The sequence below is a fragment of the Gilliamella sp. BG2 genome, from assembly GCF_046635645.1.
Classification (GTDB): Bacteria; Pseudomonadota; Gammaproteobacteria; order Enterobacterales; family Orbaceae; genus Gilliamella; species Gilliamella bombi.
In genome coordinates this window covers 57672-115342 of record NZ_JBIDFF010000001.1, presented here as the reverse complement: position 1 = coordinate 115342, position 57671 = coordinate 57672, and the positions used below count along the sequence as shown (strand labels likewise).

General features: G+C 35.8%; 51 protein-coding genes and 1 riboswitch (2 of these 52 cut by a window edge). Of the genes, 34 read left to right on the top strand and 17 right to left on the bottom strand.

From position 1 onward, the window contains the following. The 10 genes in view from ACGH6Q_RS00495 to ACGH6Q_RS00450 are tightly spaced (at most 32 nt apart) and all read left to right on the top strand, a layout consistent with a single transcriptional unit that may run on beyond the window. Nucleotides 1–2294, top strand: the 3' portion of a protein-coding gene (locus tag ACGH6Q_RS00495) for a type VI secretion system Vgr family protein (RefSeq protein ID WP_411591420.1). It extends 229 nt beyond the left edge of the window; the window shows 2294 of its 2523 coding nt (coding positions 230–2523); its start codon lies beyond the left edge, outside the window; it ends in the stop codon at nt 2292–2294. A 3-nt stretch (nt 2295–2297) separates the two neighbouring features. After that, on the top strand, nt 2298–4925 hold the full coding sequence (locus ACGH6Q_RS00490; RefSeq protein ID WP_411591418.1) for a DUF3274 domain-containing protein: 2628 nt from the start codon (nt 2298–2300) through the stop codon (nt 4923–4925). Further along, entirely contained in the window at nt 4926–5729 is an 804-nt protein-coding gene (locus ACGH6Q_RS00485) for a hypothetical protein (RefSeq protein ID WP_411591417.1), read from the top strand. After that, nucleotides 5719–6648: a hypothetical protein gene (locus ACGH6Q_RS00480; protein WP_411591415.1), complete on the top strand. Its 930-nt coding sequence runs from the start codon at nt 5719–5721 to the stop codon at nt 6646–6648. Before ACGH6Q_RS00485 ends, ACGH6Q_RS00480 begins: the two co-directional genes overlap by 11 nt. Beyond that, a complete protein-coding gene (locus tag ACGH6Q_RS00475; RefSeq protein WP_411591413.1) occupies nt 6648–7394 on the top strand; it encodes a hypothetical protein in 747 nt (248 codons plus the stop codon). The genes ACGH6Q_RS00480 and ACGH6Q_RS00475 overlap by 1 nt, the downstream gene beginning before the upstream one ends. Before the next feature lie 11 nt (nt 7395–7405). Continuing rightward, nucleotides 7406–8275, top strand: a complete 870-nt coding sequence (locus ACGH6Q_RS00470) for a hypothetical protein (protein WP_411591412.1) — start codon at nt 7406–7408, stop codon at nt 8273–8275. After that, nucleotides 8275–9021 carry a hypothetical protein gene (locus ACGH6Q_RS00465; RefSeq protein WP_411591410.1) on the top strand — a complete coding sequence of 249 codons (747 nt, stop codon included), beginning with the start codon at nt 8275–8277 and terminating at the stop codon, nt 9019–9021. Before ACGH6Q_RS00470 ends, ACGH6Q_RS00465 begins: the two co-directional genes overlap by 1 nt. 11 nt (nt 9022–9032) lie before the next feature. Continuing rightward, nucleotides 9033–9902: a hypothetical protein gene (locus tag ACGH6Q_RS00460; protein WP_065640652.1), complete on the top strand. Its 870-nt coding sequence runs from the start codon at nt 9033–9035 to the stop codon at nt 9900–9902. Between the two features lie 32 nt (nt 9903–9934). Next, entirely contained in the window at nt 9935–10198 is a 264-nt protein-coding gene (locus tag ACGH6Q_RS00455) for a PAAR domain-containing protein (RefSeq protein ID WP_065589662.1), read from the top strand. Continuing rightward, nucleotides 10195–11583, top strand: coding sequence for a hypothetical protein (locus ACGH6Q_RS00450; RefSeq protein WP_065589661.1), 1389 nt, complete (start codon nt 10195–10197; stop codon nt 11581–11583). The genes ACGH6Q_RS00455 and ACGH6Q_RS00450 overlap by 4 nt, the downstream gene beginning before the upstream one ends. 272 nt (nt 11584–11855) lie before the next feature. Here the strand turns inward: ACGH6Q_RS00450 and ACGH6Q_RS00445 are convergent, their stop codons facing one another. The 3 genes from ACGH6Q_RS00445 to ACGH6Q_RS00435 all read right to left on the bottom strand — a co-directional run bounded on the left by ACGH6Q_RS00445 (nt 11856) and on the right by ACGH6Q_RS00435 (nt 14694). Then, entirely contained in the window at nt 11856–13013 is a 1158-nt protein-coding gene (locus tag ACGH6Q_RS00445; RefSeq protein ID WP_218055832.1) for an ABC transporter permease, read from the bottom strand. Further along, nucleotides 13010–14122: an HlyD family secretion protein gene (locus tag ACGH6Q_RS00440; RefSeq protein ID WP_081296749.1), complete on the bottom strand. Its 1113-nt coding sequence runs from the start codon at nt 14120–14122 to the stop codon at nt 13010–13012. Before ACGH6Q_RS00440 ends, ACGH6Q_RS00445 begins: the two co-directional genes overlap by 4 nt. A gap of 74 nt (nt 14123–14196) precedes the next feature. Continuing rightward, entirely contained in the window at nt 14197–14694 is a 498-nt protein-coding gene (locus ACGH6Q_RS00435; protein WP_085164529.1) for a MarR family winged helix-turn-helix transcriptional regulator, read from the bottom strand. Between the two features lie 206 nt (nt 14695–14900). On the opposite strand from ACGH6Q_RS00435, the gene nirB reads away from it, so the two are divergent. From nirB to moaA, 5 genes are all read left to right on the top strand, one after another. After that, nucleotides 14901–17423: a nitrite reductase large subunit NirB gene (gene nirB, locus ACGH6Q_RS00430; RefSeq protein ID WP_085164528.1), complete on the top strand. Its 2523-nt coding sequence runs from the start codon at nt 14901–14903 to the stop codon at nt 17421–17423. A gap of 1 nt (nt 17424) precedes the next feature. After that, nucleotides 17425–17757: a nitrite reductase small subunit NirD gene (gene nirD / locus ACGH6Q_RS00425; protein WP_085164526.1), complete on the top strand. Its 333-nt coding sequence runs from the start codon at nt 17425–17427 to the stop codon at nt 17755–17757. A 27-nt stretch (nt 17758–17784) separates the two neighbouring features. After that, nucleotides 17785–18552: a nitrite transporter NirC gene (gene nirC / locus ACGH6Q_RS00420; protein WP_085164524.1), complete on the top strand. Its 768-nt coding sequence runs from the start codon at nt 17785–17787 to the stop codon at nt 18550–18552. A 228-nt stretch (nt 18553–18780) separates the two neighbouring features. Then, entirely contained in the window at nt 18781–20154 is a 1374-nt protein-coding gene (gene cysG, locus ACGH6Q_RS00415) for a siroheme synthase CysG (RefSeq protein WP_411591405.1), read from the top strand. Between the two features lie 400 nt (nt 20155–20554). Continuing rightward, nucleotides 20555–20676, top strand: a riboswitch (molybdenum cofactor riboswitch). Further along, nucleotides 20673–21647, top strand: coding sequence for a GTP 3',8-cyclase MoaA (moaA, locus tag ACGH6Q_RS00410; RefSeq protein WP_411591404.1), 975 nt, complete (start codon nt 20673–20675; stop codon nt 21645–21647). It overlaps the preceding riboswitch by 4 nt. Here moaA and gluQRS read toward each other — a convergent pair. From gluQRS to folK, 3 genes are all read right to left on the bottom strand, one after another. Beyond that, nucleotides 21627–22517: a tRNA glutamyl-Q(34) synthetase GluQRS gene (gluQRS, locus tag ACGH6Q_RS00405; protein ID WP_411591401.1), complete on the bottom strand. Its 891-nt coding sequence runs from the start codon at nt 22515–22517 to the stop codon at nt 21627–21629. The two genes, moaA and gluQRS, sit on opposite strands and share 21 nt — an antisense overlap. Before the next feature lie 33 nt (nt 22518–22550). After that, nucleotides 22551–23006 (bottom strand): RNA polymerase-binding protein DksA, encoded by a 456-nt coding sequence (gene dksA / locus ACGH6Q_RS00400; RefSeq protein ID WP_065606514.1) that lies wholly within the window; start codon nt 23004–23006, stop codon nt 22551–22553. A 136-nt stretch (nt 23007–23142) separates the two neighbouring features. Then, the gene (gene folK / locus ACGH6Q_RS00395) at nt 23143–23628 is read right to left on the bottom strand and encodes a 2-amino-4-hydroxy-6-hydroxymethyldihydropteridine diphosphokinase (protein ID WP_411591398.1); all 486 of its coding nucleotides are present in this window, start codon (nt 23626–23628) and stop codon (nt 23143–23145) included. A gap of 234 nt (nt 23629–23862) precedes the next feature. Here folK and ACGH6Q_RS00390 point away from each other — a divergent pair, with 234 nt between their 5' ends. Next, nucleotides 23863–25221 (top strand): MmgE/PrpD family protein, encoded by a 1359-nt coding sequence (locus tag ACGH6Q_RS00390; protein WP_411591396.1) that lies wholly within the window; start codon nt 23863–23865, stop codon nt 25219–25221. A 37-nt stretch (nt 25222–25258) separates the two neighbouring features. Here ACGH6Q_RS00390 and ACGH6Q_RS00385 read toward each other — a convergent pair whose 3' ends face one another. The 7 genes from ACGH6Q_RS00385 to syd form a co-directional block, all read right to left on the bottom strand. Next, nucleotides 25259–26011, bottom strand: coding sequence for an amino acid ABC transporter ATP-binding protein (locus ACGH6Q_RS00385; RefSeq protein WP_085163860.1), 753 nt, complete (start codon nt 26009–26011; stop codon nt 25259–25261). A gap of 11 nt (nt 26012–26022) precedes the next feature. Beyond that, nucleotides 26023–26694 carry an amino acid ABC transporter permease gene (locus ACGH6Q_RS00380; RefSeq protein WP_034910372.1) on the bottom strand — a complete coding sequence of 224 codons (672 nt, stop codon included), beginning with the start codon at nt 26692–26694 and terminating at the stop codon, nt 26023–26025. Then, the gene (locus ACGH6Q_RS00375; RefSeq protein WP_411591394.1) at nt 26691–27473 is read right to left on the bottom strand and encodes an amino acid ABC transporter substrate-binding protein; all 783 of its coding nucleotides are present in this window, start codon (nt 27471–27473) and stop codon (nt 26691–26693) included. Before ACGH6Q_RS00375 ends, ACGH6Q_RS00380 begins: the two co-directional genes overlap by 4 nt. Next, a complete protein-coding gene (locus ACGH6Q_RS00370) occupies nt 27470–27994 on the bottom strand; it encodes a GNAT family N-acetyltransferase (RefSeq protein WP_296301390.1) in 525 nt (174 codons plus the stop codon). Before ACGH6Q_RS00370 ends, ACGH6Q_RS00375 begins: the two co-directional genes overlap by 4 nt. Then, a complete protein-coding gene (gene purB / locus ACGH6Q_RS00365) occupies nt 27991–29352 on the bottom strand; it encodes an adenylosuccinate lyase (protein WP_174798856.1) in 1362 nt (453 codons plus the stop codon). The genes ACGH6Q_RS00370 and purB overlap by 4 nt, the downstream gene beginning before the upstream one ends. A gap of 289 nt (nt 29353–29641) precedes the next feature. Further along, a complete protein-coding gene (locus tag ACGH6Q_RS00360; protein ID WP_411591390.1) occupies nt 29642–30817 on the bottom strand; it encodes an aromatic amino acid transaminase in 1176 nt (391 codons plus the stop codon). A gap of 118 nt (nt 30818–30935) precedes the next feature. Beyond that, nucleotides 30936–31469 carry a SecY-interacting protein gene (syd, locus tag ACGH6Q_RS00355; RefSeq protein ID WP_085163865.1) on the bottom strand — a complete coding sequence of 178 codons (534 nt, stop codon included), beginning with the start codon at nt 31467–31469 and terminating at the stop codon, nt 30936–30938. 742 nt (nt 31470–32211) lie between these two features. On the opposite strand from syd, the gene rne reads away from it, so the two are divergent. The 6 genes from rne to metA all read left to right on the top strand — a co-directional run bounded on the left by rne (nt 32212) and on the right by metA (nt 39733). Next, nucleotides 32212–34902, top strand: coding sequence for a ribonuclease E (gene rne, locus ACGH6Q_RS00350; protein WP_411591388.1), 2691 nt, complete (start codon nt 32212–32214; stop codon nt 34900–34902). Nucleotides 34903–34973: 71 nt separating this feature from the next. After that, complete coding sequence (locus ACGH6Q_RS00345) at nt 34974–35909, top strand: ABC transporter permease subunit (RefSeq protein WP_411591385.1); 936 nt, start codon at nt 34974–34976, stop codon at nt 35907–35909. After that, the gene (locus tag ACGH6Q_RS00340; RefSeq protein ID WP_411591384.1) at nt 35902–36762 is read left to right on the top strand and encodes an ABC transporter permease subunit; all 861 of its coding nucleotides are present in this window, start codon (nt 35902–35904) and stop codon (nt 36760–36762) included. Before ACGH6Q_RS00345 ends, ACGH6Q_RS00340 begins: the two co-directional genes overlap by 8 nt. Before the next feature lie 2 nt (nt 36763–36764). Continuing rightward, nucleotides 36765–37754 (top strand): oligopeptide/dipeptide ABC transporter ATP-binding protein, encoded by a 990-nt coding sequence (locus ACGH6Q_RS00335; RefSeq protein ID WP_065589644.1) that lies wholly within the window; start codon nt 36765–36767, stop codon nt 37752–37754. Between the two features lie 22 nt (nt 37755–37776). Beyond that, nucleotides 37777–38589, top strand: a complete 813-nt coding sequence (locus tag ACGH6Q_RS00330; protein ID WP_065589643.1) for an ATP-binding cassette domain-containing protein — start codon at nt 37777–37779, stop codon at nt 38587–38589. A gap of 211 nt (nt 38590–38800) precedes the next feature. Continuing rightward, nucleotides 38801–39733, top strand: a complete 933-nt coding sequence (gene metA, locus ACGH6Q_RS00325; protein WP_065589642.1) for a homoserine O-acetyltransferase MetA — start codon at nt 38801–38803, stop codon at nt 39731–39733. A gap of 155 nt (nt 39734–39888) precedes the next feature. Here metA and dtd read toward each other — a convergent pair whose 3' ends face one another. The 4 genes from dtd to rpsT all read right to left on the bottom strand — a co-directional run bounded on the left by dtd (nt 39889) and on the right by rpsT (nt 42192). After that, entirely contained in the window at nt 39889–40323 is a 435-nt protein-coding gene (gene dtd, locus ACGH6Q_RS00320; protein WP_065589641.1) for a D-aminoacyl-tRNA deacylase, read from the bottom strand. Between the two features lie 7 nt (nt 40324–40330). Continuing rightward, nucleotides 40331–41164, bottom strand: a complete 834-nt coding sequence (locus tag ACGH6Q_RS00315) for a virulence factor BrkB family protein (RefSeq protein ID WP_255456979.1) — start codon at nt 41162–41164, stop codon at nt 40331–40333. A 23-nt stretch (nt 41165–41187) separates the two neighbouring features. Continuing rightward, nucleotides 41188–41730 carry an SPOR domain-containing protein gene (locus tag ACGH6Q_RS00310; protein WP_167370035.1) on the bottom strand — a complete coding sequence of 181 codons (543 nt, stop codon included), beginning with the start codon at nt 41728–41730 and terminating at the stop codon, nt 41188–41190. Between the two features lie 198 nt (nt 41731–41928). Next, nucleotides 41929–42192 carry a 30S ribosomal protein S20 gene (gene rpsT / locus ACGH6Q_RS00305; protein ID WP_025316521.1) on the bottom strand — a complete coding sequence of 88 codons (264 nt, stop codon included), beginning with the start codon at nt 42190–42192 and terminating at the stop codon, nt 41929–41931. Nucleotides 42193–42416: 224 nt separating this feature from the next. Here rpsT and pgk point away from each other — a divergent pair, with 224 nt between their 5' ends. From pgk to ACGH6Q_RS00245, 12 genes are all read left to right on the top strand, one after another. Continuing rightward, nucleotides 42417–43580, top strand: coding sequence for a phosphoglycerate kinase (pgk, locus tag ACGH6Q_RS00300; RefSeq protein ID WP_065589638.1), 1164 nt, complete (start codon nt 42417–42419; stop codon nt 43578–43580). Nucleotides 43581–43653: 73 nt separating this feature from the next. Next, entirely contained in the window at nt 43654–44733 is a 1080-nt protein-coding gene (gene fbaA, locus ACGH6Q_RS00295; protein WP_065589637.1) for a class II fructose-bisphosphate aldolase, read from the top strand. Nucleotides 44734–44920: 187 nt separating this feature from the next. Further along, entirely contained in the window at nt 44921–45349 is a 429-nt protein-coding gene (rplK, locus tag ACGH6Q_RS00290; protein WP_034884321.1) for a 50S ribosomal protein L11, read from the top strand. Nucleotides 45350–45352: 3 nt separating this feature from the next. Then, nucleotides 45353–46054 carry a 50S ribosomal protein L1 gene (rplA, locus tag ACGH6Q_RS00285; RefSeq protein ID WP_065589636.1) on the top strand — a complete coding sequence of 234 codons (702 nt, stop codon included), beginning with the start codon at nt 45353–45355 and terminating at the stop codon, nt 46052–46054. 231 nt (nt 46055–46285) lie between these two features. Continuing rightward, a complete protein-coding gene (gene rplJ / locus ACGH6Q_RS00280; protein WP_065589635.1) occupies nt 46286–46783 on the top strand; it encodes a 50S ribosomal protein L10 in 498 nt (165 codons plus the stop codon). Between the two features lie 58 nt (nt 46784–46841). Beyond that, nucleotides 46842–47210 (top strand): 50S ribosomal protein L7/L12, encoded by a 369-nt coding sequence (rplL, locus tag ACGH6Q_RS00275; RefSeq protein WP_034884317.1) that lies wholly within the window; start codon nt 46842–46844, stop codon nt 47208–47210. Nucleotides 47211–47455: 245 nt separating this feature from the next. After that, complete coding sequence (gene rpoB, locus ACGH6Q_RS00270; protein ID WP_085163873.1) at nt 47456–51484, top strand: DNA-directed RNA polymerase subunit beta; 4029 nt, start codon at nt 47456–47458, stop codon at nt 51482–51484. Between the two features lie 90 nt (nt 51485–51574). Continuing rightward, complete coding sequence (gene rpoC / locus ACGH6Q_RS00265) at nt 51575–55792, top strand: DNA-directed RNA polymerase subunit beta' (protein WP_085163874.1); 4218 nt, start codon at nt 51575–51577, stop codon at nt 55790–55792. 654 nt (nt 55793–56446) lie between these two features. Next, nucleotides 56447–56776, top strand: a complete 330-nt coding sequence (locus tag ACGH6Q_RS00260) for a hypothetical protein (protein ID WP_174798862.1) — start codon at nt 56447–56449, stop codon at nt 56774–56776. A gap of 46 nt (nt 56777–56822) precedes the next feature. Next, nucleotides 56823–57191: an SFCGS family glycine-rich protein gene (locus ACGH6Q_RS00255; protein ID WP_085163875.1), complete on the top strand. Its 369-nt coding sequence runs from the start codon at nt 56823–56825 to the stop codon at nt 57189–57191. Between the two features lie 13 nt (nt 57192–57204). After that, entirely contained in the window at nt 57205–57501 is a 297-nt protein-coding gene (locus ACGH6Q_RS00250; protein WP_085163876.1) for a DUF4312 family protein, read from the top strand. Between the two features lie 20 nt (nt 57502–57521). Next, nucleotides 57522–57671, top strand: the start of a protein-coding gene (locus tag ACGH6Q_RS00245; protein ID WP_034910435.1) for a DUF4311 domain-containing protein. The gene runs 603 nt beyond the window's last position; 150 of the gene's 753 nt are visible here — the first part of the coding sequence; it begins with the start codon at nt 57522–57524; its stop codon lies off the right edge, out of view.

Sequence of the window (57671 nt, the reverse complement as noted above, 5' to 3'; positions counted from 1 at the left end):
CTTTTCATCCCAACCCCTTACCACTTACACTCACCCAAATAAGCTCACTGGATATTGAAGATAAACCCCGCACACTCTATGGGGTGATTACTGAATTTAGTTTTGTCTCAATGAGTGAAGACCAAGCTCACTATCGGGTGGTGTTTGAATCTAAAGTGGCATTGCTAGCTAACCATCATCAAAGTGCTATTTTTCAAAATAGAAGCGTCGTTGAGGTCGTTGAAGAGGTGTTGCGTAATCACGGTTTTATCGGGATTGATTTTCGAATGGAGTTAAATGAAACTTACCCTGCTCGTGAGTTTATTACCCAGTGGCAAGAAAGTGATTTAAGCTTTATTCAGCGTTTATTAGCTGATGTTGGTATCTGGTTTTATTTTGAAACGCATCCAAAACATCGCTGTGATGTCATGGTCATGAGTGATTATGAACAAGGATTAAAAAAGGCGGATAATATTGCAATTAAGCAGCCCAGTGGTTTAAATGATAGTCGCCGTCATAGCGTATGGGATTTGCAGTTTAGCAGTAAAACCAAACCCAATCAGGTACGTATTAATGATTACAACTACCGCACGGCAAATAACAACCTTCACATCACCGACAATAGTCAACAAAAAGATATCACAACCCGAGGCGATGACTATCGTTATGAAGAGCATCATAAAACAGAGGGAGATATTCAAACTGTTGAAAGTGGCAAATGGTATGCCCACATCCGCCATCAACAACATATTACCGAACAATTAACCATTTATGGAAAATGTAATGATTATCAGTTAGTGCCGGGGCAACTTCTTATTATTGATAGCTGCCCAATTAACGATATCAAAGACGGCATTATCATTGTTGCAACCCATAGTCATGGCGACCGAACCGAATCATACCAAACCCACTTTACCGCCATACCGTTTAATGTACTTAAACCTTATCGTCCTGCGCCATTACCGTGGCCACAAGTAAGCGGTACATTACCGGCAAGAGTGACCAGTCCTAATCACGATACCTATGGCTATATTGACCCTCAAGGGCGCTATCGTATTAAGTTTAACTTTGATTTAAAAAACTGGAAAAAAGGCGAAGAAAGTTTATGGGTTAGGCTTGCTAAGCCTTATTCAGGGAATACTTATGGTTTTCATTTTCCCCTTATTGAGGGTACCGAAGTTGCCGTTGCTTTTACGAATGGCAATCCTGATCGTCCCTATATTGCCCATGCAATGCATGACAGTGCCCACCCAGACCATGTTTCGCTCATCAACAAACACCGTAATGTAATTCGAACACCCGCTAATAACAAATTGCGAATGGATGATAAGCGCGGGCAAGAGCATATCAAACTTGCCACCGAATACGGTAAAACACAACTCAATCTAGGGCATTTAGTTGATAATAAAAAAATTAAGCGGGGTGAAGGCTTTGAACTGCGCACCGATGAGTGGGGTGCAATACGAGCGGGTAAAGGAGTTTATGTTACCACCACAGAGCAAGAAAAAGCCGCTGGCCAACAGCTTGAAATGCAAGATTCAATAAAACAAATCGAAAAATCTTTAAATATTTCTTATGCGCTAATTGAGTGTGGAAAATCAAGCGGTGCCGAACCTGCCGAAATCAGCCAACAACAAGCATTGCAATCAGCAACCAATCAATTACAGCAACCAACGGTTGTTATTCATGGTGATCAAGGCATAGCGCAAACTTCATCAAAAAGCATCCAAAGTGCAGCCAGTGAAAATATTATTGTTACTGCTGGTAAAAACGCTAGCGTGAATATTTTCAAAAAGCTATCAATGGCAGCTGGTGAAATGGTCTCTATTTTTGCGCACAAATTGGGGATTAAGCTGATTGCCGCATCGGGCAGGGTTGAAATTCAAGCGCAGTCAGATGAATTAGAACTCACTGCACAAAAAAATATGTTTATAACCAGTAGTGGCGGTAAAGTAACAATCAATGCTCAACAAGAGTTATTACTACTTAGTGGTGGCGCTGGCATTCGTATTAAAAATGGCACGATAGAGTTAATTGCACCAACTAGCATCTTACAAAAAACAGCTTTACTCTCTTATTCTGGTGCCGAAAGTATTAAAGAAGTGACCCCTTCATTTAATAAAGGCGACTTTTCACGTAAGTTTAAATTACATTTCAATGGTTCATCATCGCAAGTATTAAAAAACCATCCTTATCGAATTCATTTTAGCGATGGCAGCACACAAGATGGGATGACTGATGAAAATGGTGAAACACAAATGTTACCAATGACAGAATTAGAACAACTGAAAATAGAAATATTAACCAAGGATTAACCGATGTCTAATACACATACTTCAGATGATAGTATCACCGAGGTTGACGGTGTGATTGGTTTACCCTCAAACTCTACTGATGCCATGCTAACCCAAAATGTTTGCGTGCCTGCGCCATTGCCATGTATTGTGATTTTGATTCATGGCGTGAATGATATTGGCGAAGCGTTTGAAAATCAGGATCAAGCAATTTGTAATGGATTGAATAAACGATTGGGTCGAACGGATTTAACCCCTAATGAATGGCATACCATTCAAACGGATGCTGATAATTTTGCACCAAGAATAGCGATAAAAAAAAGCAACTATTCGCCAATAGTCCCTTTCTTTTGGGGGTATCGACCCGTTGATAAAGAAAAATATCATGAAGAGCAACTTGCTTATGAAAAACGGCTTAAAGATGCCTCGATCACCGATCCTGAATTACCGTATGATAGTTATTGGATAGACAAGGATTTTCAGCTTGATGCTGGCACAGTTGCATTTAATAAACTCAATTGTGATAAGTTTAATAACTGGATTGATTATGGTTATCATCGTAATGGGGGGCCGTTTGCCAATGCAACAACTTGCATACCTGATATGTATGGTCCTGGAATGGCAGGTATACTTGCCGAAGGCGGAAAAATAGCTACCCCACCTGGCTCTAAAAGCTACAATAACCCTCACCGCATCTATTTTGCTTTTGCGGCACACCGCTTAGCCAATTTAATTAAACAAATTAGAAAAGATACTAAAGATCAAGACATTCCCATTAATATTGTGGCACATAGCCAAGGCACAATTATTACCATGTTAGCTACCTTTCTATTAGCGAAAGAAAACGTATTGCCGGCCGATTGTGTCATATTAGCCCACTCACCCTATGCCTTTGAACCAGCAATAGCTGAAGTCTTATCCAAAGATCTACTAATGGGAGTACAAAGTAAAGAGGGGCGTGAAGAAACTTTTATTAATTTTGTTAATGTTATAAAAGAATCGCAAGGATTAAGAAATAAAGAATTTAATCCAGAAATATTAAAGCAAAACGGGGTAATTAGTACCGCGGTAAACCCTGACGAAAAGTATGTGCAAGCAGATGATACCGTAAAACAGTATGATCGCCTTGGGAAAGATGAACAACTGTTTTATCGAAATAACTTTGGCAAGGTATATAACTATTTTAGTCCTAATGATCGCGTTGTTTCATTGTGGAATGTGCAAGGTATGGGCTGGCAAGGCATTCCTGACCATATTATCCATGCATGCCAAGACAATTTAAAACAGCGTATTTTTGCTCAGCATGTGATTGTGGGGAATGACACGCAAAATAAAAAATTTAATATTCCATTGATTAAATTCGAATTAACACAACAACAGTACCCCGATTATATTAGTATGGAGGATTATAATCAGCGTGTAACCTTTATTAATTTTCGAGGTAAAAAAGTGCCTAGCTCGGTAGTATTACTGCCCGAGCAGCTTGAAAAATTAAAACAAGAGCCTTTATTTAAAGAAGTAAAAGGCACATTAGAGCATGGTAATTACTATGATTCGGGTCGAAAAGTTGCCATTTTTTATAAACCGTCGTTGGCAGAAACACAAAAAGATCACCCAGAATGGATTTATAAAAAAACAACATCCAAACAAGTAGAATCAATTTGTCTTGATAAAGAGAAAAAATCATCAAATGGAAAAAGTTCAGGAATAATATTAAGAAAAAACGTACCCGACTCACTTTTGGTGGCAATTAAACAATGTAAACAGTATCAGACAGGTGATGTACAGACCGCGCCTTTTTGGTCGACAGAACGGATCATTAATGGTGAAGAAGTCCCCGAAACCATGATCTATACAGTTGATGACCCAACAGGTAAAACTAAACTGAGTCGAACAGTACATTATAATGATATTTACCATGTTAAGCCTGAACAGTTGGAGGAACTAAAACAACGTACTTATGAAACAAAAATACAGCGACCAAATTATATTCCGCCAATAACAAATCCTTATGACATTATTGGGCAACCATTAATCACAGATGAAATTTTATTACAAAAACTCAATGATGATTTACAACTATCCGATAGGGGTATCAAAGGCTTTCGATATATAGGTAACAGCGATATGGGGAAAGATAAAGATGAAATCAAAGTCTATTATTATTTATCCCAACAACAGTTCCAAGAGGCTATCGGTGATCTTGTTGATAGTGAAGCCGATGTCAGTTCCCATCACTCAGGTATTACTAATAGTAAAGAGGCACCGGCTAAAATTATGGCTTATGATTTAGCCATTGGTATAGTCAAAGATATTACCCCAAAAAAACAGCAAAAACTTTATGAATGGCGAGCATTAGCCGATTGGCGTCATCCCGAAAATACAGATAAAGAAACGACACAATATGTTCGTTATGGTCTGTTGCCGCCAGACTTAAAAAAAGCGATGCATTATCCAGATAAGCATATGCCCATAGGTGATAATTTTGTTGAAAATAGTTTTTATCATGGCAGTATTCGACCTAATCATTCTGCGGTAGTTAGTATTTCTATTGAGGTAAATCGTGGTATAGAACTGTCTAAAGAAAAATATAAAAAATTAAGCAAAGCCGCACAATGGTTAATGCCCGAACCTGATTTAAAGGAGTCCTAAATGCTGGCAATATTCTATTTATTGGTGACGATTAGCCTATTTATATACAGTTTTAACAACCAAAATCGGTTATTACAGAGACTGAGCTACAGTGCCTTTTTAATCTGCTTTTTGGCAATAGTGCCTTTGCCAGGTAAAGATAGAACGGTTTTCGGGTCGCCAACACAAGTGGTCTTTCGCTTTGATAAATACCGCACACTTCAGCTTACAGGTTCAAGGTGTCAGGGGCGGTTATATTATATTGATGAGCAAAAGCAAATCTATTCAGAATTAGCACTCCATTCTGCACGGGTAATCACTGAGCCCTTTTCCCATATGGCTGAAGATTATATTTTTATTCCCGATGAACAATATTCTTCAATAGATTATTCCCGTGATGGTGGACGAACATTTACAACGACGCATATCGAAATTGAATATAATGCAAACTATTATCGTCCTGAACCGGAAACAATTGAAAAAATAATGGTAGTGAATAATCAAATGTTTTTACTAGATAAAAATAAAGGGATCTATCACTCGCCTAAACCATTTGGTACCAGTATTGGTTATGATTTATTAGCAAAATATAATTTAGCTTTATTTGAGGGATATGCGCGTTATATGGGCGCACGTTGGGATAATCCACCACAAGCTATGCCAAGTATGCCAGCTAGCTATCAAGGTTGGGACAGTTGGCAATGCGATCTCAATTTAAAACAAGAGATGATTATCCATAATCGCTACACACCTTTTCATCATTTACAAAAAAGGTTACGCAGTTTAATGGGATTAAATTTTAATGAGGCAGAGCATGACGTATAAATTGAAGGCTTATTTTATTTATTTGGTTTTAATACCCGTACTGATTTGGATTGGTATTTATCTTATTGGTTTTGCTTTACCAGAAGATATTGAAAAAAAGGGGTTAGATATACCTATGCCAGAGCCAAGGGCAGGTTATGAAATTATCTTTCCTTATACCTTTAATACCCATAGCACAATTAGTCATTACCATGTGGCAACCTTTTATTATTTAAGTGAAAAACGGCAAGTGATATACCGTTATGATGAAAATCGCTATTTAGAGCTGCAAGGCGAAAATTGCGAAGGGTTGATTTGGTATCATGATAAGGTAAATAATATCCATACCCGAATCAATACGCCATTTTTTACCTACGATAAACTTCCCAAATTTAACTATTATAATCCCGGTAAAGACTATATTGCCATCCCCGCGAATGATATGTCGTTTGTGATGTTTTCGTTAGATAAAGGTAAAACATTTATTCAAGCTGAAGTGACCAGTTATGCTGCCGTGGCACCAGAGCTAGTGGAACGTTTTATTGGAGTGGATGATAAACCATTAACTTCCACATTTACCGATTTTTCGCGTTCAAACACCTTTACTAATTCAATTACTGTTTCAGGTAATACCGGTTACTTTATTTTAAATAATGGCAATGTGCTCTTTGGTGAAACGGTTTTTTATGATAATGGAATATCGTTGATTGATAAAAAACCTCGCAATCATCATAAGCAAAAATTTCATTCATTGTTTGGCATAGATCCTAGTTTTTTGCTTAAAAAAGATCCGGATATGAGTGGAGTACAATTCGGTAAGTATTGGGAAATTTATTATCAACCCGTTTATTTGGAACGTATTAAATCCGCTAGAAATATCAAGCCCGAACCTTATCAAGGTTGGGACAAAATACGTTGTGAGGTTGGGGCGGAAAGGTAATGATGATGTTAGCAATACTATCGACCCTTATAGGGGGAGCATTATTTATTATTATGCTAATTAAGCAATATCGTGAGCGATGGCAAATGGTGAGTTATCTGTTCTTTATCTTGGGGATATTGGCACTTTCGCCAGTTAATAATATACGAAAGCCTACCATTGTTCCTCCTTCGCAAATTGTGTACCGTTTTGATGAAAACCGTTATATTTTATTGACAGGCTATCGATGTGAAGGGCAAGCTTATTTTATTGATGATAAAGAACAAGTTTATTACCTTTTAGACGCTCATTCTTGGGATCTATATACAGAGCCTTATCGGCATCCAGCAAAAAACTATCTTTCAATCCCATTGTCGGATGTGTCGGCAATATATACTTCCATTGATGGAGGGCGTTCATTTAGAAGTATCCGTTTAGGGGTTGGGCATTATTTAGGTAATCATGATTCACCGCAATACGATGTGGTGAATGATCAGGCTTTTATTTTAGGCAAAGATGGTCAGCTTTATGCATCAGAAGCGCCATTTGGCACCAAAGGTTGGTATATGTTATCGAAAAAAGAACAGCTTGAACAAGAAGCTATTTTAGGCAGAAGCCAAATTATCCCTGAAAGTATTCCCCCAATTCCAAGTGACTATACTGGTTGGGATAAAATGCGCTGCGATTATAATGCCAAAGGAACTCAATTGCCCGATAACCATACCGTGTTAGAGGTCTATCAACACTTGTTAGGCACAGCTAAATAAGGAATTAAGGCATGAAACAGAAAATAACTAAATTGTTGATAATGTTATTTGTTGTACCCGTGTTTTTGGTCGTGATTTTATCGACTTTTGCGCCATTCCCCTCCACCGAGCCAATGCCACTTACGTGGCCTAAACCATTACCCAAAGAAGGTTATCAATTATTCCATAGTATTGCCAGAAATGGTGATTTGCTAGATTATTCCTTTTATTATGTCAGTAAAAAGCGGCAGGTGATTTATCGTTATGACGCTGATCGTTATTTAGAGTTACAAGGCGAAAATTGCAGTGGATTGATTTGGTATCATGATGATAAAAATAATATTCATACCTTAATTACCAAACGATTTTATACAGCTTATCATTTACCGAAATTTAACTACTATAACCCTGGCAAACAGTATATTGCTATTCCCACCAATGATCTGTCCGATTTTGTTTTTTCAGTCGATGGTGGCAGACATTTTATAAAAGCGATGGTTTCCCCAATGGCAGCTGTACCAGGAGAAGAAGTTGATTATTTTATTGGGGTGGATGATTCGCCAATTGAGGATACTTATTATGAACCGGGAAAACCAAATACACCGATTACTATTTCGGGTAATACCGGCTATTTTGTCTTAAAAAATCATGAGGTGATATTTGGGGCTTCTTATAGATATAATCGAATTGATTATGAACATGGATTAAGCAACTATCAAATTTTTTACCCATCAGCGGCATTTTTTGATGAAAGGGTTAGGGATAGCTCTAGATTTGGTGCCTATGATAGCCTTATTGATAATAAAGAATATCAATTACGGGTAAATTCAATAAAAAATCTAAAACCTGAACCTTATCAAGGTTGGGACAAAATACGTTGTGAGGTTGGGGCGGAAAGGTAATGATGATGTTAGCAGTACTATCGACCCTTATAGGGGGAGCATTATTTATTATTATGCTAATTAAGCAATATCGTGAGCGATGGCAAATGGTGAGTTATCTGTTCTTTATCTTGGGAATATTGGCACTTTCGCCAGTTAATAATATACGAAAGCCCACCATTGTTCCTCCCTCGCAAATTGTGTACCGTTTTGATGAAAACCGTTATATTTTATTAACAGGCTATCGATGTGAAGGGCAAGCTTATTTTATTGACGATAAAGAACAAGTTTATTTCAGTATAGCACCTCATTCTTGGCGTATTTACACTGAACCCTATCGGCATCCAGCTAAAAATTATATTTCTATTCCTTATTCTGATCTTGCAGGCTTTGAAACCTCAATTGATGGGGGGCGTTCATTTAGAAGTACCCATTTAGGGGTTGGGCATTATTTAGGTAATCATGATTCACCGCAATACGATGTGGTGAATGATCAGGCTTTTATTTTAGGCAAAGATGGTCAGCTTTATGCATCAGAAGCGCCATTTGGCACCAAAGGTTGGAGTATGTTATCGAAAAAAAAACAGCTTGAACAAAAAGCAATTTTAGGCAGAAGCCAAATTATCCCTGAAAGTATTCCCCCAATTCCAAGTGACTATACTGGTTGGGATAAAATGCGCTGTGATTATAATGCCAAAGGAACTAAATTGCCCGATAACCATACCGTGTTAGAGGTCTATCAACACTTGTTAGGCACAGCTAAATAAGGAATTAAGGCATGAAACAGAAAATAACTAAATTGTTGATAATGTTATTTGTTGTACCCGTGTTTTTGGTCGTGATTTTATCGACTTTTGCGCCATTCCCCTCCACCGAGCCAATGCCACTTATGCGGCCTAAACCCTTACCTAAAGAAGGCTATCAACTCTTTTATTATGTAACCAATAATGGATTTGTTGTTAAAAATTCCTTTTATTATGTCAGTAAAAAGCGGCAGGTGATTTATCGTTATGACGCTGATCGTTATTTAGAGTTACAAGGCGAAAATTGCAGTGGATTGATTTGGTATCATGATGATAAAAATAATATTCATACCTTAATTACCAAACGATTTTATACAGCTTATCATTTACCGAAATTTAACTACTATAACCCTGGCAAACAGTATATTGCTATTCCCACCAATGATCTGTCCGATTTTGTTTTTTCAGTCGATGGTGGCAGACATTTTATAAAAGCGATGGTTTCCCCAATGGCAGCTGTACCAGGAGAAGAAGTTGATTATTTTATTGGGGTGGATGATTCGCCTATTCAGGAATTTTATACTTGGCTTGGGAAAAAAAATACGCCGATTACTATTTCGGGTAATACCGGCTATTTTGTTTTAAAAAATCATGAGGTGATATTTGGCGCATCTTATGAATATGATGATTTTGATTATGAACATGGGTTAAGAAATTTTCAGATTTTTTACCCATCATCGGCGTTTTCTGATAAAAGAGTTAGAGATGGCTCTAGATTTGGAGCCTATGATAGCCTTATTGATAATAAAGAATATCAATTACGGGTAAATTCAATAAAAAATCTAAAACCTGAACCTTATCAAGGTTGGGACAAAATACGTTGTGAGGTTGGGGCGGAAAGGTAAAAATATTTTAGGCTAATTTTAGGAATGACTTTATGAAAGGTGTAATTCGATTAGGCGATCCGCATACCCATGGAGGATGTGTGATAAGTGCATCTGGTGCTATTTTTGACGGTAAGCCAGTTGCATTAGTTGGCGATCAGGTATCGTGTCCGATAAAGGGGCATGGTGTAAATAATATTGTTGACGGGCATCCGACTTGGAAAATGTATAATCGATCTGTTGCCATTAATGGTTGTAAAGCCGCTTGCGGCTGTGAGCTTATTTCAACATTATCTGTTGTAGGGAGTGAAGCATGAAATGGAGAGTACCTAACATACCAGAAAAAGCACTACCTAAGAATTTTTCTATCTGGGTTTATTTATTGGTTTTTGTGTTGAGCGCCATTTTTTTTGAATTTATAGTGTTACTCATTAATGAAAATAGTGTGCTATCTAATTTATTATTAGGGGGCTTTTATCTTGTTATCGTACCGCTATTTTTTAGTTTATCTATAACGGGGTTTATTTATAGTTATTACCATTCACAATTAATTGAAGCTCTATTTTTTAATCTAAATATTAAAAATAAACTAGCAAGATGGCAGATATGGGCAAGAAAATCAATTGGGTTAGTTGATTATTGTTATTTAACAGAAATCGATAATCTTGCTTTAAAAGTTATGGGGCTAGAAGGCAGTCAACCAATGAATCCCGATAAAGTAATGCCGATTTCAGTTATACATGAAATGAGCAGCTCACCACTATTTTATGTGTTTGAAAAAATTATTATGCCAATGAAAGCTAAAATTAATAGCTTGTCAAAAATCAAAGTGCTATTAAATATGACTCAAAGTTCAGAGGCTGCGGTTATGATTTTAGCTAATTATTGTCGTTCAAATCATATTAATATTAACGAGTCTGATATTGTGTTATCCGATTGCATACCTTCGCCTGAAATCATCCATGAATGGATAGATACAAAATATGATGAATCTATTTTAATGATTAATTTGGTATACGATGTTAAGAACCAATTATCTTTTAGTGAATATTGCTGTGCATTATTATTTTCTAATGTTAAAAAAGCATTAAATCTATCCAAATTAAGAGTGTTTCGACCTCTTAAAACTGAACTTACTGATTTAAGTGATGATATTGGTTATTTAATTAAAGCCGAGCAGGTTGAAAAGAAACGAGTTAATCAATTATGGACGACATCTTTATCTTCTTCTGCATTAAATATTTTAAAGGAGACATTTTTTGATATTAATGGCGAAATTATAATTGCGCCAAATAAAGTTTATCCATTAGATCTTAATTTAGGTAAATTAAGCGAAAGCCATGCATGGCTAGCATTAGCACTGGCTGCTGATGGGGTAAATCAGGGACAAAAGGGGCAAATGATTGCTGCGCAAGGAAGTAATGAAATTTATATTATGCAATTATCGGATAGAACCATCCAACGTATCGAAGAAAATGATGAATTATTGATTTTCCCAACGGTTTATTTTTTTAGTCTTGTTTTTTGCCTGTATTCTATTGTTGCTTTATTGGCTGTTAATTATATTGAATTAAAGGAAATATTATCAATAATTGTTTTGAGTACTTTTTTATCGGTGATTGCAGTTTGTATTCCGCTTTATTTTAAACTACAGCGTTATCAAGAAGAGTTTGATGAAATTTGGTTTGAATCGTTTAGATGATAACTTAAAGGTAGTTTTTATAGGGGAAGTGATTTGAGTTATTGTGTGAATAGTATTTTATTGTGCACGGTTATCTAAATTTTGTGATTGGAAAAGTTGCTTTAGTGAGCATCAGCTTTATAAAGTTATTGTTGTGATACTCCAAAACAAAAGGAGGTATCAATAATAAATTTCACCCTAGGTGAAAATTCACCTAGGGGGGTAAAAAAGATGTGATGTTGTATCAAATTTTTACTTAAACGTAGGTGTTACCTGAAAGTTTTTGACAAAAATTAGTTCTTTTCTGTCTTTTTTGCTCGCTCAACAAATATCATCACGACAAAAGCAATAATCGTTAAATAGATGATGAAAGCCCCATAAGTTGCTAACATATCAATCAGTGAACGCCCTCGCATGGCAAAATCGCGGAAAAATTTAAATAACCAAACTAATGGGAAAGCATGGCTGACATAGTAAGTCCAAATTGGCATTATTCCCACAGCCATTGTTGAACCGCCCATGATAAACCCGGGTGGTACTAAGAAAATCATTCGACCAGCGCCTTCTCCTGGGTTGTTAGTTTTCCAAGACAGTAACAATCCTAGCCAACCAAATGCTAATCCTGTCATAAATATGCTCGGTACAAAAGCAAAATAGTTACCGTCAAAACGCAGTTGTCCAAATATAACAAGTATGGCTGTGATAAGCGTTAATGCTGTTGTAAAAAATAGTGCATAAGGGATTGTTTTTGCTAATAAAGGTAAGAGTCCTCTTTCTATTGTTTGTTCCCACATGCCAGTTACTTTCAAGCGGCCAATAATCATTAATGAGGTTAGGCCGTAAGTCAGTGACGAGAAAAAGTAGACAAAATATATAATCGTCGATATGGTGGACGAGCTTGCTGGATTAAACATATATCGTGTTTTAAGTTGCATTGGTGATAAAGTTGCTTCAATGCCTTCTTTACCAAGTCCTAATGCTGCAACTTTACCAACACTAAGTTCAGCCCCCAATTCTGGAATATATTCATTAAGGCTTTGTAGTACTTTGGCATTTTGTGCATCGTTTGTATCATCAGCAAAATAGCCTAGGCGTACGGTTTGATCGCCTTTTTTTAAGCTTTTTTCTAGACCTTTAGGAATATATAAAACACCTAAATTACGGTCGTGTGAAACCAATGTTATTGGATTTACTGGCGATCTTATTACTTCTGTCACTTCAATATAAGGCGATGTATTGACTTTGCTAATTAATTCAGTCGAATAATGAGAACCATCAAGATCAATAACCGCAATTTTTCCTTCAAACACAGCTCCATGACTTAATACAATTGAAAAAACAAGCGAAACAATAGCAGCTAAGCCAAGCGAAACTTTATAATAAGGTATAAAATGGCCAGACAACATGGCGTCAAGCTCTTCAAGCATGGATTTAATGATGTTTTGCATCATTTTTCAACCTCAAGTGTCATTCCAGTTAATAGTTTAGGAATTGATTCTATGTAAATTCTAACTTGATAAGAGGTTAAATCAGCTTGACCTCGTTCTCGTGTCATGCGTAAATCAGCAAATGATGGCGCAGCGGTGGCAAAGCGAACTTTTCCTTTTACTTCTTTGTTAAGTGCAATTACATTTGCTGTAACCGTTGTGCCTGGTTGATAATCATTAACCATTTTTTCATTCACATAAATGTCGATATATTTACGATCGGTTTCTAATAAGACTGCTGGCGCACCGTTTGGTACCATTTCACCATCTTCAAACATAAGTTTTAATACTTTTCCATCTTCGGGTGCTCTTAATGTTAGTCGATCATAATTAAGCTGTAGTTGTTTTAATTCAGCTTCGCCTTGCGCGAGTTGTGATTGAAGCTGTGTTAATTGATTTTGGCGGTTTTGCAGTTTTTGTCGTGCAATTAAGATTGATTGTATTGTCATTCCTGTTGCATTTTTTGTTTGTTCAAATTGGCTAATTTGTTCAGGCGTCGCACCAATCATTAAGGTAGAAAGTTGGCTTTCAATTTGAATAACTTGCATTTTTGCATTAATAAAAACATTACGAGCATTATCAAGTTGTGACTGCGAGTTTCCCCCCGATTTACGTAATTGGGTTTGGCGATCAAATTCAGTATTAGCTAGGTATCGAGCCGATTTCGCTGCTTCTAAATTGGCTTGCACTTCTTCTATTTTTCGCCAAGTTGATAATTCTGAAAGGTTGGTTTCACTTTCAGTGATTTCAATATTTTTTTGTTCTTGGTTTACTGCCGCCTTTTGGCTATCAACTAAAGCTTGTAGTCGATCGATAGCTAGTTTGGTATCGATATCTTCTAATTGCATTAAAGGATCACCTTTTTTTACTATTTGTGATTCTTCTACAAATCGCTTGGTGACTTTTCCGCCGACATTTTGAAAGGCAATATTAATCTCATCGGCAGTTAATACACCAGATTTGATGCTTTTGGCAACCGAGACCGCATCATTTCTTGAACCTAAAAAGATTAAAAATGAGCCAAAGATTAGCAGGAGTAAAAAGATAACAGGAATTTTGACATTTTTTTTCATATATAGCTTATTTTCCATTTATTTAGTCAGCTAACTATTTAAGTGAAATGAAGAACTTTAATGATTAAAGTCCGTTATTTTCGTAATAATTTACGTAACATCAATATTAAAGACTCTTGTTCTTGCGAATTGAGTACTTGTGCAAAAGCGCGAATTGATTTTAGGTGATTGGGTAATGCATTTTGAATCAGCTTTTCGCCTGTATGTGTTAAAGTGATTAATCGAGAACGACCATCATCACCACTTTTTGACATCGAGATTAAAGGCTCTGGCGCTGCCAGCATTCGTTTAACCATTACTGATACTGTCGCAGGTGTGACACCAATGCGCAAAGCAAGATCACTGGCACAGGTTTCACCTTCTGAAAACAATGACATCAATAAGGCAAACTTACCTTCAGAAACGCCGTAATCTTTATCTAATTGCGCATAGATATTAGCACGAATTAGATCGGCCGTTGTTATTAAGCTCAAAACCAGATCAACACCAGAAACATCAACGATGTCATCGTTAAATCTTTGCGCTCGAGCTAAGGTTTCACGTGAAGGCAGCTTTCTTGAATTGTAATTCAATTTTTATTACTCAATTTATTTAGTCGGCTAATTATACTGGTTTAGTTAAAATTGGCAATTATTTTAAGTGCGTTTTAGCAAGTTGATATTTAAATACTACTAAAGTAGTAATTCTTGAGGGTAATTATATTCTATGTACAGTTTCATACAATGTTATTAAATTAAAATTTTTTAGCAATTTAATTAAATTAAAATTGGAGTTATGTATGAGTAAAACCAACCTCGTTATTATTGGTAATGGGATGGTTGGGCATCGTTTTATTGAAGAGTTAATTGATAAAATGCAGCCCAATCAATTCAATATTACTATTTTTTGTGAAGAACCTCGTCTTGCCTATGATCGGGTACATCTTTCTTCTTATTTTTCTGGTCACACAGCAGAAGCGCTTTCTCTAGTTCGCGAAGGTTTATACGAAGAGAATAATATTAAAGTCTTACTTAATGAACGGGCTATTTTAATTAATCGTCAGCGTAAGGAGATTCATTCTCAACAAGGGCGAATTGTTGCTTATGATAAATTGATTATTGCGACAGGATCTTATCCTTGGGTACCACCGATTAAAGGTGCTAATGGTTCGGATTGTTTTGTTTATCGTACGATTGAAGATCTTGATGCTATTCAGGAATGTGCAAAGCGTTGTCAAAAAGGCGCTGTTGTAGGTGGTGGATTGCTTGGACTTGAGGCAGCTGGAGCTTTAAAAAACTTAGGTATGGAAACGCATGTGGTTGAGTTTGCTCCAGTGCTTATGGCCGAACAGTTGGATGTTCAGGGTGGAGAACAACTGCGTCGTAAAATTGAGGAGATGGGGGTAGGTGTTCACACCAGTAAAAATACTCAAGAAATTATTCATACACCTGCTGGGAAAATCATGCAATTTGCGGATGGCTCTGCACTTGAAGTCGATTTTATTGTTTTTTCAACTGGCATTAGAGCAAATGATAAATTAGCTCAAGAATGTGAGTTAGAAATCGGTCCTCGCGGGGGCATTGTTATTAATGATTATTGCCAAACTTCGGATCCTGATATTTATGCTATTGGTGAATGTGCTTGTTGGCAAAACAAGGTTTTTGGTTTAGTTGCACCGGGCTACAAAATGGCTCAGATAGCCTTAGCGCATTTAATGGGACAAACAGATAAATTTGAAGGCGCCGATATGAGCGCTAAGCTAAAGCTGATGGGAGTCGATGTCGGTAGCATTGGCGATGCTAAAGCAAAAACAATAGGGTGTCATAGTTATGTTTATTTAGATGAAACAACGCCAGTTTATAAAAAATTGGTTGTTTCGAATGATAATAAAAAACTCTTGGGTGCGGTATTGGTTGGCGATACGTCAGATTATAGTAATTTATTGCAATTAATGCTTAATGATATGGATCTACCTGAACATCCAGATACGTTGATACTGCCTGCACATGCAGGAGCAAAACCAGCTATGGGTGTTGATGCGCTTCCCGATTCAGCACAGATTTGCTCTTGTTTTGATGTGACTAAAGAAAAAATTGTTAATGCCATTAATGCTGGTTGTCATACGGTTGCAGCAATAAAAGCTGAAACTAAAGCTGGGACTGGGTGTGGAGGCTGCATTCCACTTGTTACACAAATTCTTAATTTAGAGTTAGCTAAACAAGGCATTGAGGTCAGCCATGCATTATGCGGACATTTTAAATACTCTCGTCAGGAGTTATATCATCTTATCCGTGTTGAGGGCCTAACGTCTTTTGAGCAAGTGATTAAAAAACATGGTAAAGGTTATGGCTGTGAAATTTGTAAACCTACCGTCGGATCTTTATTAGCTTCATGTTGGAATGATTATATTCTTAAAGATAATTTGATTCCTCTACAAGATAGTAATGATATTTTCTTAGGTAATATTCAAAAAAATGGTACTTATTCAATAATTCCGCGTAGTGCTGGTGGTGAAATTACTCCAGAAGGATTAATTGCTGTTGGTCAAATAGCTAAAAAATATCAGCTCTATTCTAAAATTACTGGTTCACAGCGCATTGGCTTATTTGGAGCACAAAAAGACGATCTTCCAGCTATTTGGAAGGAGCTTATTGAGGCTGGTTTTGAGAGTGGTCATGCTTATGCCAAAGCATTAAGAATGGCAAAAACCTGTGTAGGTAGTACTTGGTGTCGATTCGGTGTCGGAGATAGTGTTGGTTTGGGCGTTGAGCTAGAAAACCGTTATAAAGGCATTCGTGCACCACATAAATTTAAACTAGGCGTATCAGGTTGTACGCGTGAATGTGCCGAAGCTCAAGGTAAAGATATTGGTGTTATTGCTACTGAAAAGGGATGGAATCTTTATGTGTGTGGTAATGGTGGTATGAAGCCTCGTCATGCTGATTTACTTGCTGCTGATCTCGATAAAAATACACTAATTCGATATATTGATCGTTTCCTTATGTTTTATATTCGTACCGCAGATAAATTACAACGGACGTCAGTCTGGCTTGAAAATTTAGATGGCGGTATTGATTATTTACGTAGTGTTATTATTGACGATAAATTAGGCATAAATGCTGAGTTAGAAAGTGAAATGACACGCTTACGTAAATTAATGGTATGTGAATGGAAGGAAGCTGTTGAAAATACAGAAGGTCAAATTCGATTTTCTCATTTTATTAATAGTAACAAACGTGATGAGAATGTCCAAATCGTACCTGAGCGTGCTCAGCATCGCCCAGCAACAGCAGAAGAACGTAAAGTAATGTTAGGGGAATAATATGAGTCAATGGATAACTATTTGTAAACTTGATGAGATTTTACCTGGCACAGGAGTTTGTGCACTTGTTGGTAATGATCATGTGGCTATTTTTCGCCCTTATAATAATGCTGAGCTTTATGCGATTAGTAATATTGATCCATTTGCTAAGGCAAGTGTTTTATCCCGAGGCATTATAGCAGAACATGAAAATGAGTTATGGGTGGCAAGTCCGCTTAAAAAGCAACGCTTTCGTTTAAAAGATGGTTATTGTTTGGAAGATGAGCAATATTCAATCCCTCATTATGAAGTAGATGTTAATGACGATGGGATCGTACAAGTAAAGTCGCGCTAAATGTATTTTTAAAAGGATAAATTAATTATGTATACAGAGACAATTAATAAATGTGCAGCAAATGCTGCGCGTATTGTTCGTTTGGCAAAAACGAACCCATTTGGTTTTTGGCTAAGTTCTGCTATGGCTGGGGCTTATGTAGGAATAGGTATTATTTTGATTTTTACTTTAGGAAACCTTGTTGAACCATCAATAAGACCTTTACTTATGGGAGCAACGTTTGGTATTGCTTTAACATTGGTTGTAATTGCTGGCTCTGAATTATTTACAGGGCATACCATGTTTTTAACCCTAGGAGTAAAATGCAAAAAAATTACTCATACCCAAATGTGGACAGTATTGCCACAAACATGGTTAGGAAATTTATTAGGTTCAATTTTTGTTGCTGCATTGTATTTTTATGCTTCAACACCTCTATTATCAACGGATACTAGTTTGGTTCATGCAGCGGCTTTAGCAAAAACATCTGCTTCAGCTTCGGCATTATTTTTTAGAGGTATTTTATGTAACTGGTTAGTTTGTTTAGCGATTTGGATGGCTAATCGAGTTGAAGGTTCGGCAAAGTTTATCGCTATTTGGTGGTGTTTGTTAGCATTTATTGCTTGTGGTTATGAACACTCCGTCGCGAACATGACACTTTTTTCACTTTCGTGGTTTGGTCATCATAGCGATGCTTACACATTAGCTGGAATTGGTCATAATCTATTATGGGTTTCATTAGGAAATCTTGTTTCTGGTGCATTATTTATGGGACTGGGATACTGGTATTCAACCCCCAAAGAAGATCGACCTTAATAGCTGTTTAATTTAGTAAGTGTGGTTAAAATAACCAATATAAGGGGGAAAGCATGGTAAGCAATCCCCCAAAGACGTTAAATTAATTAGGATTATATTTGGTTTTAATCATAATTAGTGATAAAAAAATAACGAAGCAATTAACAATAGGATAATTAATAAATTTCTATTATTAGAGGTTAGTTGTTAATAAATTTTTAAACAGATAATGTTTTATTTTGAGGTGTTATGGATTATTTCCCCTTATTTTGTAAGCTAGAAAACCGTGATTGCTTATTAGTCGGTGGCGGTGAAGTTGCTGAACGTAAAGCTCGATTATTACTTGAAGCTGGTGCCCGCTTAACTGTCAATGCGCATGAATTTAACGAGCAATTCATATGCTGGAATGAACAAAAACAACTAGTTTTAGTTCAAGGGGAGTTTAATGCTGAATTACTGGATGATAAATGGTTAGTTATTGCGGCAACAGACTGTCAGGAAACTAATCAAAGAGTGAGTATTGAGACGGAAAAAAGGCGTATTTTTTGTAATGTGGTTGATTCTCCAAAAGATGCGAGTTTTATTATGCCCTCAATTATTGATCGTTCCCCTATTATGGTTGCTGTCTCTTCAGAAGGGCATGCTCCTGTTTTGGCTCGATTATTGCGTGAAAAACTAGAGTCCATTTTACCTCAACATTTAGGCAAATTAGCTAAATATGCCGGTTATTTACGTAATAAAGTTAAAACAACCTATCAAACAGTGACGGAACGTCGTCGTTTTTGGGAAAGGCTATTTTCTCATGATAGGTTAGCTCAAGCGATTGCTAATAGCGATTCAGATCATGTTGAAAAACTCACCAATGAGCTATTTGATTCATCACTTGATTCCCGTGGTGAGGTTGTGTTAGTTGGTGCTGGCCCAGGTGATGCGGGCTTGTTGACTTTAAAGGGATTACAGCAAATCCAACAAGCAGATATTATTGTCTATGATAGATTAGTATCGGATGAAATTATGAATCTAACTCGTCGCGATGCTCAACGTATTTTTGTTGGTAAACGAGCAGGTTTTCATTGTGTACCTCAAGAACAAATAAATCAGATTCTTTTACAACAAGCTAAAAAAGGTAAGCGTGTTGTACGTTTAAAAGGTGGAGATCCTTTTATTTTTGGTCGAGGTGGTGAAGAGCTCGAAACATTATTTAACGCCGATATTCCATTTTCTGTAGTACCAGGAATTACAGCAGCTTCAGGTTGTTCTGCATATAGTGGGATCCCATTAACGCATCGGGATTATGCTCATAGCGTACGTTTAATTACTGGTCATTTGAAAGATGGTAGTCACCTTGACTGGAAGAGTTTAGCCGCTGAAAAGCAAACATTAGTTTTTTATATGGGATTATCTCAAGCCAGTAACATCGAAAAACAATTAATTAAATACGGTATGAATGCAAATACGCCAATTGTAATTGTTGAAGAAGGCACAACAACGAAACAAAAAGTAATATCGGGCCAGTTATGCGATTTAGCACAATTATCTTTGCAAGCCTGTAGTCCTAGTTTAATTATTATTGGGCCTGTTGTTGCATTACGGGAAAAACTAAATTGGTTTTCTGAGTGTTAGTGGGTGCTAAAGGTTTGATCTGCCCATGTTTTAATGGAGCCTTTTTAATGTGTAATAGAGTTTAATATAAGCATAAAATACGATTAACACTTCATAGTATAATGTGACTCTAAGCCTAGGGAGATCGCAAATACGCACTATTGCAGTTAGATAGTAAAAGCGCTTTTTTCTAAAATAAAGAACAAAATTCGCTACTAACAAAATGAAACACCGTCCAGTAAGTGTTTCATTTTAATTTAAAACGAAAAAATAAAATCAATTATCTATCTGAGGATTTTTTATAAAAACTTTCTTGTTTTGGCGGTGTTATTTTAGGAAAGCGTTACTGTTTTAATTGTTCAATAAGAAGATACGTTATAAAAATCACTTTGCTCATAGTCAAAAAATAAAGCCTATGCTAGACTGAACCAAACTCTGAAGCTTTTTTTCCTAAGTGATATTTTCATATGGTGGATTAGCCGCGGTATAACGCAGAAATGGTTATGCTTCCCGATTTGGATAAGGTGTTTAATGTATATATGCAATTAGTTGATAATTATCAGCGTCGATTTCAATATCTACGTTTGTCGATTACCGAGCTGTGTAATTTTCAGTGTCAGTACTGTTTACCAAGTGGTTATCAGCCTAACAAGGAACATAAATTTTTGTCGCTCAGTGAGATTAATCATGTTGTGGCAACATTTACTGATCTCGGTGTACGCAAAATTCGATTAACGGGTGGCGAGCCTACCTTGCGTCGCGATTTTATTGATATATTATCGCTCATATCTTCCTATCCCAGCGTGAAAGAACTCGCTATTACGACCAATGGTTCGCGTTTATTAAAAAATATTCACCATTGGCATCAAGCTGGTTTAAATGCGATTAATATTAGTATTGATAGTTTTACTCCCCATTTATTTAAATTAATTACTGGTCAAGATAAGCTTAAAGAATTACTGCAGTGTGTTGATAAATCGTTAGAAGTAGGTATAAAAAAAGTCAAAATTAACACTGTTTTGATGAAAAACATGAATGATAATTTAAATGATTATTTGTTATGGATTAAAGATATTCCAGTGGAGTTGCGCTTTATTGAACTTATGGAAACAGGTGAAAGCAATGATATATTTAATCGTTATCACTTGTCTGGTAGTTTTATTGAAAAACAACTAATTGCGCAGGGTTGGGAGTTACAACCCAAAAAACCATTATCAGGTCCTGCTAAGATTTATGTGCACAGCGACTATCAAGGAAAAATTGGTTTGATTATGCCCTATTCAAAAGATTTTTGTAAAAGCTGCAATCGATTACGTGTATCATCTATCGGTAAATTACATTACTGCCTATTCGGTGATGCGGCGGTTGATTTACGTGATTTGTTGGAAAGCTCAGAACAGAAACAACAATTAAAAGCAAGAATTCTTGCTTCATTAATGATTAAACCAGAAAAGCATTTGTTACATAATCATCGTGTAGGGCTCATCCCTAATTTATCTTATATCGGTGGATAATTGGCTGTTCTGTTTTGGGACATTGTCAATTTGCCAATGTTGTATAGCCCAATCTAGTAACTGTTTTTGAGTGGCGTCTTGCCAATCTTCTGGCACATATTGTCCTAGAAACTGTAAAGCCTGGACGGTTAACGCTTTAAAATTGTTTAAATCAATCGGGCTAGCATGATTTTGTTTTGATAGTTTATTGCCATTTTTATCTAATACTAGTGGTAAATGGCTGTAACTTGGCACAGAAAAACCAAGCAGTTGATATAGTGAGATTTGTTTTGCAGTAACAGGTAAAAGATCCGCGCCACGAACAATTTCGGTAATTCCTTGTTCATGATCGTCTAAAACTACCACTAAGTTATAGGCAAATAAGCCGTCTTTGCGGTGAATAATAAAATCTTCTTGCGCACTTGCTTTTTCAACTGTTTGTAAGCCACGAATCTGATCTTTAAATTGAAAAATAGGATGATTTTGTTTTAAACGTATAGCAACTTGTTGCTTATTATTGATAGATAAATGTCGTTCACGACAAAAGTTATCGTAAATACCATTTGTTAAGTTTTGAATTCGTTGTCTAGTACAGTCACAATAATAGGCTTGTTGTTTATCTATTAGTGTTTTTAAAACAGTGCGGTAACGCTCACTGCAAGATGATTGATACAAGACTGTATCATCCCAATATAAATTAAGCGCTTCAAGCGTTTTTAATATAAGTGATGATGCCCCTTTGACTTCTCGTGGTGGGTCGATATCTTCGATACGGACAAGCCATTTACCACGACAAGATTTAGCTTGGAGATAACTACCAAGAGCCGTTACCAACGAACCGAAATGTAATGGTCCAGATGGCGAAGGGGCAAAACGACCGATATAATGCATAGGTCTGATTTGGAATGATAGATAAAACTGGGATCACATACCCATTTGTTTTTCGCGAAGTTCAGCAAGCGTTTTACAATCAATACATAAATCGGCTGTTGGTCTTGCTTCTAAACGGCGAATTCCAATTTCAACACCACAAGATTCACAATAACCAAAATCGTCTGATTCGATTTTCTTTAACGTTTTTTCAATTTTTTTGATGAGTCTTCTTTCTCTATCTCGAGCGCGTAATTCAAGGCTGAATTCTTCTTCTTGTGTTGCTCGGTCAGCCGGATCTGGAAAGTTCGCTGCTTCATCTTGCATATGCGTAACTGTTTTTCCCATTTCACCTTGTAGCTGAGTTAGCCAAGCTTCTAAAATAAGTTTAAAATGTTTCAATTGCTTAGGGTTCATGTACTCCTCGTCTTTTGCCTCTTTATAAGGCTCAAGCCCAGCAATTGAAAGCAGGCTAAGAGAAGATGTATTTACTTTTTGTTCCTTTTTCACTGCAATCCCCTTAAGTAAAGATTATTTGAAAGCGCTAAACTATAGCAATAATTCAGCCTTTGGCAAATTTTTTTTATCATTTTTATAATTAAAAAATAAAAAAAATAGTACAACTATATGTTATTAATAAAGATAATTAATTATTCCACTTTTTTAATCCATTTTCAGGGCATTTAGCTACTAAATCGTACAATTTGTCGTTATCGGGGAAAATAAGTTCAGGACTGATATCAAATAGTGGATAGAGGACAAATTCTCTATTTTTCATATGATAATGAGGGATAGTAAGTCTTTCATTATTAATGACTAAGTCATCATAAAGTAAAATATCTAAATCTAGGGTTCTAGCACCCCAACGATTATCTTTGCGTACGCGTCCTTGTGCTTTTTCAATTGCTTGTAGTTCATCAAGCAATGCTATAGGTGATAAGCTTGTCGTCAGTTTAATTACTGCATTAAGATAATCATTTTGATCTTGTGGCCCTAAGGGCTTACTTCGGTAAAATGGTGAAATATCTACCACTTTTGTGCTAGGCAAACAGCGTAATGATTTAATAGCACGATTAGCTTGTGCAAACGGATCTTCAAGGTTGCTCCCTAAAGCAACATAACAAATTGACATAATTAGACTTATTTTTTGTGATGTTAAATACAATTGATGGCAATATCTTAGCACATAAAACAATTGCCAAGAATGATTATATAAATAGATTCATGCTTATGACTTTGTGTTATAAAAATATAACCATATAATCTTTAACTTTTTATTTATTTTTTACTATGTTACTTATGGTAAAGCAAATTATTTTATTAAATGGTTATTTTTATTAATTATTGTATTTATTGAGAATATAAAATGAATTTAGGTCAACAATTAAGCATTTTAATAAAAAATACTTCAATAATCAGTGATCCTCAAGTTATTGATTGCGCTATCAAGGGGATAACCGATTATTTTGCCTGTAGTTTACAAGCTTGTCAGGAAGATGATGTTCATAAATTACTAGCATGGATAGCAGATGAGGGTGGAAATACTAGAGCTTTGCTGATTGGTCAAAAAAAGTTAGCTACGGCAAGGCAAGCAGCACTTTTTAATGGCTTCCAAGCGCATTGTTTAGATTATGATGATGTACATTCAGATGTTAGAGGCCACCCCTCAGCCGTTATTTTATCCGCTCTTATTGCTAGTGTTCGATTAGATAGTATTGAACAAAAGGTTGATAGTAGGCGTTTTTTAACGGCTTATGTTATTGGTATCGAAGTGATGGCTTTGTTGGGTAAAAGTGTTAATCCACAGCATTATGAAAAAGGTTGGCATGCAACTATTACTTTGGGTGGAATTGCTGCCACTGCTGCTATTTGTTATCTCTATGATGAACCTTTTTTATCACAGGCATTAACATTAGCAGCTACACAAGCATCAGGAATGCGTTTGTTAATGGGTACTCCGATCAAATTTTTACATGCAGGACTAGCAGCACAGCATGCTGTACAATCTGTTGAATGGTTAAGAGCTGGTATACATGCCGATCAAGATTTTTTAGATGATAAATTAGGTTTTTTGGCTATTTATGGGCAGGGTAATACACATTTTGATTTAAGTCATTGGGGTAAAACTTGGAAGATTGTGGATCCCGGATTATGGTTTAAAAATTATTCTTATTGTTCAGCTGCTGCTTATATTGCTGATGCAGGTCAATTACTTTACCAAAATCCTAGCTTTGAATTTGATAATATTAATAATATTGTTATTTATTTTGCACCGCCAAATAGTGATGCTGCACTGATATATAAAACCCCTTCATTGGCGCAGCAAGGACGTTTTTCGGCTGAATATGTTTTAGCATTAACTCTTTTAGGATTGCCACTTAGTTTTGAGCAGTTTTCATCACAACCTATTTCAAATGCAATAAAACAATTAATGCAGAAGATGAAACGAAGTTATCAAACGCAACTTACGCCACATCCAGAAGCTTATAATGGGCGTTATGTGATTATTGATATTTTTCTTAAAAATGGTAAAAAGATAAGTCAGCGTATTGATATTCCCAAAGGTTCTCCTAAAAACCCATATAGCCAAACTGAAATGTCGTTAAAATTGCATTCAGCGATTCAAGATCAAACTAAAGCAGAGCAATTATTAGCAGGCATTCATAAACTAGCAAAAGGTTTAGATTTTCGTCAATTTCTATTATCTTATTTATTTACTCTTTAAATATTAAATTATTATCATTAGTTAGTATAGTTTTTAACTAAATTTCAAAATCAATTTCGTCAGTTAGCTGGCGTAAAAATCGTTGCGTAATTTCATTTTGAGGATTATCGATGACTGATTTTGCTGATCCCTCTTCGATAATCATTCCTTCAGCCATAAAGATAATTCTATCTGCAACGTACTTAGCAAACTCCATTTCATGAGTTACTATAATCATAGTAATACGTTCTTTTGCTAGCTGTAGCATGACTTGCAATACTTCGTGTACTCGTTCAGGATCGAGTGCAGAAGTCGGTTCATCAAATAATAATACATTTGGTTTAACAGCTAAAGCTCTTGCAATTGCAACACGTTGTTGTTGACCACCCGATAAAGTGATGGGATATTGTGTTGCGTATGGCAACATACCGACTCGTTCTAATAATGATAATCCTTGTTGTTTTGCTTTGGTTTTATCCATTTTTTGACCAACAATTAATGGATAAGTTATATTTTCTAATGCTGTTTTATTTTTAAATAAATTATAGTGTTGAAAAACCATAGCGGACTGTTTTCGTAAGTTGCTTTCTTCTTTAATACTATAATGCTTACTATTAAGTGATACAGTTCCTATTTTGATAGTGCCTGTATTTGGTTTTTCTAGTAAATTTAAACAACGTAACAGAGTTGATTTTCCCGAGCCTGATGGGCCAATAATGGCAACAACTTCACCTTGTTTTATATTTAAGTTGATGTCTTTTAATACTTCATTATTTGCAAAACGTTTAGATAAATGCGAAACAGAAATCATAACCTTACTCCTTAACGATGATAAGGTATACTGAGCTTTTGCTCTAATTGTTTTTGTATCCAAGAATAGGCAACAACAGTTAGCCAGTAAACAATACCTACAGCTAGATAGGTTTCGAAGTAGAGGAATGAGTTAGCAGTTAACATTTTCCCCGATGCTAATAGTTCTTGCACGCCAACAAAAAAGGCAACAGACGAATCTTTAAGTAATGAAATGAACATATTGCCGGCGTTTGGTAGAGCATTGACCATAGCTTGTGGTAGTATAATACCTCGATAAACTTGTATTTTACTTAAACCAACGGTTATTCCTGCCTCTTTCTGCCCCTGATCAACGGACTTTAAACTTGCTCGGAAAATTTCAGCTAAATAGGACGAATATTTTAAACTGAAGCAGATAATGGCTGCTGTTGTAGCGCCCATTTGTTTTAAAACAGGAAAAATTTGTGGTAATCCATAATAAATAATAAACAGTAAAACAACAGAAGGTATTCCTCGAAACAGTGAAATAAACAGTGCAAAAAACGAATCGATAATGATTATTTTATTGCTACGTAATAGTGCAATCGCAAGTCCAAATATAATGGCAAACATAATCGATATGATGGTAATAAAAAGTGTAACAGGCAGATAAGGTAATATCTGCGGAAATACACTTAAAAAATAGTTTACATTAAAATTCATAGGGTAATATCTTCACCAAAATATTTAATTGCAAGGTTTTTCAATGTGCCATTGGTGCGTAACTTTTCGATGGCTTGATTGAATTTTTCACGTAGTGCTTGGCCTTTTTCATCTTTACTAAATGGAAAAGCAACGTGCTCAATAGTAATTGGCTCACCCACTAATTTAAACGGTAGGTTTTTACGCTTAATTTCAGCCAGTAATATTGGCTTAGAATTGACATAACCATCAACTCGTCGATACTCCGTGTCATACATTGCACCATCTCGTGTTTCATAGGTCTTGATTGTTATTTCGTTGCTAGGAAAGGCTTTTTTTAGATTGTTTATATGATTTGAGCCTAGCACACCAGCAATGGTTTTACCTTTAAAATCAGATAATTGCTTGATATCGTTGTTATCTTTGTGGGTAACTATTTGGCTACCGTAAAGGCTATAGGTATTGGAAAAATCATATTTGGCTTGACGAGCATCTGTAACCGCAACTGCATTGGCAATAGTATCTAAACGCCCTGAATCAAATTGCCCCATTAAGCCACCAAATTCAGCAATGATCCATTCGACTTTATAGCCTAATTCGTTAGCAATTGCTTCAGTAACTTCAACATCAAATCCGACTAAATTGCCATCTTGTTTATAACCGTTTGGATAGCTTTGTCCTGTGGAGCCCGCTTTAATGACATTTTGCTCTGTTACTTGGTGATTGGATTTATTATCACAACCAATTAAGGCTAGGCTAGTTAATAAAAGAGTGGACAGTAACTTGCTTATTTTTTTCATTGTTTATTACTCCTTTTTTTCCATTCGGTATAGTTTTTGTGATTTAAGATTTTTTCAAAATAAAGTGTGGTATGATCGAGTGTTAAATTAGCTTGCCCTATTTTTTTATAGCCTCTATTAATATAAGTTTGGGCAAGCCATGGATGATTTGCAGCAGTGCCTAACGTGACAGCAGGTAATTTTAGTTGGTTAATTAGAATTTGCTGTTCAACAAAATCCCATAATGCATTACCATAACCTTTGCCTTTATATTGTGGCGCTGTTGCAAACCAACCTAAATGGGGTAACCCATAAGGTCCTGGGTTATTACCCCATGGAAAGCGAATACTTAAGGTTGATAGTAGATCACCTTCTTTTTCTAATAGATACACGGCATTGGAATTAATATGGTCAGCAATTTGCGATTGTGTGACTGTTGCTGCGGCAAAATGGATGCCTAATTGAGTGGTGGATTGATAAGCATTATGCAATAGCACCTGATAAGCAGGAATGTCTTTATGAGTGATTAAGCGAAAGCTCATGCTAATACTCCACACTGTTCAGCATATTGAATAACTTGTGCTACTTTTTCAGGTGCAGAGCCAATATAGCTAATTGGATCTAACCAAGCATCAAGTTCGGATTCGGTGAATTCTTTATTTAAACGTGGATCTTCTAATAATATATCTTTAAATGGTCGATTCTGTTCAAATGCTTTCATGGCGCTTTGGTAAACTAAATTATGTGCAGTTTGTTTGCCTAATCGTTTGCCGATTTCAAACATCACTTTTTCAGATAGTAGTAAACCATTTTGTAGTGATAAATTGATCAACATTTTTTCTGCATTGATTTTAAGTCCTTTAAGTACGGCAAGGGCTGTCTGTAATTGTGCTGAAATATAAAGGTTAATTTCTGGTAGTGCGATCCATTCGGCTCGCCAACTCATGGCATCGCGTTCATGTTCAACTTTCATTGATTCGTGAATTAATGCGACACTTTTTAAAAGTGGAGCTGTCAAACTGGCTAAACCTTCTAATGCCGCTGGGTTGCGTTTATGCGGCATGGTAGTTGAACCTATTTTTCCTTCCGAGAACGGTTCTTCAACTTCGTTAATTTCGGTACGCATTAAGTTGTAAAATTCATTGCCCATTTTACCTAATGTGCCACTAATTAGCGCAATGACTGATGCATATTCAGAAAAACGGTCACGAGCTGCTTGCCAACCGATATTAGGGGTATTTAGTCCCAGTATTGTTAAAGCACGCGTTTCAACTTGTGGTCCTAACTTGCCCATTGAGGCATAAGTACAAATTGCACCACTAATATTACCGACTAATACTCGCTGTTTGATTTCACTTAAACGTTGTAAGTGCCGAATAAATTCATCTAACCATACGGCAAGTTTAAAACCAAAGGTTGTAGGGAGTGCTTGCATGCCATGGGTTCGTCCAACCATGGGTAAATACTGATACTTTTTAGCTAAACGTTTTAGTTCTAGTGCCACTAGTTTGCTATCGCGTTCAATTACAGTAAAAGATTGTTTTAATTGTAAAACAGTTGCAGTATCGACGATATCTTGTGTAGTTGCGCCGTAATGAATATATTGACCCGCATCACCGACTTGTTTTTGCAGTGCATTAATTGTTGACATTAACGAATGTTTGGCTTTAGCTGCTTCTTCGGCAATTTGTTCAATTGATAATTTAGATGCATCGGCTTTGGATATGATTGAATTGGCTGCTTCAATTGGAATAACGCCTAACTCGCCTTCCGCTTTAGCTAAAGCAACTTCGACATCAACCTGTTTTTGCAAGCGATTTGTCTCAGACCAAATTGCTCTCATTTCGTTAGTACCAAAGTTATTGCCCAAAATTAAAAAATCTAAAATATGTGACGCCACCAAACTATCCTCAATAATTGTTACTATCTTACTCAATAATTATTAGTAATTATTGCAGTATCGTCTAATAATCTGTTTTTCTATTGATATAACCAAATGGAATAAAATACTAATGAGAAGGGGGAGCTGTAAGTAATCATTAGAATAATTTTTGATTAATAAGGATATGTATGCCAAAGTTAAACCTGTTTTTTATAGTAAAAAAACATATTAATTTAAAGGGGAAAGTAAATAGAAACCCCCTTTATTTGAGCGCTTCTATTGTTATGACTGTTTATTATTAAAATTTCTATAGTACTTCAACAATTGATTCGCAAAGTCTGGACATGTTATCTAATGTCATACCAGCCACGTTGATACGTCCTGAGTTTACGATGTAAATGCCATAATCATTACGTAATTTTAGCACTTGTTCTTCGTTCAAGCCACTGAACGAAAACATGCCATTTTGTTTGGCAATAAAACTAAAATCCTGATTTGCACCTTTGTCTTGTAAGGTTTTTACAAATAGTTGTCGCATGCGGTGAATACGTTGACGCATACTTGTTAATTCATCGATCCACTCTTCTTTTAATTCTTCATTGTTTAATATATAAGAGACGATTTTAGCACCATGGGCAGGAGGGTTTGAGTAATTAGCTCGAATAATTGTTTTGACTTGACTAAAGGCTCGATCGGCAATTTCAGCATTTGCCGCAATTAATGTAAATGCTCCCACTCGTTCGTTATATAAACCGAAATTTTTAGAGTATGAACTTGCAATAAGTAGTTCTGGATGATTATTGGCAAATAACCGTAACCCATAAACGTCTTCTTCTATACCTTGTCCAAAGCCTTGATAAGCTAAATCAAACAGCGGTAACCAACCATTTTTTAAGGCAAGATCCGATATAGCTTGCCATTGTTCTGGAGTTGGATCGATACCCGTTGGGTTATGACAGCATCCATGGAATAATACCGCTTCGCCAGCGGCAACTTGGTTTAAGCTGCTCATCATGGCATCAAAATCAAGAGTGTGCGTTTGTGCACTATAATAATGGTATTCGCGTACTTCAAGGCCTGCCATTTGGAATACACTACGATGATTTGGCCAAGTTGGATTACTAACCCAAACTCGTTTTATTTTTGTTCGGCGAGCTAAAAAGTCTGCCATAATGCGTAAAGCCCCTGTTCCTCCGGGAGATTGTGCAGTTCTTGCTCGTTCATTTTCACTACCAAAAAGCAAAGTTTGCGTTGCAATATTGAAAGATTTTAGACCGTCAATAGGAAAATAACTTTTGGTGATTTCGTCATTTAGTAACAAATGCTCTGCTTTTTTTACACTTCCTAAAATAGGGGTTTTTGTCGTTTCATCTTTATAAATACCTACACTTAAATTAATTTTATTGGTGCGTTCATCTTTATTATAAAGGTCTGCTAGCCCTAAAATGGGATCGGCTGGTGCTGCTGTCAAATTTTCAAACATAATCCACCTATTTAATTGATTATTATTACTGCATTATATACACATTATTTTGTAAGTTACAATTTCAAATAGGTATACGATAAAATAGATTTTTGTAAAATTTTTAACGTTCTTATAGTTACTGAAAAACTGTAAGTTGATTAAAAAATGAAATCAAATCATTAGTTAATGTCGTTAGTTCTCCTGTAATTAAGTCCTCTTTTACTATTTCGCCCGTTAAATTGTTTAATGAAATTATTTTTGTGCTGTCATCCGTCGTAGCTATAAAAATGGTTGCTGTTCGTTTTAATCTTTTTTGTTGGGATAAATGAGCTATTAAATTTTGTTCTAAAGTTGAAAAGTCATCATCGTTCCATGCTTGAATTAAGGTTAAATGTGTGTCGGTAAATTTAGCCGTCATATTGCCAGCATATTGTGTACCATAAAAAATGTGAGCAGAGGGATGTAAAATGATACCAATAACTTGTTCAACAATCGAGAGATCTCTTGGTGGTTCTAATAAAAACGGTTGCCAAAATACCGTGAGATGGTCAGTTTTTAAAATACAAGGCGAGGGGATGGCATGTAGTTCTTCGCTTTGTGGTGCGTATTTGAATTGCTCAATCCAACGAGTAGTAAAATTAAGTAAGGCAGTTTTATTGGCAGAGTTCATAAATAGATATATCTCATATTTAAATTATAATGTCATTTTATTGTAATTATACTGATTAGGATTCGTTATGCATAATTGCATCGGTGTTTTATTTTTAGTTAATGGGATAATTAGTAAGAAAAAATTTTGTAAAAAAGTTTCAGGTAACTATGTGTTTCAGTAAAAAATTTAAGCAAATTAAATAAGTTATTTATTGTGTGATTAAAGCAAGTTGAATATAGCTAAAAATGAATTCTTAACTGTTTGTAAAACAGCCAGTTTAATTTGCTTGCTATCCTTGACTGAAACGTTAATAATAGTGACGGATAATTTTATCCTTGTAATGCAGCAATGGCGTTAGACATTACAGTTTTTCAAAATAAAATAGCGTAAGTAGAATCATTATAATTAGATAATATGTTTATTTTAAACAATTGCATAAAGATTTAGTTTATTTGCTAAAGCCGTTAAGAAACATAGGTTTGCAAATTAGCCATATTAATAGTGTCAATAAATTATACAATTAGGTTTTTTTAAATATTTAGTGCTTTTTAATTTAGCATGTTACTTAATGTATGATATTGATGTTGTGTAAGCGGTATCAGGTTCACATAAAATAATAACAAAAATAACATAAATAAAATAATGAATGCTGTATACCAATATTTAGTTAAGTACCATTATTCATCATTGTTAAAATAATCACTTATCAATAATAAGATTCTACCTACTGTTAATTAAGATTAATCAAGAGTGTAGAATAATGAAAAGAATGCTAATCAATGCAACCCAGCAAGAAGAGCTGCGAGTTGCGCTTGTTGATGGTCAACGATTGTATGATTTAGATATCGAAAGCCTTGGACATGAACAAAAAAAAGCGAATATTTATAAAGGTAAAATCACTAAAATCAATCCAAGTTTAGAAGCCGCTTTTGTTTCGTATGGTGGTGAGCGTGATGGTTTTTTACCTTTAAAAGAGATTGCTGAAAGCTATTTCCCATCTAATATTTCTGGTCGTCGTAGTATTAAACATCTACAGGAAGGTCAAGAAGTCCTTATCCAAATTGAAAAAGAGATTCGTGGCAAAAAAGGTGCGGCTTTAACCACCTATATTAGTTTAGCTGGTAGCTACTTGGTGTTGATGCCTAATGATCCTCGTGCTGGCGGTGTTTCGCGCCGTATAGAAGGTGAAGAAAGAGCAGATCTTAAGCGTATTATTGATGCAATTGAAAAGCCAAAAGGCATGGGTGTTATAGCTCGAACGGCGGGTGTTGGTAAAAGCCAAGAGGAGTTGCAACAAGATTTAGATGCATTAGTTAACTATTGGACAGCAATTCAAAACGAAGCCAAAAAACATCCTGCACCAAGCTTGATTCATAAAGAAAGTGATATCATTACTCGTGCGTTTCGTGATTATTTGCGTGATGATGTTGGTGATATTTTAATTGATAATCCTAAAGTACTTGAGATTGCTAAAAAACGTTTAGCTGATTTGGGACGAGTTGAGTATATCGGTCGCTTAAAGCTTTATGAGGGTGATGTGCCATTATTTAATCATTTCCAAATTGAGGGGCAGATTGAATCGGCATTTCAGCGAGAAGTTCGCTTACCTTCTGGTGGTTCAATTGTTATTGATGCCACAGAAGCGCTTACAGCAATCGATATTAACTCGGCTAAATCCATTCGTGGTAGTGATATTGAAGAAACAGCATTTAATACTAACCTTGAGGCAGCCGAAGAAATAGCTCGTCAACTACGTTTACGCGATTTAGGTGGTTTGATTGTTATCGATTTTATTGATATGACACCAGTCCGTAATCAACGTGAGGTAGAAAACCGCTTAAAAGAAGCGATGAAAACCGATCGTGCACGAATTCAAACCACGCGAATTTCACGCTTTGGTTTACTTGAAATGTCGCGCCAACGTTTAAGCCCTTCATTACGCGAAGCAACGCATCACATTTGCCCTCGTTGTCAAGGTACAGGCACAGTTCGCGATAATAATTCATTGTCTTTATCTATTCTTCGATTGATTCAAGAAGAAGCAATGAAAGATAATACAGTACAAATCGATGTCATTGTTCCTGTGCCAATAGCGAGCTATTTACTCAACGAAAAACGTCGTGCTATCACCAATATCGAACGTATGCATCCTGATGTCAAAATTGTGATTGCTGGCGATGAAGAGATGGAAACACCATTGTATAAGGTGATTCGTAAGCGTAGAGGCGAAGAAACAGATGTGCTGAGTTATAATCTTCCAAAATTGATTCGTGAACTTGAGGAAGAGGAAGAAGAGCAACAAGCTGTTGAAGTTATTGTTGAACAAGCTGTATTATCTGGACCTAAAGTTGAAGCTTGTGCAACACCAAAAGAAAAGGTAGAGTCAAAAACTATAAAATCAGGCGGTCTGTTTAGTGGATTATTTGGTAAATTACGTAAACTGTTTGTTACTGAAAAAGTAGAACCACAGCCAGAAGTTAAAACAAGACCGACTAAAAGACGGGATAATCAACGTTCAAACAATCGACGTCAACGTAATCACCGAAATAACAATGCTGCTAATAATGGTAATTTTGTTGCAGCAGGCAATATTGACGAGGTTAAAGAATCAAGTCGAAATAATAATCGCAGAGCTAAACAAAATAGTAATTCAAATGCTAATTTGTCAAACTCTGAAAACAATCTTAAGGCAGATAGAGTTGTCGAGGAAGTGGTACAACCAAAACTGCGTGAGGCTAAGCCAAGACGCCAACAACGAGCATTAACTAAAAGTGTTCGTGTGAAAAATAGTAATACTACTGCCACGGTGCAGACTGAACAAGAACGAGTAATTATCCCTTCTTTATTATTACCTGTTATTGTCTCAGAATCAGCTGAGGGCAATATTGTATCGGAAATTCAACCGAAACGTCAGCGTCGTACTTCAAGACATTTACGAATGAATGGCCAACGTAATAAACGCCGTGTTCGTAATGTAGAACTAAAACAGTCTCCAATACCATTGCCGTTTGCTGCAGCATCATTGGAATTAGCTTTAGGTCGTGTTGTTGTTGATTACAGTCAAATAGCTAATTATGAACCACATAATGTGGTACCTGTCATTCCATCGCTTTTACTTCCTGTTATTGTTAAAAATGAGGAAGATGTAAATAGAACTGCTAGTGTTGATGAGGTATCAAAAGCTCCGTTATTTGTAAGTGTTCAAGAGGATTTTAACGTTAGTGAGAAAAATAATAATGATCTTGTAATTAATGATTCACACTCGATAGGTTATTCCTCATCAGCAATGACTAAAGCACCTGCACCAGAATATGTGACTTATGATGTTGAAATAAAATCGCGTGAAGAATCAGATTATCATTTTGAAGGTAAAGGTAATGCTGGTGGTTTAAGTGCTCAGGATCATGCTTATGCCGCAGCAAGTAAACCAGTAATACTGGATAATCAATAAATAGATTAAAACACGGTGGCGTGGTTATGTTGCCGTGTTTTAATTAATTATAATAGCGATAAAGATAAATAATGATTATCTATATTTTCAAGAAAATAGTAACGTTTTTGTTTATTATTTGTGTATTAGCCCAGATTAGTTTTTGTTTAGTTTATTTTAGTCCTCACTCAACATTTAACATTAATAATTTAAGCTTTTTAGATGCTTACAGTGCTTTTTTTAAACAGTTGCTGCAGGGGCAATTCAGATTATTAACTGGAGAAACAGTACCATTTCTCCATACACTATTGGCTACATTTGAACTGTGCATTCTTGCTTTATTCGTTGCTTTACTGATTGGATTGCCATTGGGAATTTTTCTTGGACTTAGTAATATTCATTGGTTAAATAATATTATCCGTTTAGGATCTTTATCTTTGTATTCTTGCCCTATAGTTATGGTTGTTATTATTGTTATGTATTGGTTATCGCCAACTTGGTCGATATCGATGAATTTTAATGTATCGCCATCAGTAGCTGGAACTTCGTTATTGGATCTTTTAATTTCATCAAAAACAGATAAATGGCATATGATATTTGATCAACTTTACTATTTGTTTTTGCCGATCATTATTTTAGCTATTCAACCAAGCATTATGACTATTCAACTCGTTAGCCAGAATGTAAGAAATACATCACGACAGAATTTTATTAAAATGGCGATTATTCGTGAACGATCACCGTTTAAAATTTTACGCCGCCATTTATTACCTAATTCCATTCCTGCAACTATTCCACAGCTGACTTATAATACGACAACACTACTTTTTTCAACTATGGTAATTGAAATTTTATTTAATCGAGTAGGATTGGGGCAATGGGTGATGCTTGCTTATCATCATCATAATTATTTTGTTATTTCTATTGCCATTTTAGCCTGTGGCACTGTCATCAGTTTGTTAACGTTATTGGGCGAAATTTCGGCGGTAGTTATTTATCCTCTACGTCATAAGGAACATTATGTCTAAGCGAGCAAGATTGCTTAAAAATGTCAATTTAAGCTTTAATCGGTTGCATAGTAATCTCTACTTAGTTGTTGGCCTTTATGGCATATTGGCGCTTGCCTTTGTGGCATTATCAACCAAATGGTTCTTTCATGCTCATTTAAACCCTATTTACCCAGTTTCATTACCACCTGCTTGGTGGTCTAATGGTGATATTAATCATATATTAGGTACTAACGATAAAGGACAAGATATTTTTGATTATTTGTTAATTGGTTATCGCTCAACTATGTCAATGACATTAAAGGCGGTTTTTTATGTGGTAGTCATTGGTGGGTTAATCAATTATTTAATGTTTTTTATATCATTTATACGCCCTTTTATATTATTTGTTTTTAAATTTTGTATGGTAGTACCACCGTTACTTGGTGTGATTGTGATTAGCTTATTATTAGAAGATGACATTACTAATATTTTATTGGTAATAGGGTTATCTTATACGCCACGCTTTATTTATAATATTCATCAGCGTGCCATCAATGAATGGAATAAAACGTATATTACAGCCTATAGACTTGATGGATTATCTTCCTTTACAATTTTTAATCATTATATTTTACCTAATATTTTACCTATTTATTTGACTGAAATTGTTTCGCTATTTGGTTCGATTATTTTAGCTATTACTACCATAACTTTTTTAGGTTTTGCAAATGATATTTCTCGACCAGATTTAGGTATGATGATGTTTCAAATGAAAGATATCATTGCAACTAATTATTTAGCCTTTTTATCTCCGGGAATTGCGGTTTCTGCTACAATTATTTTGGTTTATTTATTCAATTTTGGATTATATGGCCGTCGAGCAGGAACTTAATTATGGCATTGTTAGATATTCGGAATTTAACCATTGAGTTTATTACACCAGATGGTCTTTTACGTGCAATTGATCGTGTAAATTTAAAGTTGTCAGAAGGTGAAATTCGAGGTTTAGTTGGTGAGTCAGGATCTGGAAAAAGCCTTATCGCTAAAGCTATTTTAGGTGTGACTAATCATAATTGGAAGATTTCAGCTGATCGATTTTATTTTAATGACATTGATTTACTTAAACTCACTCCTAGACAGCGCCGAAAAGTCATTAGTGCCAATATATCGATGATATTCCAAGAACCACAATCTTGCTTAGATCCTTCCATGAAAGTAGGACAACAATTAATTAGTGCAATTCCAAGAAGGACATTTAAAGGGCATTGGTGGCAAAGGTTATTTTGGCGTAAACATCGAGCGATTGAGTTATTGCATCGGGTAGGAATTAAGAATCATAAGGAGATATTAAAATCTTATCCGTTTGAATTGACTGAAGGTGAATGTCAAAAAGTCATGATTGCAATTGCGTTGGCTAATCAACCTAAGCTACTTATTGCTGATGAGCCGACAAATGCGATGGAAGCAACTACTGAAGCACAAATTTTTAGGTTGCTAGCTAGTATGAATCAAAATGTGGGTACCACTATCTTATTTATTAGTCATGATCTGCAAATGGTTACCAGATGGACTGATCGTATCAATGTTTTATATTGTGGACAGACAGTTGAAGTTGCAGATAGTAAAGATTTAATTAAATCGCCTTATCATCCTTATACTCAGGCGTTAATTTATGCAATTCCTGACTTTGGTAAAGCGATGCCGCATAAAAGTCCTTTAAATACTTTGCCTGGAGTGATCCCATCATTAGAACACCTACCAATAGGTTGTCGATTAGGTCCTCGTTGTCCATATGCCCAGAAAAAATGTATTTTGGCGCCAGAATTGATACCGATAAAAGATCATTTCGTAGCCTGTCATTTTCCGTTAAATACTGATGAGTAGCCATAAATAATAGGAATATACGATGAATCCAATATTAAGAGTGCGTAACTTATCTAAGCAATTTAAAATTCCTAAAGGATTTCTGGGACATTTATACATTAATGCGGTGAAGCCATTATCGTTTTCTCTTAATGAAGGTAAAACGCTTGCAATTATCGGACAAAATGGCTCTGGCAAATCGACACTCGCAAAAATGTTAGTTGGTATGATAAAGCCTGATAGTGGAGATATCTGGATTGACGGTAATAAAGTTCAATACGGCGATTATAGCTATCGTTGTCAACTAATTCGTATGATATTTCAGCATGTAGAAAGTTCATTTGATCCACGATTACGTATTGGGCAATTGCTTGAAATCCCATTAAAGTGTAATGCTAATTATGATGCTCATGAACGTGAAAAGTTAATTAGAGATGTATTGAAGCAAGTTGGATTGTTACCTGAACATGCCTCTTATTATCCTTCAGTGATGGCTGCGGGACAAAAACAGCGAGTAGCATTAGCTCGAGCATTGATTTTAAAACCCAAAGTGATAATTTTAGATGAAGCATTAGCTGCACTTGATATTTCGATGCGTTCACAAATTGTTAATTTAATGCTGATGTTACAAGCTGAACAAAATATCTCTTATGTATATGTTACTCAAGATATTGGGATGATGAAACATATCAGCGATGAAATTTTAGTTATGCATAATGGCGAATTGGTTGAATATGGTAATACTGCTGAAGTATTAGCTTCACCGCTGAGTGATATTACCCAAAAATTAATTAATAGCTATTTTGGTGAAGCGCTTACTGCAGATACTTGGCGTACCGATACTCGTACTTTTTAATTAACAAATCTATCGGAGTGATTTTGATTTTTGCATGAAGTAATACACATTTCTTTAGAATGTTTGTTAATTTGTAATTTGATTATTCTGATGATTTTGTTAAATAAAAAATCTCGACAAATAAATTAAAAGATACTATATTTAGCTATATAGATTTCTAGACGTCTATTTTGATGTTTAAAAATGACTTACCGATTTAGGAGTTTTTGTTATGCCTATTTGTATTCCTGACTCATTACCTGCGGTTGATGTATTACGTAATGAGAATGTATTTGTTATGACTTCATCGCGTGCTAATACCCAAGAAATTCGACCTCTTAAGCTTCTTTTTTTAAATTTAATGCCTAAAAAAATCGAAACAGAAAACCAATTTTTACGCTTACTTTCTAATTCGTCTTTACAAGTTGATATTCAGTTATTACGTATTGATCAGCGAGAGTCTAAAAATACGCCTATTGAACATTTAAATAGTTTTTATTGTGATTTTGATGATATTTGTGAGCAAAATTTTGATGGGTTAATTATAACAGGTGCCCCACTAGGGAAAGTGGCTTTTTCCGATGTTGTGTATTGGTCTAAGTTAGCCAAAATTATTACTTGGGCAAAGGATCATGTTACTTCAACTATGTTTGTTTGTTGGGGTGTTCAAGCTGCTTTGAATGTCTTATATGATTTACCAAAATTTACTCGCACGCAAAAGTTATCGGGTGTTTTTCAGCATCATATTGTGCAAACTAATGCGATTTTAACACGTGGTTTTGATGATACCTTTTGGGCTCCTCATTCTCGTTATGCTGATTTTCCAATTGATAAAATAAAAACATATACCGATTTAACTATTTTAGCTGAGTCTGATATTACCGGTCCTTATTTAATGGCTACAGCTGATAAGCGAATGGTGTTTGTAACAGGTCATCCTGAATATGATTCTTCAACGTTGGCAAATGAATATTATCGAGATTTAAATGCAGGTATTCATCCTGATATGCCATATAATTATTTTCCTGATAATAATCCTCATTTAACACCAAAAGCCACATGGCGTAGCCACGCTTACCTATTATTTAGTAATTGGCTCAACTATTATGTTTACCAGTTAACTCCATTTGATTTAACTACTCGAAATTTAACGATTGATGACTAATAAAGGTTAGCCGTATCTTATAATCAAATTTTGTTAGGTTGTTGCTAGATTTATTTAACAATAACCTATTTAAATTGGATCTTACAATGCCAAATATTAAATAATAATTGGTAAAACTTGCGAAATATTATCTAAATGTAATTTTAGTTATATAACTAGACTTGTAACCAGAATGTTACAGGACCATCATTAATCAATGATACTTGCATGTCAGCTGCAAATTGGCCTGTTTGAGTTGTTATTTTTTGTTGGCATTGTTCTACAAAAAACTGGTAAAGCCTATTTGCTTCATCGGGTTTAGCGCCTTTTGTAAAGCTTGGTCGCATTCCTTTTTTAGTGTCTGCAGCTAGGGTGAATTGAGAAACAACTAATATTTCGCCATTAGCTTGGTTAACATTTAAATTCATTTTTCCTTCATTATCGCTGAAAATACGATAACCTAAAACTTTATCACATAAACGAATTGCTTTTTGTTCGTCATCATCTTGCTCAACTCCCAGGAAAATCAGTAAACCCTGATTAATCTGTCCAATGATATTATTGTCTATTGTCACACTAGCTTGTTTTACTCGTTGGATTAAGGCGATCATAATTTAATTACTCTGGTAAAGAAGGGTTGTTAACAATATGTTTTTTTTGTCTATTATAGTCAGTTAAGGTTGCTGCAAATTCGGCCCCAAACAAGACAATGCACCAAGAAAAGTAGATCCAAACTAACATAATGGGGATTGATGATACTACTCCGTAAATAAGTTGATATGTTGGAAACGAAGTAACATATAGTGCAAATGCGCGTTTACCTATTTCAAATAATGCTGCAGCGACAAACGCTCCAATCATCGATTCTTTTAAAGGTACAGACTCGGTCGGGATAATGCTATAAAGTAGCCAAAATCCAATCACAGAAATAATAAATGGTAAGCAATTAAGTAGTATATTACCCGTTGTTGCAGTAGATAGCCATTTCAATGAAAAAATATAAGAGCTAATCGCTATACTAGAACCAATTAAAATTGGGCCTAAGGTTAGTATTGTCCAATACATGGTTAGATTGTACATGAAGGAACGTTTGCGTTTAGTTTGCCAAATATGATTAAGTGCTGTATTAATTGAGTTGATAAGCAACAGTGATGTAACAATCAGACCAATTACACCAACAAAGGTCATTTTTTTTGTATTGGAGATGAATTGTTCTAAATAATTTTGAATGGTGTCACTCGCCGTTGGAACAAGATTGTTATAGATTAATTGTTTCAATAAATGGCTAATTTCATCAAACATAGGAAAAGCTGAAAGTAAAGAAAAAATAACGGTAATAAGTGGAACTAGTGCTAGTATAGTGGTATAAGCAAGTCCCGCAGAAGATGTTGTTAGCCGGTCATGGTTGATACGATTCCATAACATTTTTATAAAAATCTGTATTTGCGTCATTGATCTCATCGGCTTTTTATATTCTAGTTAGAAATAACACAATTATTAATCCCATTACTATTTAATAAGTTTAATGTGATATCGGCTTCTTTTTTACTGGTATAAGGTCCTACTGTGACTCGATATAATTGGCCTGAAGAAATATTGCCACTAACCCCAGTCATTGCAAGCTTAGCTTTTAGTTTATCAGCATTAGATTTATCTTTAAATGCTCCACATTGCAATAGCCATTTGTTTGTAATAGCTTGTGTTGGTTGTGATGTTACATTTGATGTTTGGTTTTGCGTTGTTGCTTCTTTTTTAGAAGACGTCACACTGCGTGAATTATTAACAAAGCTATTTAGGATTTGCTCTCTTTCACTAGCAATTGAACTTGACGCGGAACCATAATTAGCATTAGGAGTTTCTAATTCCTTAAGGTATGTCCAACGCTCTTGAGGTTGTTCAGGTAAAGTTATTGAAGGAGGTTGAGTTTTTGTTTTTGGCGGTTCAGCGGTTTTTTTAGGTGTATTATTTGCAACAAAATAGAGAATAGCAGAAAATAAAATAATGATTATAATAGCCAAAAATATCATAAAATTAGGCTTATTTCGTGACTTACTTTTTTTTGATTGGCTCTTTTTTCTGACATAATCACGCTGAACCACAATAAACTCTCTTTTTAATAATATTGTGTAAAATAAAACTAGTATATAAATAAAAAAAGTGGCTTACACCACTTTTTTTCGTATTTCTTTAACTATGTTAGTTAAAAAATTAATGTATTAAGCCAACGCTTTAATTTGTTTGATTAAATTTGCTTTATGACGTGCAGCTTTATTTTTGTGAATTAAGCCACGAGCCGCTTGACGGTCAACAACTGCTTGCATGTCTTTGAATGCCACTTCAGCTGTTTGTTTATCACCAGCTGCAACAGCTGCGTAAACTTTCTTAATATAAGTACGCATCATTGAACGGTTACTAGCATTATGTTTACGGCGTTTTTCGGATTGAACCGCACGCTTCTTAGCTGATTTGATATTAGCCAAAGTCAACTCCCAAGTTTAGATAAAAATTACATATTAATAAGGTGGCAAAATATGCCTTAATTTCTTCCTATTGTCAATGGCGTTACATAAAAAAATATGTTGGTAGTTTTTGTATTTATTATTAATGTTTATTATTTGCACAGCAATCCCTATAACCTAAAAAGAATTTTTATGTTAGAATGGCGTAAGTTTTATTTTATTTATATTTTACAAGGGGAAGTATCATGTCTATTATTAGAATGCAAGATCTTGATCTAAAAGGAAAACGCTTATTTATTCGCTCAGATCTTAATGTGCCGGTCAAAAATGGTAAGGTAACTTCCGATGCGCGTATTAAAGCATCACTACCTACTATTGAAGAAGCCATCAAAAAAGGTGCTAAAGTAATGGTTACCTCTCATATTGGCCGTCCAACAGAAGGTGAGTATAATCCAGAGTTCTCTTTACAACCTGTTGTTGATTATTTAAAAGAACACGTGTCATTCCCTGTTCGTTTAGTAAAAGATTACCTCAATGGTGTAGATGTAAAAGAAGGCGAATTAGTTGTACTTGAAAACGTTCGTTTCAATGTAGGCGAAGGTAAAGATGATGAAACTTTGTCTAAAAAATACGCTGCTCTTTGTGATATTTATGTAATGGATGCATTTGGTACAGCTCACCGAGCTCAAGCTTCGACTCATGGTGCTGGTAAATTTGCGCCAGTGGCTTGTGCTGGGCCATTGTTAGCAGCTGAACTTGATGCGTTAGGTAAAGCATTAGATAATCCAGCAAGGCCAATGGTTGCTATCGTTGCCGGTTCTAAGGTATCAACAAAATTAACCGTACTTGATTCTTTATCAAAAATTGCTGACCAAATTATTGTTGGTGGCGGTATTGCTAATACTTTTATTGCCGCTGAAGGTTATAATGTAGGTAAGTCTCTTTATGAAGCAGACTTAATTCCAGAAGCTAAAAAATTAATGGCTAACTGTGAAATCCCAGTTCCAACTGATGTTCGTGTTGCAACAGAATTTAGTGAAACAGCAACAGCGACTGAAAAATCAGTTAAAGACGTTAAAGAAAATGAACAAATTCTTGATTTAGGTGATAAATCAGCAGAAGTATTAGCAAATATTATCAAAAATGCTAAAACCATTTTATGGAATGGTCCAGTGGGTGTTTTTGAATTTCCTAATTTCCGTCGTGGTACTGAAATTGTAGCCAAAGCAATTGCCGATAGCGAAGGTTTTTCAATTGCTGGTGGTGGGGATACATTAGCTGCAATCGATCTATTTGGTATTGAAGATAAAATCTCTTATATTTCAACTGGTGGCGGGGCTTTTCTTGAATTTGTTGAAGGTAAAAAACTACCCGCTGTTGCGATGTTAGAAGCTAGAGCAAAGGCCTAGTATTTGAGTTCAGTAAAAGGATGAGATAATTACTCATCCTTTAATTTTTATAAATAAATTTATAGGTAATAAAATGGTTACTAAGATTTCTGATGTTGTTAAACCTGGTGTTGTCACTGGTGATGATGTTCAAAAAGTATTTCAAATCGCTCGCGAAAATAACTTTGCATTACCTGCGGTTAACTGTGTTGACACAAATACTATCAATGCCGTTATTGAAACAGCCGCAAAAGTAGGTTCTCCTGTTATTGTTCAGTTTTCTAACGGTGGAGCTCAATTTATTGCTGGTAAAGGCCTAAAATTAGAAGGTCAAGAATGTGCTGTGTTGGGTGCTATTTCTGGCGCAAAACATGTTCATCTTATGGCTGAAAAATATGGAGTCCCTGTTATAGTTCATACTGATCACTGCGCTAAAAAATTACTTCCATGGGTTGATGGGTTACTGGATGCAGGCGAAACTCATTTTGCTAAAACAGGTAAACCATTATTTTCATCTCATATGATTGATCTTTCAGAAGAGTCATTAAAAGATAATATTGATATTTGTTGTCAATATCTTGCTCGTATGTCAGCAATGAAAATGACTTTAGAGTTAGAGCTAGGATGCACTGGTGGTGAAGAAGATGGTGTTGATAATAGTCATATGGATAGCTCAGCACTTTATACTCAACCGGAAGATGTAGCTTATGCTTATGAACGTTTAAGTGCTATCAGTCCTCGTTTTACTATTGCAGCTTCATTTGGTAATGTGCATGGAGTTTATAAACCAGGTAATGTTAAATTAACGCCAAAAATTTTAGATAACTCACAAAAATATGTATCTGAAAAATATAATCTACCAGCTAAATCATTAAACTTTGTATTCCATGGTGGATCAGGCTCTACACCGGAAGAAATAGCTGAAGCAGTTAGTTATGGTGTAATTAAAATGAATATTGACACAGATACGCAATGGGCTAACTGGTCTGGTATCTTAGATTATTACAAAGCAAATGAAGCTTACTTACAGGGGCAATTAGGTAACCCTGAAGGCGTTGATGCTCCAAATAAAAAATACTACGATCCTCGCGTATGGTTACGTAAGGGACAAGATTCTTTAGTTGCTCGTTTAGAACTTGCATTTAAAGAGCTTAATGCTGTAGGTGTTCTTTAATTTTTATGTTATTTAGGATTAAAGCAAGGTATTTGCCTTGCTTTTGATTTATCTATACTTAAATTAAATCTTGCATTTTCAATTAAGTTATAGGATAATTCTGCCCTCATTTAACTTAGGGGAGCTGTCTATTTATTAATAATTATTATTAATAGAGGCGTTTGCACCCAAGCAAAGGAAACTAAAAATGGCAAAAAAAGTACAAGCTTACATCAAGTTGCAAGTTGCAGCTGGTGCAGCAAATCCTAGTCCGCCAGTTGGTCCAGCACTTGGCCAACATGGTGTGAATATCATGGAATTCTGTAAAGCATTTAATGCAAAAACAGAAAGCATGGAAAAAGGCTTACCAATTCCTGTTGTAATTACAGTCTATTCTGACCGTTCATTTACATTCGTAACTAAAACACCTCCAGCAGCTGTTTTGTTAAAGAAAGCGGCTAAAATCAAGTCTGGTTCAGGTGAACCTAATAAGAAAAAAGTAGGTAAAGTAACGAGTGCACAAATTCGCGAAATCGCTGAATTGAAGGCTGCAGATATGAATGGTGCTACCATTGAAACGATGATGCGTTCTATTGAAGGGACAGCTCGTTCAATGGGCTTGGAAGTGGAGGGTTAATTCATGGCTAAATTATCTAAGAAGGCTAAACTTATCCGCGAAAAAGTAAACGCAACTAAACAATATGATATCAATGAAGCAATTACTTTATTAAAAGAATTAGCTACAGCTAAATTTACAGAAAGTGTTGATGTTGCTGTTAATCTAGGTATTGATTCACGTAAATCAGATCAAAATGTTCGTGGTGCGATCGTTCTTCCTCATGGTACTGGACGTAGCGTGCGTGTTGCTGTCTTTACTCAGGGTGCAAATGCAGAGGCTGCAAAAGAAGCTGGTGCTGAATTAGTGGGTATGGACGATCTTGCAGATCAAATCAAAAAAGGCGAAATGGATTTTGATGTCGTAATTGCATCACCTGACGCTATGCGCGTTGTTGGTCAATTAGGTCAAATTTTAGGACCACGTGGTTTAATGCCAAATCCTAAAGTTGGAACTGTAACTCCTAACGTTGCAGAAGCTGTAAAAAACGCTAAAGCTGGTCAGATCCGTTACCGTAATGATAAGAATGGTATTATCCATACTACTATTGGTAAAGCTGATTTTGATGCAGATAAGCTTAAAGAAAATTTAGAAGCATTACTTGTTGCGTTGAAACGTGCTAAACCAGCCTCTTCTAAAGGTGTATTTATTAAGAAAGTTAGCCTTTCTACTACAATGGGTGCTGGTGTTGCTATTGATCAAGCAACATTAAATGCAACTGTTTAATTATTATTTATAATTAAATAGAGAAATCGGTTGGTGTCTGGCCTTAACCAGACCCCGTCCAAGACCGTAGGTGTGGTTGTTGTGTGACTACTTAATTTTCCTACGTAGACGGTGACAGAACCTGATAAGATATAATAGAAGGATTCTGCTCATCGTGGTTGTGCTAGCTATATTTGTAGCTAGCTTGAATAAGTCTAGGCTTTTGCCTAGTATAATCCAGGAGCAATACCAATGGCACTAAATCTTCAAAATAAACAAGAAATTGTTGCTGAAGTCAATGAAATCGCCAAAGGTGCGCTATCTGCAGTTGTTGCTGATTCTCGAGGCATAACTGTAGAAAAAATGACTGCATTACGTAAATCTGCTCGTGAAGCGGGTGTTTATATGCGTGTTGTTCGTAATACGCTATTACGCCGTGTTGTTGAGGGCACTCAATATGAGTGTTTAAAAGATACGTTTGTTGGTCCAACTCTAATTGCATTTTCAAATGAGCACCCAGGTGCTGCAGCGCGTATTTTTAAGGCGTTTGCGAAAGAAAATGAAAAATTTGAGATTAAAGCCGCAGCCTTTGAAGGTGAGTTGATTACTGCAGCGAATATTGATCGCTTAGCAACATTACCTACATATGAAGAAGCATTAGCTCGCTTGATGTCAACCATGAAAGAAGCCGCAGCTGGCAAATTGGTTCGTACTCTTGCAGCGGTTCGCGATCAAAAAGAAGCTGCTTAATTGGCGGTTTGATTGTGAATTTTATTAATTAAAAAATGTAAATTTGGGAAACTATATTATGTCTATCACTAAAGAACAAATTTTAGATGCAGTTGCTGAAATGTCTGTTATGGATGTTGTTGAACTTGTATCAATGATGGAAGAAAAATTTGGTGTTTCTGCAGCAGCAGCTGTAGCCGTAGCCGCAGCAGGTCCAGCTGAAGCAGCAGAAGAGAAAACTGAATTTGATGTAATCTTAAAAGATGTTGGTGCTAATAAAGTAGCTGTTATCAAAGCAGTTCGTGGTGCAACTGGTTTAGGCTTAAAAGAAGCTAAAGACCTTGTTGAATCAGCTCCAGCAACAGTTAAAGAAGGCGTTAGCAAAGCCGATGCTGATGAACTTAAGAAAGCACTTGAAGAATCTGGTGCAGTTGTCGAGCTTAAATAAGTTTATCGATATTCCGATAAATGGCTGGGGGTTTTATACCTCCAGCCTTTTTGCGCTATAATAAGTTAAAGAATTTTATTTGAAGATTATCAATAAAAAATAATAAAGAAATAGTATATTTATTAAGCCTAATCAATTGATATTTATAGATATTTTCGATGAGGTGTCAGGTGTATCAGTTGGCGATAACACCCTGATGAATATTTAATCATGCTAAAATAGCAGATAAGCAAGTTGAGGAACTAATGGTTTACTCTTATACCGAGAAAAAACGAATTCGTAAGAATTTTGGTAAGCGTCCACAAGTCTTGGATATACCGTATCTTCTTTCTATTCAACTTGATTCGTTCCAGAAATTTATTGAGCAAGATCCAGAAGGACAATATGGCTTAGAAGCTGCATTCCGTTCAATATTTCCGATAAAAAGTTATAGTGGTAACGCTGAGTTACAGTACGTGAGCTTTATGATGGGCGAACCTGTGTTTGATGTTAAAGAATGTCAAATTAGAGGGATCACTTACTCAGCACCGTTGCGCGTAAAATTACGTTTAGTTATTTATGATAAAGATGCGCCAGAGGGAACAGTTAAAGATATTAAAGAGCAAGACGTCTATATGGGCGAAATTCCTTTAATGACAGACAATGGTACATTTGTGATAAACGGTACAGAGCGTGTAATCGTATCGCAATTACATCGTAGTCCAGGTGTGTTCTTTGATAGTGATAAAGGTAAAACGCACTCTTCTGGTAAAGTTTTATATAATGCTCGGATTATTCCTTATCGTGGTTCTTGGCTTGATTTTGAATTTGATCCAAAAGATAATCTTTTTGCTCGTATTGACCGTCGTCGTAAACTTCCAGCAACAATTATTTTACGTGCATTAGGTTATGAAACAGAAGAAATTTTAGATATTTTCTTTGAAAAAACTATTTTTGAAGTTAGCAAATCTAAGTTAAAAATGGATCTTATTCCAGAGCGTTTACGTGGTGATACAGCACTATTTGATATTGAGTCAAAAGGTAAAGTTTACGCTGAAAAAGGTCGACGTATTACAGCTCGTCACATTCGTGAGTTAGAAAAAGATAAAGTTAGCAAAATTGATGTACCAGTTGAATATATTGTTAATAAAGTTCTTGCTAAAAATTATGTTGATGAAGAAACAGGTGAGGTAATTGCTTTTGCCAATACACCGATTTCATTAGAACTATTACTTCAATTAACGAATGCTGGCTATAAAAAGATAGAAACATTATTCACTAATGATTTAGATCATGGTGCATTTATTTCTGAGACATTAAATGTTGATTCAACTCGTGATCGACTTGGAGCATTAGTTGAAATTTATCGCATGATGCGTCCAGGTGAGCCACCTACAAAAGAAGCAGCTGAAGCGTTATTTGATAATTTATTCTTTTCTGAAGAACGTTATGATTTATCTGCTGTTGGTCGAATGAAATTTAACCGTTCATTAGGGCGTGATGACATTGAAGGTGAAAGCGTTTTAACGAAAGATGATATCGTTGACGTAATGAAGAAATTAATCGCTATTCGTAATGGTCACGGTGAAGTTGATGATATCGACCATTTAGGTAATAGACGTATTCGTAGTGTTGGCGAAATGGCAGAAAACCAATTCCGTATTGGTTTAGTTCGTGTTGAACGAGCAGTGAAAGAACGCTTATCTCTAGGTGATCTTGATTCACTAATGCCACAAGATATGATTAATGCTAAACCAATTTCAGCAGCGATTCGTGAATTCTTTGGTTCAAGTCAGTTATCTCAGTTTATGGATCAAAACAACCCATTATCCGAAATTACGCATAAACGTCGTATTTCAGCTTTAGGACCAGGTGGTTTAACGCGTGAGCGAGCAGGATTTGAAGTGCGTGACGTACATCCAACGCACTATGGGCGTGTATGTCCAATCGAAACGCCTGAAGGTCCAAACATTGGTTTGATTAATTCATTAGCAGTTTATGCTCGTACCAATGAGTATGGATTTTTAGAAACACCATATCGTCGTGTTATTGATGGCATTGTAACTGATGAAATTAATTATCTATCAGCGATTGATGAAAGTGAATTTGTAATTGCTCAAGCAAACTCAAATCTTGATGAAAATGGTCGTTTTAAAGAAGATTTAGTAACTTGTCGTTTAAGTGGTGAATCAGGTTTATATAGTCCTGAACAAATTCATTATATGGACGTATCAACACAACAAATTGTATCTGTTGGTGCTTCATTGATTCCATTCCTTGAACATGATGATGCGAACCGTGCCTTAATGGGTGCGAACATGCAACGTCAAGCAGTACCAACCTTAAAAGCTGAAAAGCCGTTTGTTGGGACTGGTATGGAACGTGCAGTAGCTGTTGACTCGGGTGTAACAGCGGTTGCTCGTCGTGGTGGTACAGTTCAATATGTTGATGCATCGCGTATTGTGGTTAATGTTAATGCTGATGAAATATATGCTGGTGAAACAGGTATTGATATTTATAACTTAACTAAATATACACGGTCTAACCAAAATACTTGTATTAACCAAATTCCATGTGTGGAGTTGGGAGAAAAAGTTGAACGTGGTGATGTACTTGCAGATGGTCCATCTACTGACTTAGGTGAATTGGCATTAGGGCAAAATATGCGAGTGGCATTTATGCCATGGAATGGTTATAACTTTGAGGATTCTATTTTAGTTTCTGAAAAAGTGGTACAAGACGACCGTTTTACCTCGATTCATATTCAAGAGTTATCTTGTATTTCTCGTGATACAAAATTAGGTGCAGAAGAAATTACGGCGGATATTCCAAACGTAGGTGAAGCAGCACTGTCTAAACTTGATGAATCAGGTATTGTATACATCGGTGCTGAAGTAAAAGGTGGCGATATTCTGGTTGGTAAAGTGACACCTAAAGGTGAAACTCAATTAACGCCAGAAGAAAAATTGCTACGTGCTATTTTTGGTGAAAAGGCATCTGACGTTAAAGATACCTCATTACGTGTGCCAAATGGTGTTTCAGGTACTGTTATTGATGTTCAAGTGTTTACTCGTGATGGCGTAGAAAAAGATAAACGTGCAATTGAAATCGAAGAGATGCAACTCAAGCAGGCGAGAAAAGATTTAACTGAAGAACTTAAAATCTTAGAAGCTGCATTGTTTGCTCGAATTCGTGATGTATTAATTTCAGGTGGAATCAAAGCGGATAAATTAGATGCTTTACCACATCAAAAATGGCTAACAATTGGTATTGCAGACGAAGATAAACAAGCTCAATTAGAACAGTTGGCTGAACAGTACGACGAAATAAAAACAGAGTTTAACAAAAAACTTGAAGCTAAACGTATGAAGATTACTCAAGGCGATGATCTACAGCCTGGCGTTCTTAAAATCGTTAAAGTTTACTTGGCAGTTAAACGTCAAATTCAGCCTGGTGATAAGATGGCTGGTCGTCATGGTAACAAAGGGGTTATTTCAAAAATTAATCCAATTGAAGATATGCCATATGATGAAAAAGGTCGTCCAGTTGATATCGTATTGAATCCGCTAGGTGTTCCGTCCCGTATGAATATTGGACAGATATTAGAAACTCATTTGGGTATGGCTGCTAAAGGTATTGGTCAGAAGATCGATGCTATGCTAAAAGAACAGCAAGAATTAGCTAAATTACGTGAATTTATTCAAAAAGCGTATGATCTTGGTTTAGGTGCTGCGCAAAAAGTTAATGTTGCACAATTCACTGATCAAGAAGTGATGACTTTAGCACAAAATTTACGTAATGGTATGCCATTAGCAACACCTGTATTTGATGGTGCTAAAGAGCAAGAAATTAAGGCATTACTTGAACTGGGTGACTTACCAACTTCTGGTCAAATTACTCTGTATGATGGTCGTACAGGTGAAAAATTTGAACGTCCAGTTACTGTAGGTTATATGTATATGCTCAAATTGAATCACTTAGTTGATGACAAAATGCATGCTCGTTCTACAGGTTCATACAGTCTGGTTACTCAACAACCATTGGGTGGTAAAGCTCAATTTGGTGGTCAACGTTTTGGTGAGATGGAAGTGTGGGCACTTGAAGCATATGGTGCAGCTTATACCTTACAAGAAATGTTAACTGTTAAATCAGATGACGTAAACGGTCGAACTAAGATGTATAAAAATATTGTAGATGGTGATCATCGTATGGAGCCTGCGATTCCAGAATCATTTAATGTACTATTAAAAGAGATTCGTTCGCTAGGTATAAATATAGAGTTAGATGAAGAGTAATTTTCTCTAACTTAAATGATTTCTATTTATAGGGATAACTTATTAGTAATAATAAGTTATCTAATTGGTTTAACTCCATAGGAGTCAATTGTGAAAGACTTATTAAAGTTTCTAAAAGCACAAACAAAAACTGAAGACTTTGATGCTATCAAGATAGGCCTTGCTTCTCCTGATATGATTCGTTCATGGTCTTTTGGTGAAGTCAAAAAACCTGAAACAATCAATTATCGTACGTTCAAACCTGAACGTGATGGGTTGTTTTGTGCACGTATTTTCGGACCAGTAAAAGATTATGAATGTTTATGTGGAAAATATAAACGTCTAAAACACCGTGGTGTTATTTGTGAAAAATGTGGAGTTGAAGTAACTCAAGCTAAAGTACGTCGTGAACGTATGGGGCACATTGAACTTGCATCTCCAACTGCTCATATCTGGTTTTTAAAATCATTACCTTCTCGCATCGGCTTATTACTTGATATGCCACTTCGCGATATTGAACGAGTGCTTTATTTTGAGTCATTTATGGTTCTTGATGGTGGCATGACTAATTTAGAGCGAGGTCAGATTTTAACTGAAGAGCAATATCTTGACGCGTTAGAAGAGTTTGGTGATGAGTTTGATGCTCGTATGGGTGCTGAAGCTATCCAAGAATTATTGCGTAATATTGATGTGCAAGCAGAATGTGAAGCTCTACGCGATGAGCTAGCAACTACTAATTCTGAAACTAAGCGTAAAAAACTAACTAAACGTATTAAGATTATTGAAGCATTTATTCAATCAGAAAACAAACCTGAATGGATGATCTTAAATGTATTACCTGTGTTGCCACCAGATTTACGTCCATTGGTTCCACTAGATGGTGGGCGTTTTGCAACATCAGATCTAAATGATCTTTACCGTAGAGTTATTAACCGTAATAACCGTTTAAAACGTTTATTGGATTTAGCTGCACCAGATATTATTGTACGTAATGAAAAACGTATGTTACAAGAATCTGTTGACGCATTATTAGATAATGGTCGCCGAGGTCGTGCGATTACAGGTTCTAACAAACGCCCATTAAAATCCCTTGCTGATATGATCAAAGGTAAGCAAGGTCGTTTCCGTCAAAACCTGTTAGGTAAACGTGTTGACTATTCGGGGCGTTCTGTAATTACTGTAGGTCCATACTTGCATTTGCATCAGTGTGGTTTACCAAAGAAAATGGCACTTGAATTATTCAAACCATTTATTTATGGGAAATTAGAACGTCGCGGTTATGCAACAACCATTAAAGCTGCGAAGAAAATGGTTGAGCGTGAAGATGCAATTGTTTGGGATATCTTAGATGAAGTTATTCGTGAACATCCAGTATTATTAAACCGTGCTCCAACATTACATAGATTAGGTATTCAGGCATTTGAACCTATCCTAATTGAAGGTAAAGCGATTCAATTACACCCACTAGTTTGTGCGGCATTTAATGCTGACTTTGATGGTGACCAAATGGCGGTTCACGTTCCATTAACGTTAGAAGCTCAGTTAGAAGCACGTGCGTTAATGATGTCAACCAACAATATTCTTTCACCTGCAAGTGGAGAACCTATTATCGTTCCTTCTCAGGACGTGGTTTTAGGTCTTTACTATATGACTCGTGATAAAATTAATGCCAAAGGCGAAGGCATGGTATTAACTGGTCCTAAAGAAGCTGAAAAGCTATACCGTTTAGGTCTAGTTGAATTACATGCTAAAGTTAAAGTTCGTATTACTGAAAGCCAACGAAATAGTGTAGGTGAGTGGGAAGATACTACCTCGATTGTTGATACAACTGTTGGTCGTGCAATTTTATGGTTAATTATGCCAAAAGGAATGAACTTCTCTGTTATTAATCAACCTCTTGGTAAAAAAGCGATTTCTAAGATTTTAAATATTTGTTATCGCCAATTAGGTATGAAAGATACGGTAATTTTAGCCGACCAAATTATGTACACTGGATTTGCTTATGCAGCACGTTCAGGGGTATCTGTTGGTATTGATGATATGGAGATTCCAGCTAAGAAATCACAAATCATCAATGAAGCTGAAATTGAAGTTGCTGAAATTCAAGAGCAATTCCAATCAGGTTTAGTAACTGCTGGTGAACGTTATAATAAAGTTATCGATATTTGGGCTGCAGCTAATGAACGTGTTGCTAAAGCCATGATGGATAACCTATCAACTGAAAAAGTCATTAACCGTGAAGGTGAGGAAGAAGTTCAATCTTCTTTCAATAGTATTTACATGATGGCCGACTCAGGTGCACGTGGTTCTGCTGCACAGATTCGTCAGCTTGCCGGTATGCGTGGTTTGATGGCAAAACCAGATGGTTCGATTATCGAAACACCAATCACAGCGAACTTCCGTGAAGGATTAAACGTACTTCAGTACTTTATTTCTACTCATGGTGCGCGTAAAGGTCTTGCCGATACTGCATTAAAAACCGCAAACTCAGGTTACTTAACTCGACGTTTAGTTGACGTTGCACAAGATCTAGTGGTAATCGAAGACGACTGTGGCACCTTAGAAGGTGTGGTCATGACCCCAGTTATTGAAGGTGGTGATGTTAAAGAACCACTTCGTGAGCGTGTATTAGGTCGAGTCACAGCTGAAGATGTATTAAAACCTGGTAGTGCAGATATCTTAATTCCACGTAATACTTTACTTGATGAAAGTAAATGTGACTTACTTGAAGCTGAATCGGTAGATAGCGTTAAAGTACGTTCAGTCGTTTCGTGTGATACTGATTTTGGTGTTTGTGCAAAATGTTATGGACGAGATTTGGCTAGAGGTCATTTGGTTAATAAAGGTGAAGCCATCGGCGTTATTGCTGCGCAATCAATTGGTGAACCAGGTACTCAGTTAACCATGCGTACGTTCCATATTGGTGGTGCGGCATCGCGAGCTGCTGCTGAATCAAGTGTGCAAGTTAAAAACAAAGGTAGTATTAAATTAACTAATGCTAAATTTGTAACTAACCCAGATAAGAAATTGGTTATTACTTCGCGTAATGCTGAATTAACTATTATTGATGAATTAGGTCGAATGAAAGAAACCTATAAAGTTCCTTACGGTTCGATTTTAAGTAAAGGTGATGGTGTAACAGTTGATGCGGGTGAAACCGTTGCTAACTGGGATCCGCATACAATGCCAGTTATTTCAGAAGCAAAAGGTTTTGTTCGTTTTGTTGATATGGTTGATGGACAAACTATTACTCGCCAAACTGATGAGTTAACTGGTTTATCATCTATTGTGATATTAGACGTAGCTGAACGTACTGGGGTGGGTAAAGATTTACGTCCAGCAATTAAAATTGTTGATGCTGAAGGTAAAGATATTTATCTTACTGGTACAGAAATGCTTGCACAATACTTTTTACCAGGTAAAGCGTTAGTACAGTTAGAAGATGGTGCAGAAATCAATATTGGTGACACACTTGCTCGTATTCCACAAGCATCTGTTGGTACCAAAGATATCACCGGTGGTTTACCACGTGTTGCTGACCTATTTGAAGCTCGTAAACCAAAAGAGCCTGCTATTTTAGCTGAAATTGATGGTATCATTTCATTTGGTAAAGAAACGAAAGGTAAACGTCGTTTAATTATCACTCCGTTAGATGGTAGTGAACCATATGAGGAAATGATTCCAAAATGGCGTCAACTTAACGTATTTGAAGGTGAACAAGTTGGTCGTGGAGATGTAATTTCTGATGGACCTGAATCGGCTCATGACATTTTACGTCTACGTGGTGTTAATGCTGTAACACGTTATATTGTAAACGAGGTTCAAGAAGTTTATCGTCTACAAGGTGTAAAAATTAACGATAAACACATTGAAGTTATTGTGCGCCAAATGTTACGTAAAGCAACAGTTATCCATCCTGGTGGCTCTCGCTTGCTTGAAGGCGAACAACTTGAAGTTTCACGCTTGAAGATTATCAACCGTGAACTTGAGGCTCAAGGTAAAGAACCAATTGTTTATTTACACGATCTACTTGGTATTACCAAAGCATCATTAACGACTGAATCGTTTATTTCTGCAGCTTCGTTCCAAGAAACGACTCGCGTCTTAACAGAGGCAGCGGTAGCTGGTAAAAATGACGAATTACGTGGCTTAAAAGAAAACGTAATTGTTGGTCGATTAATTCCAGCTGGTACAGGTTATGCTTACCATAAGGAACGTTTACGTAAACGAGCAATGCCATCGACTGATGAGATTCAAACAACAATTTCAGCTGAAGAAGCTACAGCTAATTTAGCTGAGTTACTAAATTCTGCTGAAGAAAATCAATAGTCTCATTAGATTTGATTCATAAATAGCACGCATAGCGTGCTATTTTTTTATATGATGACTAAAAGTCATAAATATAAAAAGTATAGGCATGTATGTTGTAATGAATCGTCTTTACCTTTCACAAGAGAAAATAGAAGAAAGCTATGCGCTGTTTTCTACAGAGTGGATGTCTAAAGTGGATTTTAAAGCTTAAGTTAATTTTGCACAATTTGCTCATAGTCTTCATAATATAAATAGCTAAGTATAAAAAGATTAATTTTTTAAATATTAAAAAAATCAAATAAAATCAATAGTAAACCTGAGCGTTTTTGGAAAAATAAACTAATTTTTTAATTTTTACCTATTTTTTACAATGTTTGAATATTATCCTCAATGTATAAATGACAGTATTATCTAATTAATCAAATTATAGAAATTGTATTTTTAAATGTATTTGTGAAGGTCGGGTTTTATGATCTAAATCACAAAATTGAACATAGATTTAATCAATAAATAGTTGTATCAAGAGTAACAATTCTTGCTTATTGCTGTATTTAGCAAACTTTATAATAAATTTCCTCTTGCAGACGGAAAAATTCTCTATCCACATTAAGCCTTGATTGATTTACGCTTATTCTATCCAATTCAAAAAACAATAAGAGATATGTATTAGCTATGAACCCAATAAAATTTCGAATGATCGAGGATAATTTAGAACCAGAGTTAGTTATTGAACAAACCATTACGATCATCAATAGTTGGTTAGTACAGCATCAAATCATACAAAATGATGTTCAAAAAGCGATGTTATTTTCACATGTAAAAGCTATGGTTGAAAGGGCCAAAACATTAGAAACATTACCTGAAGTCGACCCTGGGTTATTTGATGAACTTTCAGAAGAATCTTTAGAACTGGCAAGAAAAACAATAAACTTATTTGATAATTTACCGATAGAAGAAGCATATTTATTGGCAGTTCATTATGAAGTAGCTAAAGCAAATTAAACGATTACTAGACAAGTAAAAAACAATAATTAATAGGAGAAATATTATGGCAGAAGTAGTCATTGTTATCGGCGATAGAATGGGAAAAGGGCAAAAAATTGCGGAGGGAATTAACTCAGTAGAAGGTTGTCGTGCAATCGTCATTCCAGGTATGGCAGCAGATATGAAATTAGGTGATGTAATGAATAAAGAAAATGCCGATTTGGGCCTTTCATTTTGTGGTAGTGGTGGAGCTGGTGCTATTACTGCACAAAATAAATATGGCTATTCACAACGCCATGGTATGCGATCAATTGAGGAAGGTGAAACAGCTATTAATGACGGCTGTAAAGTTCTTGGTTTTGGTTTTATGGACACGGAAGAATTAGGACAACGTGTAGCAAAAGCATTTCTTAAAAAATATTCACGTTCATAAACGGTAAATAAGAATGAAAAAAACAGAACAAATACTTGTTAGAGTAAAAGGTCATGGTGATTCTAAGCAGCGAGCTTTTGCTATAGCTTTAAGTCAGGTTCAGAAAGAAGTACTCAAAAACATTAATAATATTATGTTGCGAATAGAACCAATTGATATTCAAGTTGTATCAGCAATAGAAAAGATAACAACAGAACGTTTTTTGTTTATCTTTTTGCCAAGGAAAAAGACATTTTATGAAATCACGCTTGATGTATCTGTTAACGTAATTTTTATTGATTTAAATGATATTAAATTTACTTCAAAATAACATAACGTAAAAGGGAAGTTATGGAAATTTTAATTATTGCATTCAAGTCTATTATTATCGGCGGACTTTGTGGTTTTGGGGTCGGTGCGGGAGCTGCTCGAATGTTTCATGCGCCAACTTATCAAGGGATGGGTGCGTTTCGGACATTAGGTGAACTTAATTCTTGTGAA

Bases quoted from the DNA above. Each gene is read 5' to 3' on its own strand.
- dtd (WP_065589641.1), bottom strand. From the start codon at position 40,323: ATGATCGCCTTAATCCAACGAGTAAAACAAGCTAGTGTGACAATAGAC.
- ACGH6Q_RS00315 (WP_255456979.1), bottom strand. From the start codon at position 41,164: ATGACGCAAATACAGATTTTTATAAAAATGTTATGGAATCGTATCAAC.
- ACGH6Q_RS00470 (WP_411591412.1), top strand. From the start codon at position 7,406: ATGAAACAGAAAATAACTAAATTGTTGATAATGTTATTTGTTGTACCC.
- ACGH6Q_RS00375 (WP_411591394.1), bottom strand. From the start codon at position 27,473: ATGAAAAAAATAAGCAAGTTACTGTCCACTCTTTTATTAACTAGCCTA.
- ACGH6Q_RS00455 (WP_065589662.1), top strand. From the start codon at position 9,935: ATGAAAGGTGTAATTCGATTAGGCGATCCGCATACCCATGGAGGATGT.
- ACGH6Q_RS00370 (WP_296301390.1), bottom strand. From the start codon at position 27,994: ATGAGCTTTCGCTTAATCACTCATAAAGACATTCCTGCTTATCAGGTG.
- ACGH6Q_RS00250 (WP_085163876.1), top strand. From the start codon at position 57,205: ATGAAAAAAACAGAACAAATACTTGTTAGAGTAAAAGGTCATGGTGAT.
- syd (WP_085163865.1), bottom strand. From the start codon at position 31,469: ATGAACTCTGCCAATAAAACTGCCTTACTTAATTTTACTACTCGTTGG.
- ACGH6Q_RS00485 (WP_411591417.1), top strand. From the start codon at position 4,926: ATGCTGGCAATATTCTATTTATTGGTGACGATTAGCCTATTTATATAC.
- ACGH6Q_RS00480 (WP_411591415.1), top strand. From the start codon at position 5,719: ATGACGTATAAATTGAAGGCTTATTTTATTTATTTGGTTTTAATACCC.
- ACGH6Q_RS00475 (WP_411591413.1), top strand. From the start codon at position 6,648: ATGATGATGTTAGCAATACTATCGACCCTTATAGGGGGAGCATTATTT.
- nirD (WP_085164526.1), top strand. From the start codon at position 17,425: ATGAGTCAATGGATAACTATTTGTAAACTTGATGAGATTTTACCTGGC.
- ACGH6Q_RS00260 (WP_174798862.1), top strand. From the start codon at position 56,447: ATGAACCCAATAAAATTTCGAATGATCGAGGATAATTTAGAACCAGAG.
- ACGH6Q_RS00255 (WP_085163875.1), top strand. From the start codon at position 56,823: ATGGCAGAAGTAGTCATTGTTATCGGCGATAGAATGGGAAAAGGGCAA.
- ACGH6Q_RS00340 (WP_411591384.1), top strand. From the start codon at position 35,902: ATGTCTAAGCGAGCAAGATTGCTTAAAAATGTCAATTTAAGCTTTAAT.
- rpoB (WP_085163873.1), top strand. From the start codon at position 47,456: ATGGTTTACTCTTATACCGAGAAAAAACGAATTCGTAAGAATTTTGGT.
- pgk (WP_065589638.1), top strand. From the start codon at position 42,417: ATGTCTATTATTAGAATGCAAGATCTTGATCTAAAAGGAAAACGCTTA.
- ACGH6Q_RS00460 (WP_065640652.1), top strand. From the start codon at position 9,033: ATGAAACAGAAAATAACTAAATTGTTGATAATGTTATTTGTTGTACCC.
- fbaA (WP_065589637.1), top strand. From the start codon at position 43,654: ATGGTTACTAAGATTTCTGATGTTGTTAAACCTGGTGTTGTCACTGGT.
- ACGH6Q_RS00490 (WP_411591418.1), top strand. From the start codon at position 2,298: ATGTCTAATACACATACTTCAGATGATAGTATCACCGAGGTTGACGGT.
- ACGH6Q_RS00360 (WP_411591390.1), bottom strand. From the start codon at position 30,817: ATGTTTGAAAATTTGACAGCAGCACCAGCCGATCCCATTTTAGGGCTA.
- folK (WP_411591398.1), bottom strand. From the start codon at position 23,628: ATGTCAATTTGTTATGTTGCTTTAGGGAGCAACCTTGAAGATCCGTTT.
- ACGH6Q_RS00390 (WP_411591396.1), top strand. From the start codon at position 23,863: ATGAATTTAGGTCAACAATTAAGCATTTTAATAAAAAATACTTCAATA.
- rplA (WP_065589636.1), top strand. From the start codon at position 45,353: ATGGCTAAATTATCTAAGAAGGCTAAACTTATCCGCGAAAAAGTAAAC.
- nirC (WP_085164524.1), top strand. From the start codon at position 17,785: ATGTATACAGAGACAATTAATAAATGTGCAGCAAATGCTGCGCGTATT.
- gluQRS (WP_411591401.1), bottom strand. From the start codon at position 22,517: ATGCATTATATCGGTCGTTTTGCCCCTTCGCCATCTGGACCATTACAT.
- ACGH6Q_RS00450 (WP_065589661.1), top strand. From the start codon at position 10,195: ATGAAATGGAGAGTACCTAACATACCAGAAAAAGCACTACCTAAGAAT.
- metA (WP_065589642.1), top strand. From the start codon at position 38,801: ATGCCTATTTGTATTCCTGACTCATTACCTGCGGTTGATGTATTACGT.
- ACGH6Q_RS00380 (WP_034910372.1), bottom strand. From the start codon at position 26,694: ATGAATTTTAATGTAAACTATTTTTTAAGTGTATTTCCGCAGATATTA.
- ACGH6Q_RS00330 (WP_065589643.1), top strand. From the start codon at position 37,777: ATGAATCCAATATTAAGAGTGCGTAACTTATCTAAGCAATTTAAAATT.
- ACGH6Q_RS00445 (WP_218055832.1), bottom strand. From the start codon at position 13,013: ATGATGCAAAACATCATTAAATCCATGCTTGAAGAGCTTGACGCCATG.
- rplL (WP_034884317.1), top strand. From the start codon at position 46,842: ATGTCTATCACTAAAGAACAAATTTTAGATGCAGTTGCTGAAATGTCT.
- nirB (WP_085164528.1), top strand. From the start codon at position 14,901: ATGAGTAAAACCAACCTCGTTATTATTGGTAATGGGATGGTTGGGCAT.
- ACGH6Q_RS00440 (WP_081296749.1), bottom strand. From the start codon at position 14,122: ATGAAAAAAAATGTCAAAATTCCTGTTATCTTTTTACTCCTGCTAATC.
- ACGH6Q_RS00465 (WP_411591410.1), top strand. From the start codon at position 8,275: ATGATGATGTTAGCAGTACTATCGACCCTTATAGGGGGAGCATTATTT.
- ACGH6Q_RS00335 (WP_065589644.1), top strand. From the start codon at position 36,765: ATGGCATTGTTAGATATTCGGAATTTAACCATTGAGTTTATTACACCA.
- cysG (WP_411591405.1), top strand. From the start codon at position 18,781: ATGGATTATTTCCCCTTATTTTGTAAGCTAGAAAACCGTGATTGCTTA.
- rplJ (WP_065589635.1), top strand. From the start codon at position 46,286: ATGGCACTAAATCTTCAAAATAAACAAGAAATTGTTGCTGAAGTCAAT.
- moaA (WP_411591404.1), top strand. From the start codon at position 20,673: ATGCAATTAGTTGATAATTATCAGCGTCGATTTCAATATCTACGTTTG.
- ACGH6Q_RS00345 (WP_411591385.1), top strand. From the start codon at position 34,974: ATGATTATCTATATTTTCAAGAAAATAGTAACGTTTTTGTTTATTATT.
- rne (WP_411591388.1), top strand. From the start codon at position 32,212: ATGAAAAGAATGCTAATCAATGCAACCCAGCAAGAAGAGCTGCGAGTT.
- ACGH6Q_RS00385 (WP_085163860.1), bottom strand. From the start codon at position 26,011: ATGATTTCTGTTTCGCATTTATCTAAACGTTTTGCAAATAATGAAGTA.
- rplK (WP_034884321.1), top strand. From the start codon at position 44,921: ATGGCAAAAAAAGTACAAGCTTACATCAAGTTGCAAGTTGCAGCTGGT.